48 protein-coding genes (2 of these 48 cut by a window edge) are annotated in these 57,671 nt (G+C 58.0%); 34 read left to right on the top strand and 14 right to left on the bottom strand.

Annotation, left to right across the window (positions count from 1 at the left end; translation table 11 throughout):
- A protein-coding gene (locus B0G52_RS17570; RefSeq protein ID WP_143762583.1) for a hypothetical protein crosses the window boundary here: on the bottom strand, positions 1–498 show its 5' portion. 3 nt of this gene lie to the left of the window's left edge; the window shows 498 of its 501 coding nt (coding positions 1–498); it begins with the start codon at positions 496–498; its stop codon lies beyond the left edge, outside the window.
- A 185-nt stretch (positions 499–683) separates the two neighbouring features.
- Positions 684–1,199: a GNAT family N-acetyltransferase gene (locus B0G52_RS17575; RefSeq protein WP_094046666.1), complete on the bottom strand. Its 516-nt coding sequence runs from the start codon at positions 1,197–1,199 to the stop codon at positions 684–686.
- Positions 1,200–1,364: 165 nt separating this feature from the next.
- On the opposite strand from B0G52_RS17575, the gene B0G52_RS17580 reads away from it, so the two are divergent.
- The 14 genes from B0G52_RS17580 (at position 1,365) to mnmH (ending at position 20,006) form a co-directional block, all read left to right on the top strand.
- On the top strand, positions 1,365–3,104 hold the full coding sequence (locus B0G52_RS17580) for a cache domain-containing sensor histidine kinase (RefSeq protein WP_094046668.1): 1,740 nt from the start codon (positions 1,365–1,367) through the stop codon (positions 3,102–3,104).
- Positions 3,076–4,668, top strand: a complete 1,593-nt coding sequence (locus B0G52_RS17585; RefSeq protein WP_094046670.1) for a response regulator — start codon at positions 3,076–3,078, stop codon at positions 4,666–4,668. Before B0G52_RS17580 ends, B0G52_RS17585 begins: the two co-directional genes overlap by 29 nt.
- Positions 4,669–4,802: 134 nt before the next feature.
- Positions 4,803–6,116 (top strand): ABC transporter substrate-binding protein, encoded by a 1,314-nt coding sequence (locus B0G52_RS17590; protein ID WP_158223755.1) that lies wholly within the window; start codon positions 4,803–4,805, stop codon positions 6,114–6,116.
- Between the two features lie 30 nt (positions 6,117–6,146).
- Entirely contained in the window at positions 6,147–7,436 is a 1,290-nt protein-coding gene (locus tag B0G52_RS17595) for an ABC transporter substrate-binding protein (RefSeq protein ID WP_094046674.1), read from the top strand.
- A 12-nt stretch (positions 7,437–7,448) separates the two neighbouring features.
- Entirely contained in the window at positions 7,449–8,339 is an 891-nt protein-coding gene (locus B0G52_RS17600) for a carbohydrate ABC transporter permease (RefSeq protein ID WP_094046676.1), read from the top strand.
- Positions 8,329–9,168, top strand: a complete 840-nt coding sequence (locus tag B0G52_RS17605) for a carbohydrate ABC transporter permease (RefSeq protein ID WP_094046678.1) — start codon at positions 8,329–8,331, stop codon at positions 9,166–9,168. Before B0G52_RS17600 ends, B0G52_RS17605 begins: the two co-directional genes overlap by 11 nt.
- Positions 9,169–9,198: 30 nt before the next feature.
- Positions 9,199–12,312 (top strand): glycosyl hydrolase family 2 protein, encoded by a 3,114-nt coding sequence (locus B0G52_RS17610; RefSeq protein ID WP_094046680.1) that lies wholly within the window; start codon positions 9,199–9,201, stop codon positions 12,310–12,312.
- Between the two features lie 83 nt (positions 12,313–12,395).
- The gene (locus B0G52_RS17615) at positions 12,396–13,523 is read left to right on the top strand and encodes a glycerate kinase (RefSeq protein ID WP_094046682.1); all 1,128 of its coding nucleotides are present in this window, start codon (positions 12,396–12,398) and stop codon (positions 13,521–13,523) included.
- Positions 13,524–13,641: 118 nt separating this feature from the next.
- Positions 13,642–15,186, top strand: a complete 1,545-nt coding sequence (locus B0G52_RS17620; RefSeq protein ID WP_094046684.1) for a spore germination protein — start codon at positions 13,642–13,644, stop codon at positions 15,184–15,186.
- A complete protein-coding gene (locus B0G52_RS17625) occupies positions 15,183–16,385 on the top strand; it encodes a Ger(x)C family spore germination protein (protein WP_094046686.1) in 1,203 nt (400 codons plus the stop codon). The genes B0G52_RS17620 and B0G52_RS17625 overlap by 4 nt, the downstream gene beginning before the upstream one ends.
- Before the next feature lie 14 nt (positions 16,386–16,399).
- Positions 16,400–16,648, top strand: a complete 249-nt coding sequence (locus B0G52_RS17630) for a hypothetical protein (RefSeq protein ID WP_094046688.1) — start codon at positions 16,400–16,402, stop codon at positions 16,646–16,648.
- Positions 16,645–17,742, top strand: coding sequence for a GerAB/ArcD/ProY family transporter (locus tag B0G52_RS17635; protein ID WP_158223756.1), 1,098 nt, complete (start codon positions 16,645–16,647; stop codon positions 17,740–17,742). The genes B0G52_RS17630 and B0G52_RS17635 overlap by 4 nt, the downstream gene beginning before the upstream one ends.
- 79 nt (positions 17,743–17,821) lie before the next feature.
- The gene (gene selD, locus B0G52_RS17640) at positions 17,822–18,871 is read left to right on the top strand and encodes a selenide, water dikinase SelD (protein WP_094046692.1); all 1,050 of its coding nucleotides are present in this window, start codon (positions 17,822–17,824) and stop codon (positions 18,869–18,871) included.
- Positions 18,872–18,974: 103 nt separating this feature from the next.
- The gene (gene mnmH, locus B0G52_RS17645) at positions 18,975–20,006 is read left to right on the top strand and encodes a tRNA 2-selenouridine(34) synthase MnmH (RefSeq protein ID WP_094046694.1); all 1,032 of its coding nucleotides are present in this window, start codon (positions 18,975–18,977) and stop codon (positions 20,004–20,006) included.
- On the opposite strand, the gene B0G52_RS17650 is transcribed toward mnmH, so the two are convergent.
- Positions 19,945–20,916 carry an SGNH/GDSL hydrolase family protein gene (locus B0G52_RS17650; RefSeq protein ID WP_094046696.1) on the bottom strand — a complete coding sequence of 324 codons (972 nt, stop codon included), beginning with the start codon at positions 20,914–20,916 and terminating at the stop codon, positions 19,945–19,947. The two genes, mnmH and B0G52_RS17650, sit on opposite strands and share 62 nt — an antisense overlap.
- Positions 20,904–21,269 carry a hypothetical protein gene (locus tag B0G52_RS17655; protein ID WP_094046698.1) on the bottom strand — a complete coding sequence of 122 codons (366 nt, stop codon included), beginning with the start codon at positions 21,267–21,269 and terminating at the stop codon, positions 20,904–20,906. The genes B0G52_RS17650 and B0G52_RS17655 overlap by 13 nt, the downstream gene beginning before the upstream one ends.
- Before the next feature lie 231 nt (positions 21,270–21,500).
- Between B0G52_RS17655 and B0G52_RS17660 the strand changes: the two genes are divergently transcribed.
- From B0G52_RS17660 to B0G52_RS17715, 12 genes are all read left to right on the top strand, one after another.
- On the top strand, positions 21,501–22,943 hold the full coding sequence (locus B0G52_RS17660; RefSeq protein ID WP_094046700.1) for an L-fucose/L-arabinose isomerase family protein: 1,443 nt from the start codon (positions 21,501–21,503) through the stop codon (positions 22,941–22,943).
- Positions 22,944–22,957: 14 nt separating this feature from the next.
- Complete coding sequence (locus B0G52_RS17665) at positions 22,958–25,417, top strand: hypothetical protein (RefSeq protein ID WP_094046702.1); 2,460 nt, start codon at positions 22,958–22,960, stop codon at positions 25,415–25,417.
- A gap of 27 nt (positions 25,418–25,444) precedes the next feature.
- Complete coding sequence (locus B0G52_RS17670; protein ID WP_094046704.1) at positions 25,445–27,028, top strand: glycoside hydrolase family 3 protein; 1,584 nt, start codon at positions 25,445–25,447, stop codon at positions 27,026–27,028.
- Positions 27,029–27,098: 70 nt separating this feature from the next.
- Positions 27,099–29,348 carry a glycoside hydrolase family 2 protein gene (locus B0G52_RS17675; protein ID WP_094046706.1) on the top strand — a complete coding sequence of 750 codons (2,250 nt, stop codon included), beginning with the start codon at positions 27,099–27,101 and terminating at the stop codon, positions 29,346–29,348.
- Between the two features lie 153 nt (positions 29,349–29,501).
- The gene (locus tag B0G52_RS17680; protein ID WP_158223757.1) at positions 29,502–31,187 is read left to right on the top strand and encodes an extracellular solute-binding protein; all 1,686 of its coding nucleotides are present in this window, start codon (positions 29,502–29,504) and stop codon (positions 31,185–31,187) included.
- A gap of 67 nt (positions 31,188–31,254) precedes the next feature.
- The gene (locus tag B0G52_RS17685; RefSeq protein ID WP_094046710.1) at positions 31,255–32,151 is read left to right on the top strand and encodes an ABC transporter permease; all 897 of its coding nucleotides are present in this window, start codon (positions 31,255–31,257) and stop codon (positions 32,149–32,151) included.
- 42 nt (positions 32,152–32,193) lie between these two features.
- A complete protein-coding gene (locus tag B0G52_RS17690) occupies positions 32,194–33,048 on the top strand; it encodes a carbohydrate ABC transporter permease (protein WP_094046827.1) in 855 nt (284 codons plus the stop codon).
- A gap of 59 nt (positions 33,049–33,107) precedes the next feature.
- The gene (locus B0G52_RS17695) at positions 33,108–34,937 is read left to right on the top strand and encodes a sensor histidine kinase (protein WP_094046711.1); all 1,830 of its coding nucleotides are present in this window, start codon (positions 33,108–33,110) and stop codon (positions 34,935–34,937) included.
- Complete coding sequence (locus tag B0G52_RS17700) at positions 34,934–36,604, top strand: response regulator transcription factor (protein WP_158223758.1); 1,671 nt, start codon at positions 34,934–34,936, stop codon at positions 36,602–36,604. Before B0G52_RS17695 ends, B0G52_RS17700 begins: the two co-directional genes overlap by 4 nt.
- A gap of 148 nt (positions 36,605–36,752) precedes the next feature.
- On the top strand, positions 36,753–36,992 hold the full coding sequence (locus B0G52_RS17705; RefSeq protein WP_094046713.1) for a hypothetical protein: 240 nt from the start codon (positions 36,753–36,755) through the stop codon (positions 36,990–36,992).
- Positions 36,993–37,212: 220 nt separating this feature from the next.
- Positions 37,213–38,943, top strand: coding sequence for a pyrroloquinoline quinone-dependent dehydrogenase (locus B0G52_RS17710; RefSeq protein ID WP_158223759.1), 1,731 nt, complete (start codon positions 37,213–37,215; stop codon positions 38,941–38,943).
- A 12-nt stretch (positions 38,944–38,955) separates the two neighbouring features.
- Positions 38,956–40,059, top strand: coding sequence for a carboxypeptidase regulatory-like domain-containing protein (locus B0G52_RS17715; RefSeq protein WP_094046715.1), 1,104 nt, complete (start codon positions 38,956–38,958; stop codon positions 40,057–40,059).
- Here B0G52_RS17715 and B0G52_RS17720 read toward each other — a convergent pair.
- The 7 genes from B0G52_RS17720 to B0G52_RS17750 form a co-directional block, all read right to left on the bottom strand.
- Positions 40,026–41,006: a dipeptidase gene (locus B0G52_RS17720; RefSeq protein WP_094046716.1), complete on the bottom strand. Its 981-nt coding sequence runs from the start codon at positions 41,004–41,006 to the stop codon at positions 40,026–40,028. The genes B0G52_RS17715 and B0G52_RS17720 overlap by 34 nt on opposite strands.
- A 7-nt stretch (positions 41,007–41,013) precedes the next feature.
- The gene (gene pqqE / locus B0G52_RS17725) at positions 41,014–42,099 is read right to left on the bottom strand and encodes a pyrroloquinoline quinone biosynthesis protein PqqE (RefSeq protein WP_198960674.1); all 1,086 of its coding nucleotides are present in this window, start codon (positions 42,097–42,099) and stop codon (positions 41,014–41,016) included.
- The gene (gene pqqD / locus B0G52_RS17730; protein ID WP_094046718.1) at positions 42,096–42,365 is read right to left on the bottom strand and encodes a pyrroloquinoline quinone biosynthesis peptide chaperone PqqD; all 270 of its coding nucleotides are present in this window, start codon (positions 42,363–42,365) and stop codon (positions 42,096–42,098) included. Before pqqD ends, pqqE begins: the two co-directional genes overlap by 4 nt.
- Positions 42,362–43,072, bottom strand: a complete 711-nt coding sequence (pqqC, locus tag B0G52_RS17735; RefSeq protein ID WP_233162763.1) for a pyrroloquinoline-quinone synthase PqqC — start codon at positions 43,070–43,072, stop codon at positions 42,362–42,364. Before pqqC ends, pqqD begins: the two co-directional genes overlap by 4 nt.
- Before the next feature lie 2 nt (positions 43,073–43,074).
- Positions 43,075–43,983, bottom strand: coding sequence for a pyrroloquinoline quinone biosynthesis protein PqqB (pqqB, locus tag B0G52_RS17740; protein ID WP_094046719.1), 909 nt, complete (start codon positions 43,981–43,983; stop codon positions 43,075–43,077).
- Between the two features lie 49 nt (positions 43,984–44,032).
- Positions 44,033–44,128, bottom strand: a complete 96-nt coding sequence (pqqA, locus tag B0G52_RS36645; RefSeq protein WP_094046720.1) for a pyrroloquinoline quinone precursor peptide PqqA — start codon at positions 44,126–44,128, stop codon at positions 44,033–44,035.
- A 122-nt stretch (positions 44,129–44,250) separates the two neighbouring features.
- The gene (locus B0G52_RS17750) at positions 44,251–44,667 is read right to left on the bottom strand and encodes a WGxxGxxG family protein (RefSeq protein WP_094046721.1); all 417 of its coding nucleotides are present in this window, start codon (positions 44,665–44,667) and stop codon (positions 44,251–44,253) included.
- Positions 44,668–44,802: 135 nt separating this feature from the next.
- On the opposite strand from B0G52_RS17750, the gene B0G52_RS17755 reads away from it, so the two are divergent.
- The 3 genes from B0G52_RS17755 to B0G52_RS17765 all read left to right on the top strand — a co-directional run bounded on the left by B0G52_RS17755 (position 44,803) and on the right by B0G52_RS17765 (position 47,117).
- Positions 44,803–45,351 carry a manganese efflux pump MntP gene (locus B0G52_RS17755; protein WP_158223760.1) on the top strand — a complete coding sequence of 183 codons (549 nt, stop codon included), beginning with the start codon at positions 44,803–44,805 and terminating at the stop codon, positions 45,349–45,351.
- 393 nt (positions 45,352–45,744) lie between these two features.
- A complete protein-coding gene (locus tag B0G52_RS17760; protein ID WP_094046723.1) occupies positions 45,745–46,095 on the top strand; it encodes a PadR family transcriptional regulator in 351 nt (116 codons plus the stop codon).
- Positions 46,096–46,097: 2 nt separating this feature from the next.
- Positions 46,098–47,117, top strand: a complete 1,020-nt coding sequence (locus B0G52_RS17765; protein WP_094046724.1) for an HAAS signaling domain-containing protein — start codon at positions 46,098–46,100, stop codon at positions 47,115–47,117.
- Positions 47,118–47,133: 16 nt separating this feature from the next.
- On the opposite strand, the gene B0G52_RS17770 is transcribed toward B0G52_RS17765, so the two are convergent.
- Positions 47,134–48,588, bottom strand: coding sequence for a CAP-associated domain-containing protein (locus tag B0G52_RS17770; RefSeq protein ID WP_158223761.1), 1,455 nt, complete (start codon positions 48,586–48,588; stop codon positions 47,134–47,136).
- A 242-nt stretch (positions 48,589–48,830) separates the two neighbouring features.
- Between B0G52_RS17770 and B0G52_RS17775 the strand changes: the two genes are divergently transcribed.
- Positions 48,831–50,159 (top strand): vWA domain-containing protein, encoded by a 1,329-nt coding sequence (locus B0G52_RS17775; RefSeq protein WP_094046726.1) that lies wholly within the window; start codon positions 48,831–48,833, stop codon positions 50,157–50,159.
- A gap of 37 nt (positions 50,160–50,196) precedes the next feature.
- Positions 50,197–50,895, top strand: coding sequence for a TVP38/TMEM64 family protein (locus B0G52_RS17780; protein ID WP_158223762.1), 699 nt, complete (start codon positions 50,197–50,199; stop codon positions 50,893–50,895).
- 102 nt (positions 50,896–50,997) lie between these two features.
- Here the strand turns inward: B0G52_RS17780 and B0G52_RS17785 are convergent, their stop codons facing one another.
- Positions 50,998–51,864 (bottom strand): AraC family transcriptional regulator, encoded by an 867-nt coding sequence (locus B0G52_RS17785; RefSeq protein WP_094046728.1) that lies wholly within the window; start codon positions 51,862–51,864, stop codon positions 50,998–51,000.
- A gap of 157 nt (positions 51,865–52,021) precedes the next feature.
- Between B0G52_RS17785 and B0G52_RS17790 the strand changes: the two genes are divergently transcribed.
- Positions 52,022–54,622: a GH116 family glycosyl-hydrolase gene (locus B0G52_RS17790; RefSeq protein ID WP_233162784.1), complete on the top strand. Its 2,601-nt coding sequence runs from the start codon at positions 52,022–52,024 to the stop codon at positions 54,620–54,622.
- Between the two features lie 267 nt (positions 54,623–54,889).
- On the opposite strand, the gene B0G52_RS17795 is transcribed toward B0G52_RS17790, so the two are convergent.
- Positions 54,890–55,486, bottom strand: a complete 597-nt coding sequence (locus tag B0G52_RS17795; protein WP_094046730.1) for a DUF4358 domain-containing protein — start codon at positions 55,484–55,486, stop codon at positions 54,890–54,892.
- A 209-nt stretch (positions 55,487–55,695) separates the two neighbouring features.
- On the opposite strand from B0G52_RS17795, the gene B0G52_RS17800 reads away from it, so the two are divergent.
- Complete coding sequence (locus B0G52_RS17800) at positions 55,696–56,031, top strand: ArsR/SmtB family transcription factor (protein WP_094046731.1); 336 nt, start codon at positions 55,696–55,698, stop codon at positions 56,029–56,031.
- 36 nt (positions 56,032–56,067) lie between these two features.
- A protein-coding gene (locus tag B0G52_RS17805; RefSeq protein WP_094046732.1) for an ATP-binding cassette domain-containing protein crosses the window boundary here: on the top strand, positions 56,068–57,671 show its 5' portion. Its footprint extends 652 nt past the window's final position; only the first 1,604 of its 2,256 coding nucleotides appear in the window; its start codon is at positions 56,068–56,070; the stop codon falls past the right edge of the window.

The following is a 57,671-nucleotide window of genomic DNA, read 5'->3' on the forward strand; positions in this document are numbered from 1 at the left end:
AGCGGGGCTCGCGGACTTCCGTGCGAAGGATCGGACGTATGCCGCCAGTTCCTCGAAAGGAATTCGCACCAGCGACGTTCCGTTGGCAGCCTGCAGGCTTGCGCCGGGCAGCGAGGCGAGCTTGGAGCAAAGCTTGATCAGCTCGGTCCGATCGCCGGGAACCCAGAACTGGAACCATTCAACGTCCGGATTGGCTTCGCGAGCGACGTCCAGCAGCGCTTGCAGCGCTCGAACGAAGAGAGGAGTCCCTCGATGCTGCGGAAGGAGGAAGGCGAGTTCCGCCTGACACACGTCGCGGTCCTGATGATCGTTCGCTCCGGTGCCGAAGACGAAACCCGCCGCGCCGACCAGCTCGTAAGACTCCTCGTCGATGACGAGCATCGCCTTGCCCATAAGGAGCGGACTGCCGGCGAAGCTGAGCTTGATGTGGAACGGGTACGGCAGGTTCAAGTCCCGGTGATTGTCCAAGACGAACTTGATATAGGCCTCATGGTCCATATCGAACCTGCATACGCGAAAGAGATACGGCATTACTTCGTGGCGATGACCGGAGCCGCGCGGAGCGAATCGTTCGCTTTGACGATTTTGCCGAATCCGGAGCCTTTTTTGATATCTTTTACATTTGGCGTAGCTGGATACATGGGCTTGTCCTCCTTCGGTTAGAGTCTGGAATTGCCTTTTCATTATAGGGGATTCAGTCGATTAAGAATATACCTAATTTGGTGTATTTCTCCGGAAAACACCGATTCCTGTCCGACGCTGCCTTCCCGCGCGCCTTCGAAGGGGGCGATCTTGGCATACAGCTTGCATAGGTAGGGATTGTCCGAGAGCGCGCACAGCCGGACGACTTCGACGTCCGGGTAATGGTCGGTAACGTAGTCGATCATATGCCGCATTCCTCTCAGAAACAAGCGCGTCCCCCTGCGATCCTTGTCTACGATGCCAACGTCGATCAGCACGCTGGCTCGATCGCGAACGCCATCTTCGGGCGGTTGGATGTAGAAGCCCGATGCGCCGACGATTCGTCCGTCTTCATCCACCCCGTAATGCAAATGGCCTTCGCTCATGTATCCGTACAAAATCGTAACCATGTCTATCGTACATAAAGAAGGATGCAAATCCCTTCGGTGCTCTACCATGTACAGAGAGACTCGGGCGAGTTCGTCGTCTTCGACGCAACGGCGGAATCGTATCGTCATTGTCGTTGCTCCTTTCCTTGCTCGGCGAATGGTCGCGTCTGCCTCTATTTTATACCATAGGCCGATTCTTTTTAATAGAGCTCTGCAATCTCCCGAGAAATATGATTAAATAAGTGGAAGTGTCGAAAAAAGTCGTTAACTTCTATCGGGGCGAGGTCGTTATCCGTGAAAATATTGAAAAAATACTGGAACAGCATCCGGTTGCCGCAAAAGCTCGTGCTTGTGTACATGCCGCTCATCATTTTTCCGACGCTGTTCGGTTCCTTGATGCTGATGAACAGCTACACGGCTTCAAGCAAGCAGGCGTCCCGGGAATATGCCGCGGACTTGGTCGGGCTGATGGTCGAGCAGATGGATTCCCGGCTGTCCTCGATCGAAGAGCTCAGCAAGCAGATGATCACGGACAGCGAGCTGTTGGAGCTGGTGGCGCGAACGGACGTCTCCATGTTCGAACAGCTGGACAAGACGATGGCGATCAAAGATTGGATGAACCACTATTGGCTTAACAACAACATGAACGAATACATCGTGGCGATGGTGCTGGATACGGGAAACAACACTTACATCTATAACGAGAACGAAGTCGGTCAGTACCGGATACGCGATCCGGAGTATCAGAGCGCCATTCGAAGCAACAGGGGCGGAGCCGTCTGGTTCGAGCCGGCCGAGTTCTCGAACGGATTTCAACGCTTCGAGGCGTTCCGGATGGGAAGATGGGTGCGGGACGGCAAGCTAAGCGAGATCGGCCTGCTGACGATCGTCGTGGACGTCGAAGCGATCCGATCGATTTTCAAGCAGACGAAGCTGGACGACAACGCGGTGCTGCAGCTGCGAACGTCCTCCGGGAGCGTTCTGGTCGACAACGGCAACAAAGGGGACGAGGGAAGCTATCAGGATCTGCATCTCGACTACTCCAACATTCGGGAAGATTGGGCGCTGTCGGCTTCCCTGAACATGGACGACCTGTATACGGAAATCAACCGGATGATCCGATTAACGATGCTCATTATCGCGGCGTGCGCCGTGTTCGGATTCGTCGTTACCCGTTTCCTGGCCATCGACGTCGTCAATCCGATTCGCAAGCTGATGAACAATATGATGTCCGGCATCCAATCGGCCAGTCCGCGGAAGCTGGCTAAATTCAAAGGCGCAATCGAAATCCGCGAGATGAACGATATTTTCGTGTCCGTCATGTACGAGATCGAGCAGTTGATTCAGCAGACGGTAAGCCAGGAGCGGAAAAAGCGGGCCGCGGAAATCCAGGCGCTGCGCAAGCAGCTGTCGCCGCACTTCCTGTACAACACGCTGAATTCGATCCGCTGGCTGGCCATTCTGCAAAAGCAGACGAACATTAAAGAGATCGTCGATTCGCTCTCCAATCTGCTTAACTATACGCTCAGGGACACGAACGAGTTTGTGACCGTGGAAGAAGATATGGACAAGCTGCGGGATTATATTTCGATTCAGAAGATTCGCTACCGGCAGTTCGCATTCGCCGTCGATATCGCCGAGGAAGCGCTCTCCGCCTCCGTTCCCAAATTTCTGATCCAGCCGCTGGTCGAGAATGCCCTTATCCACGGGCTTGAACCGCTGGATGACCGGATGGGGGAGATTGCCGTGACAGCATCCGTCGAAGGAAGCGTGCTCAAGCTTGTCGTTCAGGACAACGGGGTAGGCATCGCTCCCGACAAGCTGGCCGCCATGCAGCAAGAGTTGAACGGTTCTGCGCGCGGGGCGGCCGGACATATCGGCATGCTGAACGTACATGAACGAATCGCGGCTCACTACGGCTTTCCGTACGGAATGAAAGTCGACAGCGAAGTCGGCCGAGGCACGACAATCGAAATCCATATTTTGCGCGAGGAGCGGCCTGAGGATGAAAAAAATCATGATCGTGGACGATGAATCTTTGGTCAGAGTCGGACTGCAGTCGATCATTCCGTGGGAGGAATACGGCTACTGCGTATCCGGCGTATACCATAACGGCCGGGAGGCGCTGGAGGCGTGCAGGGCGTCGATGCCCGACGCGATTCTGACGGACATTCGCATGCCCGTCATGGACGGTCTGGAGCTGATCAAGAACGTCCGGCAGCTCTCGGAGCGCGTCCCGATCGTCATCTTGAGCAGCTACGACGATTTCGAATATACGCGCACGGCAATCCGGCTTGGCGTGCAGGATTATATCCAGAAGCATCAACTGGAGCCCGAGGAATTGATCCGGGTGCTTAACGCTTTGAAGATCGAAGAGACCGGATACGCCGGAGAAGCCGTCCAGCACGATCTGAAAAAGGAGAAGGAAGATTTGTTGGACAGGACGTCCTGGGTGGACACGGCGGGTAGCGGACGGGAGGAGGGCGAGCGAAGACGGGCTTACCCCGAACTGGAGAAGCTGGCGGAAGAGCGCGGGCCGTACGCGTGCTGGGTCATGATTCAGCCGTTCGTTGCGGCGTGGGGGGAGGAGCGGAGCCCGCTCTCGTACGCTCTCATCGTTCGGGAGGAGCTCGAACGCTACCGCTATACCGAATATCTCGGCGCGAGAGGATCGGTCGTGCACGCTTTGTTCTATCTGGGAGAGGAAATGCCGGGCGCGGAATCGCTGCGGCGGCAAGTGTCGCCGTTCTGCGGCAAGCTGCTGGAGTCGCTGCGCGGGAAGTGCAATATGGATTTCGCGATCGGAATCAGCCGACCTATGCCGTTTCATGAATACGATGCGATGCATGCCGGCGCCGGCAGCGCGCTGCTGTCGATGTTTTACGGCACGGGCGGCATATATTACGATAACGGTTCGGCCGCCAGAAGCGTCTATGCGGACGACGAGTGGATCGAGCTGTACAAGACGTTAAAAAGAGACGTCCGTCAGGAACGCTTCGACGAGCTGCTGCGGCAGCTGGACGAGCCGTCCCCGGCCGGAGCGGGCGAGATCGATCCTCGGGAATGGAAGCGGATCGGCGCCACCGTTGCGACGCAGCTTACCGATTATCTGATCGAGCAGTACGAGCTGGACGTCGAGAAAATCAAGCAGCATTTCGGAGATTTATGGCCGCTGGAGCGGTATATCGACAAGGCGAGCCATAAAGCGGCCTGGCTCTCTTCGGTCAGGCTTGTCTTCGAGCGCGCGGGGGCCCTTATCGCCTCCGTCCGGGCGAACAAGACGTGGCTGACGAAAATCAAACAATACGTAAACGAGAACTACGCCGAACCGATCCGTCTGGAAGACGCGGCTGCCCTCGTCTATTGGAGCGAAAACTATTTCAGCCAAAGGTTCAGCCAAGAGACGGGAATGACGTTCCTGGAATACTTAACGAGCGTTCGGATCGAGCGGGCGAAGGAATTGCTGCGAAGCGCCGACCGTTCGACGGAGGAGATCGCCGGTCTGGTCGGCTACGTCAATGCGAACTATTTCGTCAAGGTGTTCAAGAAGACGACCGGACTTACGCTGTCGGAATTCAAGGCCCGGCACAAAGGATAGAATCGGGCATCAAATCGGAAGAAATGGCATCGGCCGGAGCGACGAGCGGAAGATCTGGCATCAAAGCGAGGGGACTGTGCATGGAACGAGCGACGGCACGAACTTACAATCAGGGTAACCGGGGAACAAAGGAAATGTGGTGGTCTATGTACGGTCTTAAGAACAAACGCCCAGCTGCCTTGACGATGCTGCTCGCCGTCGCCTTGCTGGCCGGCTGCGCGAAGAGCGATTCCATTGTTGGAGAGCAGCAGCCTTCGCCCAAGAGCGGGAACGAGCAAGTCGCTTTGCAGGTGTGGGGAGATCTGGGCAATCAAGTCGCGCTCGAGGCGTCGTTCAGGCTCATCAACGAGAACTTCATGAAGCAGTATCCGAACATCCGCATCAACTACAAGTTCGTGCAAACGCCTGAAAGCCTGGATTTCGGCCTGCTGTCCAACGAGCTTCCCGACATTTTCTACGTTCAAGGAAACAAGACGACGAAAATGAGCGAGCTGGCGCGCAACGGCTACTTATTGCCTCTCGACGAGTACGGGTTCGACTTGCGGCGGTTTCCCGAGGAAGCCGTGCAGTACGGGACGGTCGACGGCAAGCTGTATTCCTCGCTGCCGGCTTTTCTGGACACGAAGGTCGTGTATTACAACAAGGATATTTTCAAGCGATACCATCTCTCTCCTCCCCGAACGTGGGACGACTTTATCGCTTTGCTCGAAGCATTGTCCTCTCGCGGCATCACGCCGATCTCCATGCCGGGAACCGAGTACAAGGAACGATCGTGGATGAGCTACGTCCTGATGGCGCTGTTCGCCCACGACAAATCGGAAGCGCTCATGAACGATGCTCCCGGCGTCAAGCTGACGGATCCGGAATTCGTGGAAGGTCTGCAATACTTCCGGGACTTCGCGGAGAAAGGGTATTTCGGCGCCGACTACGTCTCTCAGGATCGGGTCCGGTGGCAGCTCTCGTTTACGAGCGGGGAAGCCGCGATGATCGTGGACGGCAGCTGGAACAATCTCTTATACGAGAACAGCGGAGTGAACCTGGGGAAATTTTACGTGCCCAACCGGGAAGGCAAGCGCATCATTCCGGTCAGTTACAACAACTGGACGACCTATTCCGTCTCCGCGGCCACGAAATATCCGGAGCAGGCGGTTCAATATTTGAAATACTTGAACTCGCGGGAAGTGCAGCAGCTGATGGGAGACGCGACAGGCATGATCCCGATCCTCGGCGATATCGAGCCGTCGGATTCGATCCAAGATTTGATGAAATACGATGCGACCGTCGACAACTTCACGACGGTGATGGCTCATCTATCCAAGCGGGGCATGGACGCTCCGACTTTATACAGGCAGACCGTATTGGCCGAGCTGCTGACTTCGAAGCTGAATGGCAAGGAAGCGGCCGAGCTGCTGCAAGAAGCGGTCGTCTATTTCGACGCGGACCCGTAGAGCGGGTCGATTAATCAGGAGGCTGGACATATGACCAAGAAAAGATATTTCGGGGCGGCGCTTATGATCGCGCTGTCTTTGATCGTGGGCGCATGCGGCGGAGCGGCGGATAAAGCGCCTGCGGCAAGCGGCGGCAAGACCGGCGGGGACGCCGCAAGCGGAGAGAAGGTCAAAATCAAATTTTTCGGCATGAACATGGCCTATACTTCGATGGAAGGAATGGGGGCCGAGCTTCAGAAGAAGCTTCCGCAATACGATATCGAGCTGTTGACGGTCGATACGGGTACGATCGACACGGCTATTCGCACCGGGATCGCCGGCGGCAGCCCGGCCGACATTTACTTCTACTGGCCGCAGAACATGGCGAACATCGTGAAAGACAAGCTCGCGCTCGACTTGACCCCTTACTTGGAGGCCAACGGCGGCGAATGGAAAAATACGTTCACGCCGGAGCTGCTGGAGCTCGGACAGATCGACGGCAAGTATTACAACGTTCCTTTTGGAAGCGCTTATCCGGTCATCCTCGTCAACAACGAAATTTTTGAGCAGGCGGGCGTAGAGCCGAAGGAAGAGATGACCTGGCAGGAGTTCATGGCGATCTGCGAGCAGATCAAGCAGAAGACGAGCGCTTCGCCCTTTGCGGTCAGCTCCGAGCCGGATCGTCAGAGCTGGCTCATCCGGCAAGGCGTCATGAGCCTCTCGAACGGCGACGGCAAGCTCGAAGCGCTGGCTCATGGCGAACTCGCGGCAGACAGCGGCTACTATGAAACGGCTCTCAACAATATCAAGGAGCTGTTCGAGAAACGGTATTGGTATCCGGGAGAAGGCGCGCTGAACATTACGAGAGACGAGATCAACGCGGCGTTCCTGCAGGGCAAAGTCGGCATGTTGGCCGAAGTGGCCGGAACCGCCCTGTCGATCTCCGAATCCGCCGAATTCGACGTCACTGTTGTGAAGTGGCCGGCCATGGGACCGGAGACGGTATTGCTAGGCGGAGCGAACGGTTACTTCATCCCCGCCAACGCGGCCAATCCCGACGCGGCCGTCGAAGTGCTGAAGACGCTGCTTGGTCAGGACATCCAGTCCATTCACCTGTCGCATGGCTATCCGCCGGCGAACCGGACGATCAAGGTGGAGAATCCCGTGCTGCAGCAAATCATGACGTTCACGGAAGATCTGTATCCGTTCGAGTTCCACACGAAGGAAGCGAAGCTGAAAAGCTATTACGAAGGCGAAATGGTGCCTAACTACTTAATGGGGTTAAATATCAAAGAAGTGCTCGGCCAATTGGATAAGTTGCGTCAAGACGCTTTTAAGTAAGGAGAATGCGGAATGGCTCAACATCCGACGAGACGGAACATTATATTCGGCATCCTGTTGTTGGCGCCGGCGGCTGCAGCCATTATCGCGACCACGCTGCTGCCGGTGCTGTCCAACCTGGTCATCGCTTTCCAGGAATGGAACGGCTTCTCGGCGGCGACCTGGATCGGCTTCGATAACTTCCGGAACGCGTTCTCCGACAAGTATTTCATCGACAGCATGAAAGCTTCGTTTTTTATCGGCATCGTATCGACTTTGGGCGCCGTTCCTCTCGGCGTCCTGCTCGCGGCCTGCATCTTCAAGGTAGGCAAGTATGAAGGCTCGGCGTATCGGGTCGTCCTGTTCGTACCGGTCATGATCCCGCTTGCCATTATCGGCCTGCTGTTCACTTTCTTGCTGAACCCGGAGATGGGGCTGCTCAACAAGCTGCTGGAAATGCTCGGCATGGGCGGCTTGCAGCGAGCCTGGCTGGCCAACCCGGATACGGTGCTGTGGGTGATCGCGATCATCGGCGCATGGAGAATGGCGGGACTTACGATGATGCTCGTCTTCGCGTCCATGATCTCCATTCCGGGGGAGCTGTTCGAATCGAGCCGCTTGGACGGGGCGGGGTATCCGCGGCAGTTTGTCTCCATCGTGTTGCCGCTCGTTCGCCCGTCCCTGCAAGTATCCACGGTGTTTTCCTTTATCGTCCTCGTGTCCACGTACGACCTGGTCTATATCATGACGCGGGGAGGGCCGGGAACGGTATCGCAGACCGTGCCGATCTACATGATGAAAACGGCGTTCACGTACAGCAATTTCGGCTATTCGGCAACGCTTGGCTTGCTGTTCTCGTTGGCGGGAATACTGGCGATCTTCCTGCTCCAGCGCCTCTTTAAGGGGGAGACCTATGAAGTATAGCCACAATTCCGAGCGCATCGAACGGTGGATCACGCGCGTCGTCGTCCTGTTTTTCGTCCTGATTACGATCTATCCGATCGTCTTCGTCACGATCAATTCCTTGAAGAGCACGAGCGATTTCTACGCCAACGTATGGGCGCTCCCGAGTTCGATTCACTGGAGCAACTATTCCGAAGCCTGGTTCGACGCCAAGATCGGTCAATATTTCTCCAACAGCTCGATCGTTGTCGTCAGCGCCGTGCTGATCATCTCGGTGTTCGGGGTCATGGCGGGCTACGCGCTGGGGCGGTTGAACCTTCCGTACGCGGAAGCGATTCTGCTGTTCTTCCTCGCGATGAAGATGGTTCCGCACGAGTCGCTCGTCATGCCCCTGTATCTCATGCTGAGCCGGATGGGCCTGATCGGGGAACATATTTCGCTCGTGCTGCCCTACGCCGGGTGGGGGCTGCCGATCGCCGTCTACATTCTGAAAAACTACTTCCAGACGATTCCCAACTCGCTGCTGGAAGCCGCGCGGATCGACGGGGCGTCGGAGTGGCTGTCGTTCCGCAAAATTATGGTTCCGCTCGCGATGCCGGCCATCGCGACCGTCGTCATCTTTAACTTCGTCTCGCTGTGGGGCGAGCTGCTGTGGGCGACCGTAGCCTTGTCGACGGCGACGATGAAGACGCTGCCGCTTGGAATCATCGTGTTTCAATCCGAATTCGCGACCGACTGGGGACCGCTGTCCGCGGCGATCTGCATGGTCATGCTGCCGCTCGTCCTCGTGTTCCTGTTCATGCAGAAATATTTCGTGCAAGGCATTACGGCCGGAGCCAACAAAGGCTAGTCCGGCGATAAGAGAAGGGAGAGGGGATCGATGACCGATCGCGTCTATGAGCTTTTCGCACAGCCTCCCAACGAATATCGCGGCAAGCCGTTCTGGAGCTGGAACGGCAAGCTGGAGAAGGAAGAGCTGCTTCGGCAAATCCGCGTATTCGCCCGGATGGGACTCGGAGGCTTCTTCATCCATTCCCGTACGGGCCTCGTCACCGAGTATTTGGGCGACGAGTGGTTCGAGTTCGTGGAAGCCTGCACGGAGGAAGCCGAGAAGCTCGGCATGGAAGTGTGGATTTACGACGAAGACCGTTGGCCGAGCGGCACGGCCGGCGGCATGGTGACCGAGGAGCCGCGCTTCCGCTTGAAGTTCATCGAGCTGCGGGTTATACCTGCGGCCGAGTTCGAGTGGACGGATGCGGACGGGCTGCTTGCCGTGTACGCTTGCAGGCTCGATGGCGTCTCCTATTCCGACTGCGTTCCCCTGGCGCGAGGGGAGATGCCGAAGCCGGGGGCGTCGGTGCTCGTCTTCGCTGTCGTCGAGATGAACAAGGACAGCTTCTATAACGGCTACACATACGTGGATACGATGAATCGCGAAGCGACGGACCGCTTTCTGGAAATTACCCATGAGCGTTACAAGAATCGCGTGGGCAGCCATTTCGGACGGACGATCAAAGGCGTGTTCACGGACGAGCCCCATCGCGGGGCGCTTATGGACGGCTTTGGCATTACGAACGAGCACAGGCTGTGGAGCGTGCCGTGGACGTATACGCTGTTCGACGATTTCCAGCGGGCCTTCGGCTACGATCTGCGCGACAAGCTGCCGGAGCTGTTCCTGCGGCGGGAAGGAGAGCCGGTGTCGCAGGTAAAGTGGCATTACGTCGAGCTGACGCAGCGCCTGTTCATCGAGCATTATCTGAAGCCGATGCAGGCATGGACCCGCGACAACGGGCTGCGGCTGACCGGCCATATGCTGCACGAAGATACGCTGACGGTCCAGACGGCTTATCTCGGATCGGCGATGCGTTTCTACGAGTACCAGGACGATCCGGGCGTCGACGTGCTGCGGGAAGGCAACCGCAACTATTGGCTGGTGAAGCAGCTCTCGTCGGCGGCCAGGCAGCTGGGCCAGAAATGGCTGCTCTCCGAGCTGTACGGCTGCACCGGCTGGCAAATGTCTTTCGAGTCTCACAAGGCGGTCGGAGATTGGCAGACGCTGCTCGGCATTAACGTCCGCAATCATCATCTGTCATGGTACACAATGGAAGGCGAAGCGAAGCGGGATTATCCGGCGAGCATCTCCTATCAATCGGCCTGGTGGGACGATTACGAATTCGTGGAGACGTACTTCTCGCGGTTCGGGCTTGCGCTCTCCCAGGGCGAGCGCAAGTGCGAGGTGCTCGTGCTGAATCCGGTCGAAAGCGTCTGGTGCCAGGTGTATCCGGGCTGGTCGATCGACATGAAGACGCAGTCGCCGGACGTGCAGAAGCTGGAAGACCAGTATCGCGATACGTTCCATTGGCTCGCGGAGGCGCAGATCGACTTCGATTACGCCGACGAAGAGATGCTTAGCCGCTTGCACGCGATCGAAACCGGAAGCGAAGCGGGAGCGAGGTTCCGGGTCGGGAAGGCCGCCTACAGCGTCGTACTCGTCGCCGGGATGATCACGATCCGCGAGAGCACGGTCGCCGCGTTGGAGAAGTTCGCCGCAGCGGGAGGCAAGGTCGTCTTCGCGGGCGAGGCGCCCCGTTACGTGGATGCGCTGTCCTCGGATCGCTGCGCGCGACTGGCGGACAAGACGATATCCGTTCCGTTCGACGGCCCCGGCATCGTCGGCGCCGTCCGCGACGTCCGGACCTGTCCGGCGAAGGTCGTCGATGCCGCGACGGGCGCTGCGGCGACCGATATCTTCTGTCGGTTGAACGAGGACGAGAACGGACGTTACTATTTGGGGCTGCTGAACGTCAATCCGGATGCTGCCTGCGACGTTCGGGTCGAGCTCGCCGCCGTCGGCGCAATCGAAGAATGGGATTGCAAGACCGGCGGCAAGCAAGCCGTCGCTGCCGACACGGGCGAGGGAACGCTGAGCTGGAACGTTCGATTTCATCCGTCCGAGGAGCATCTGTACGTCATCGACAGCGCCGCACCCGCGAAGGAGCGGATGGCGGTTCCGGTCGGCGCGGCGTCGGCGCGCCACCGTCTGGACGGAGCCTATCCCTATCGCATGAGCGAGAGCAACGTCTGTGTCCTGGATATGGCGAGTTACCGGATCGGCGACGGGGAATGGAGCGAGCTCGCCGAGATTTTGCAAGCGGACCGCAGCATCCGGAGCGAGCTGGGTTTGCCGCACAGAGGCGGCCGGATGATCCAGCCATGGTATGCTGCGCTTCATCATCGGGAGGTAAACGCCGCGGCCGCTCCGCTCGAGCTGCGTTTCGAATTCTCGGCGGAAGTCTTGCCGGATCGCGACTTGTGGATTGCGCTCGAACGTCCCGACTTGTTCGGAATTTCCGTCAACGGCGTCTCCGTCGACCGGAAGGAGACGGACGGCTGGTGGGTTGATCCTTGCTTCCGCAAGATCAGGCTGCCGCGGTCGCTGCTGCGGCAGGGGGAGAACGAGCTGAGGCTGCGGACCGACTTCCGGAACGAAGTCAATCTGGAAGCCGTCTATCTGCTGGGGGAGTTCGGCGTCCGTCTGGACGGCGTCCGCAGAACTCTCGTCGCGCTGCCGGAAGTCGTCTCGTTCGGGGATTTGACCGTGCAGGGCTTCCCTTTCTACGGGGGCAAGCTCGGGTATCTCATCGGCTCCGACGCCTTCGGGCCGGCGCCTGAAGACGGAAGGGCGGTGCTTGCGCTGTCTTCGTTCGAAGCCGCATGCGTGAAGGCAGGCGCCATGGACGGCGGAGAGATGAAGATGATCGCGTGGCAGCCGTATGAAGCCGACATTACGGAGGAGCTGCGGACACGGCAGCCGATATGCGTGGAAGTCGTGCTCACGCGCAGGAACACGTTCGGACCGCTGCATCTCGTGCCGACGAGAATTCCGGAGTACCGGCCGTTTCATTTCCTGACGCAGGGGGAAGCCTATTCGGAAGCTTATCGATTAATTCCTTCCGGCATTCTCGAAACTCCCGAGGTTTCGCTGCGTCAATAAATAGTTAGAAGCGCAGAAGGGTTGTCCGTCAGCCATGTACATGGCCGGACAGCTCTTCTCTGGCGAGGAGAGGGGAGTTTGGAATGAGAATCTTATTGGCGCCGGACTCTTACAAAGGAAGTCTGAGCGCGGTTCAAGCCGCGGAGGCGATGGTCAGAGCGGTGCGGGACGCGCTGCCGGACGCGGAAGCGATCGCCCTGCCGATGGCCGACGGGGGAGAAGGCACGGTGGACGCGCTCGTGGCGGCGGGCGGCGGGGAGAAGCGGCCGATAGAGGCGACGGGGCCGCTGGGCTTGCCCGTTCGCTCGTACTACGGCACGATCGGCCGGACGGCCGTGCTGGAAGCCGCCAATCTGTTCGGGCTGACGATGGTTGCGGAGGCGCAGCGCAATCCGCTGCGCACGACGTCCGCCGGACTGGGCGAAGCGATTCGCGCGGCGCTGGACGCCGGCTACGCGGATTTCGTCGTCGGGCTGGGCGGGAGCTCCACGAACGACGGCGGAATCGGGATGCTGCGGGCGCTCGGCGCGTCGTTCCTCGATCGCTCCGGAATGCCGCTGCGCGGCTTCGGGGCGGACTTGGCCGAGATCGCGTCCGTCGATTTGTCCGGCCTCGATCCGCGGCTCGCTTCCGCCCGGATCACGGTCGCCTGCGACGTGCGCAATCCGCTGCTCGGCGCGGACGGAGCGACGGCCGTCTACGGTCCGCAAAAAGGGGCCTCGCCGGAATTGTGCCGCCGCCTGGACGAAGCGATGGCCGCTTACGCGGACAAGGTCGAGTCGGGGAGAGGCTTGGCGCTGCGAAACGAGCCCGGAGCCGGAGCGGCTGGCGGCCTCGGCTTCGCCTTCCTGGCCCTCGGGGCTGAGCTTGCGCCCGGAGCCGAGGTGCTGGAAGCTTATGTCGGGCTGAAGGAGCGCATTCGCGATGCGGATTGGGTCATTACCGGGGAAGGAAGAAGCGACGGGCAGACGCTGTACGGCAAGCTGCCTCTCCACGTCGCCAAGCTGGCCAGCGAGACGGGGACGAAGGCGGTGCTTCTGTCGGGCAGCCTCGGCGCCGCAAGCGAACGTCTCGATCCTTACTTCGCGGGCTGCTTCTCCATCGTCGAAGGGCCGGCGACTTTGGCGGAATGCATGGACAACGCCGAAGGCAGCCTCTATCGCGCGACCCGCCGCGTCGTCCGGCTGATCGCCGCCGCGAGCGGGGGCTAACTTAATCAAAATTGCCGTTGCGGCCGCCAATGTCAAGTTGGCGGCCTTATTGGCGTGCGAATAACCATCTGCGGATTGGAAATAATAGGGGGCGGAAACGAGCGAAGGAGCAGCCTTCATGTTGGAGCAGTCATCGAAATCCCCGCTTCCCTTGTCGTTAAAGGAAACAACCGAATGGATGAAGCAATTGCTCGGCAACAGCTGCGATCTGATCGTGCGCGAATTCAAGCTCGGGTACGAAGGCGCGCCGCGTGCAGCCATGCTGTACACGGACGGGCTGGTCGACCTGGAGCTCGTGCAATTGTTTATTATGAAGCCGCTCATGGAACTGGACGGTCCGCCGCGCGCCTCGGACAGCCGGGGGCCGGGAACGAACGGCCCGGACGGCAAGCAAGAGCCGTACATCCGGCAGCTCGTCGAACAGGTACTGCCGACGGGCGGCGTCTCCGAGATCAGGGAACGCGACGGATACGTCAATGCCGTGCTGACCGGGTACGCGGTCATCTCGATCGACGGCTATTCGACTGCGATCGCGGTCGAGCTGCGCGGCTGGGAGGAGCGGGGCGTAGACGAGCCGTCGACGCAAACGGTTATTCGCGGGCCGCGCGAAGGCTTCTCGGAAAATATCAGAATCAATACGGCGCTTATTCGCCGATTCATCAAAGATCCGAAATTGTGGATCGAGTCGCAGACGATCGGCCGTTCCACGCGGACGGCGGTCAGCGTCGCCTATATGAAGGGGACGGCTTCGGAAGGCGTTATCGAAGAGGTGCGCAGACGGCTGTCCGAAATCGATATCGATGCGATTCTTGAGAGCAGTTATATCGAAGAACTGATTCAGGACGATTTCTTTACGCCGTTCCCGACTATCTTTCATACGGAACGGCCGGATGCGGTTGCGGCAGGGCTGCTGGAGGGCAGGGTGGCCATTCTGATCGACCGCACTCCGTTCGTATTAATGGTCCCCGCGCTGTTCGTCCAGTTTTTCCAGTCGCCCGAAGACTATTATCAGCGTTCCGACATCGGCAGCCTGATCCGGATATTGCGCTTTCTGTGCTTCGGCATTGCGATGTTCGTCCCCTCGATCTATATCGCGATCACGACCTTTCATCAGGAAATGCTGCCTACCTCTCTCTTTATCAGCTTGGCCGCGCAGCGCGAGGGCGTGCCGTTCCCGGCATTTATCGAAGCGATGCTGATGGAGGTTACGTTCGAGATTTTGCGCGAAGCGGGCATCCGCATGCCTCGCTCGGTCGGGCAGGCGGTCTCGATCGTCGGCACGCTCGTGATCGGGCAAGCGGCGGTCGAAGCGGGCATCGTGTCGGCGGCGATGGTCATCGTAGTGTCGATTACGGCGATCTCCAGCTTCGTGCTGCCCTCCTTCAATATTTCGATATCGGTGCGCATGCTGCGATTTCTGTTCATGCTCCTCGCGGCATCGTTCGGCATTTACGGCATTATTATCGCGTTTATCGCGCTCGTTCTCCACTTGAGCAGACTCAGCTCGTTTGGCGTGCCGTATTTAACGCCGTTCGCCCCCTTGTATTGGTCGGACCAAAAAGACGCGATCATGCGCTGGCCGATCTGGGCAATGCGGAAGCGGCCGAGAATGATTGCCCAGTCGAACAGGATCAGACAGCGAAAGGGAGGGCCAAGAGGATGAGGGGAGCGTTCGGAAAATTCGTCCTATGTGCCGTGCTGCTGACGGTCTTGCTGGGGGTGACGGGATGCTGGAACAGAAGAGAGCTGAACACGCTTGCCATTGCGGTAGGGATGGGGATCGACAAGCGCGGCAGCGAATACGACGTGTCGATACAAGTCGTCAATCCGCAGGTCATGGACAAAAAATCGGGCACGAACCGTTCGGAGACGATCCAGTTTCGGGAGCATAAGGCGACCATTTTCGAAGCGCTTCGCAAGATGACGACGGTCAGTCCGCGCAAAATCTATCTGTCCCACCTGCGCATTCTCGTCTTGAGCGAGCAAGTGGCCCGGGAAGGCATTAACGAAGTGATCGACTTCATCTCGAGAGATCACGAGGCGAGAACGGATTTCTACATTATGGTGGCCAGAGGCTCCAGCGCGTCGGAAGTGTTGAACGTGCATACGCAGCTCGACAATATCCCGTCGATCAAGGTGTTCGATATGCTGGAGGGGTCCGAGAAGGCGTGGGCGCCGACTTCCACGGTTAGGCTGGACGAATTGATCGACGCGCTCGAGAACGATTCGGGACAAAGCGGAGTGCTGTCGGGAGTTGCCGTCGCCGGGAATAAAAAGAAGGCTATGACGCAGGAAAACATAGAACGCATCCGATTGCCGGGGGTTCTCAAATATTCGGGATTGGCCGTCTTCAAGCAGGGGAAGGCGGTGGGTTGGCTGAACGAGGAGCAGAGCGCCGCCTTCAAGTTCATTATGGGCAAGGTGAAGAACACGGTCTCCGACGTCCCGTGTCCGGCGGGAGGCAAGCTCGTGTTGGAAATATTCGATACGACTTCCGCGATGATTCCGAAGGCGCGCGGAGGCGAGCTGTCTATTGCGCTTAAGCAAAAGTTGTTCGCCAATATCGGCGAGGTGTCTTGCGGCATCGATCTGTTAAACGAGTCGGCGATCGAGGAGATCGAGAAGCGTATGGAGGAGAAGCACAAGAGGCAGCTCGAGGAGACGATCGCATTCGTGCAGCGCAAGTATGGCGCAGATATTTTCGGATTCGGGCAAAGCATCCATCGCTCGTATCCGCGCGAATGGAAAAAAGTAAAAGCGAACTGGAGCGAGGCGTTCCGGGAGCTTCCGGTAACGGTGAGCGCGCAAGTGACGATCAGGCGAACGGGGACGATCAATAACGCGGCCATCCCGTCGTCGTAGAAGGAGCGGGAGCTATGTGGGTAGGGATCGCCGTTGCCGCCTTGGTCGCCGCTGCGGCCGTCATCGAAGCGCCTTCCTTGTTTCGCGAGTCGGCCAAAACGGAAGGCATTCTGTACTTGGCGCTGGCGGCGGCAGGCTCGTTCACCCTTATCGGGTATACGGGCAAGTTTTATTCGTTCGTATTTTTGAGATGGGTGGACATCGCGTTTCTGCCTATCGGAAACTGGGTAGCGCACCTATTCGGCACAGGAGGGGCATCGTGAGAGAAGAAGCGATAAGCGCCAGGCAATTCACTGCGCTGGCCTTATTTGTTACGATCGGCGATTCGCTCGTCATTCTGCCCGGCACGATGGTTTCTCTGGCCAAGCAGGATGCATGGCTGTCGATGCTGGTCGGCCTTGCGGCCGGTTTGCCGGTAATTCTCCTGTTTCTGGCCGTCCATGCGCGAGGAGCGGCGGCATCGCCGGTCGTCAAGCTGAAGCGGATATGCGGTCCGTGGTTCGGCGGCTTGTTTATATTGCCTTACATCGCTTTCTCGCTGTTTCTCAGCGCGGGGAGCATGCGCATACTCGGCGACTTCATGATTACGCAGATTATGCCGGAGACGCCGGGAACGGCGGTCGTAGCGCTGCTGTTGATCGTCGCGGCCGCGGCGATCAGAGGAGGAGTGGAAGCTTTCGCGAGGGCGGGCGAAGTGCTGCTGCTCTGTTTTTTGTTTGTCTTTTTCTTTTTTATATTGACGCTTGTCCCCCAAGTGGACTTTCATAGGCTGCTGCCTGTCTGCGAGAACGGCCCGGGTCCCGTCGCTCACGGCGGATTGCTGTCTTTGGCCTTCTGTTTTATCGAAATCATGCCGCTCATGATGCTTATGCCGCACGTCAAGGCGAATTCGCGCAAGGAAATGAGGCGCGCGTTGCTGATCGGCGCCATTGCCGGAGCTTGCGCCCTGCTTATCGTGACGCTGTTGTGCATTACGGTGCTGGGACCGGGGCATGCGGAGCGGCATATGTATCCGACCTACACGCTCGCGAAGAAAATCAGCGTCGGCAGCTTCCTGGAGAGGGTGGAGGCGATGATCGCTTTCATGTGGATCATCTCGACCTTCATGAAGCTTGGCGTTAATCTGTTCGCCGTTCATCTCGGCCTGGCGCAATGGATCGGCAGCAGAAGCTACCGCACGCTCAGCGTGCCGGTCGCCGCGGTCACCTTGGCTCTCGCCGCCAATTTTACCGACAATATGGCCTACTTCAACCATATCGTTACGCTGGCGTGGCCTATTTACGATTTGACGATGCTGTTCGTTCCGCTGTTTCTGCTTGGGCTGCTCCTTGTCCGCAAGGCGGGCAAACGGGGGTGAGTAGGCGGACTTCTTTGCGAATCGATCCCGCAGGCGTATACTATTTATTATGATACGATAATAGAAAGGAATTGGCGGCATGTCGACAACGGACAAAATCAAATTGACTTCTTACTCCAGCAAAGGGGGCTGCGGCTGCAAAATCGGCCCGGCCGACCTGGCTCAGGTTATTCGCAATCTTCCTCCGGCGGCTCCGAATCCCGACTTGCTCGTCGGCCTGGATACGAGCGACGACGCGGGAGTGTACCGCCTTAACGACGAGCTTGCGCTCGTGCAGACCGTCGATTTCTTCACGCCGATCGTCGACGATCCTTATTCTTTCGGCCAGATCGCCGCGGCGAACGCGATCAGCGACATCTATGCGATGGGAGGCACCCCGCTGACGGCGCTGAACATCGTGGCATTCCCGATCTCTACGCTGGACAAGCAGGTGCTGGCAGACATTCTCCACGGCGCGGCGGACAAGGTGAGCGAGGCGGGCATTACGCTTGTGGGCGGGCACTCCATCGACGACAAGGAGCCGAAGTTCGGTCTTGCCGTCACCGGCCTCGTTCATCCGCAGAAGGTTCGCACCAATGCCGGCGCTAAGCCGGGGGACCAGCTGATCTTGACGAAGCCGATCGGAGTAGGCATCCTGACGACGTCGATCAAGAAGGAGCAGCTGTCGGAGGAGGAGGTCGCGCGCGTTACGGCCGTCATGGCGACGCTGAACAAGACGGCCGCCGAAACGATGAGCCGCTTCGAAGTGCACGGCTGCACCGACGTGACCGGATTCGGGCTGCTGGGACACGCGCTGGAGATGGCCAAAGGCAGCGGAGTGGGCCTGCGCATCGTGAAGGATCAGGTTCCGCTGCTGCCGAGAGTAAGAGAGCTCGCGGATCAAGGCTTCGTCCCGGGCGGGACGAAAAACAACTTCGCCCACATTGAAGATTCGGTCTCGTTCCCGGAGTCCATGGATCAAGTCGATCGGTGGATTTTGTGCGACGCCGTCACTTCGGGCGGGCTGTTGATTGCCGTCTCGCCGTCCGATTCCGACGCTTTGCTGGAGGCGCTGCTCGCAGCCGGCGTCGAGGCAAGCCGGGTCGGCGAAGCGGTAGAGGCTCATCCGGGACGGATCGAGGTTTTGTAATGAAGCCGGCAAAGCCATCCCTTTCGGAATGTAAGGGGCTTCCTCTTCATTGGTTCAACTTATACAGCTACATCAGAGCAGCAAGAGTAGGGAGAGAATCTATTTGCTTCAAGATATTACGCTGGAAGAATTAAGAGCGCTGCAGCAGAAGCAGCAGCTTGCGTTCATAGACGTTCGCTCGCCGTCCGAATACGAGCTGGCCACGATACCGGGCAGTCTGAACATCCCGTTGTTCAACGACGCCGAGAGAGCGGAGATCGGCACGATCTACAAGCAGACGAGCGTCCAGGCCGCCAAAGAACGGGGACTCGAGATCGTCTCGGCCAAGCTCCCCGCCTTCATTAAGGAATTCGCGGGCATCGGACCTAAGAAAGTCGTGTTCTGCTGGCGCGGCGGCATGAGAAGCAAGACGACGGCAACGCTTCTGTCCCTGATGGGCATCCAAGCGTTCCGCTTGATCGGCGGCTATCGCGAGTATCGCAGATGGGTCGTCGAAACGATCAATACGATGGACTTTCCCCCGCGGGCTTACGTGATCCACGGCAACACGGGGACGGGAAAGACGGCCCTGCTCCGCCGACTGCAAGAGGAAGATTACCCCGTATTGGATCTGGAGGCGATGGCGGGGCATCGGGGATCGATCTTCGGGCATATCGGCTTGAAGAGCCATAACCAGAAGACGTTCGACGCCCATCTTCTCGAAGAGATGCTCCGTTATCGGCAGTCGCCTTACGTCCTGTTCGAAGCGGAGAGCAAGCGAATCGGGAAGATTATGCTGCCCGACTCGCTGATCCGCAAAAAAGAAGAGGGCGTTCCGATCTGGATCGACATGCCCGTCCATGCCAGAGTCGAGCAAATCCTTCAGGATTATCGCCCGGCGGAATACAAGGAGCAGTACGTCCAGGCGTTCAGGCAGATCAAATCGCGCATTCATACGCCCGTCGCGGCGGAGATCGAAGCGCTGCTGCTGGCCGACCGTTTCGCCGAAGCGGTGGAGCTGCTGCTCTTGCACTACTACGATCCGAGATATGCGTATACGGCGGAGCAGTACGGGGACGATGCGGGAATCCGCTTCAGCGTCCGGAATGCGGACGAGGCTCTGCAGGCGATTCGAAGCTATATTTCCGACGTATAATCTCCCGATAGAATGCCGAAGAGATCACGCCGTGGCCTTCGGAATTGGGATGTACGGTATTCTCCGGCAGAAGAAGGCGGACGTTTCCGCTCGTCATGCCGTACAGGTCGATACAGGGAACCGACATTCTCCGGCATGCCTGCGCCACTTCGTCTGCCTTGCGTTGATTCTGTTCTTCGGAATAATACGAGTTGTAAGGGATATTGGAGACGATCAGTTCGGCTCCGGGCATCAGCTCCATGATCCGCTCGATGCCCTGGACCATGGCCGCATACGGTCTCTCGTCGTTCATGCCGGCGAGCCACAGGACAAGATCCGGATTACGGGGCGCGACGACGGCATCCAGTACGCCTGTAACCGTGCGAATCGAGGCGCCGGACAAGCCGTGCACGCTGACCGGAACGGCAAGCATGCTTTGCAGCCTGCGCCCGTATAGCCCGAGCGGTCTGTCTTCGACGTTGGCGCCGAAGGTGATCGAATCGCCGATGCAGACGATTTGACGGTATCTGACATTCGAAGGCTTTACGAAGTCCACTTCAAGATAATCGAGATTCAAGCGGCACGAGGAGGAGCATTTGTTCTTCCGGCCGCTTTTTCGTATTTCCAGCGTATGAAATTCCGCTTCCAAATTGTCGATGGTGCAGACGAGAACGCCGTGACGTTCCGATGAACTGTACAGATCGATCACCTGAAGCCGCTTTCCATCCAACCAAATCTCCGCAAGGCCGTAGTCTCCGGTTGAAGCGAATACCTTAGCTGAGCGGAAAGCTCCGCTCCATCTCGCCGCAGCGTCGTGATCGGCCGCATCGTTTGTTTCGTGTCTGCTGCCGATACTGGCGTCGGCGGAAGGAATCGAGTTCCATTCCCCCTCGTAGTCCAATGCGATGTTTTCAACTCTCATCTCCGGCATAAGCCGCCCTCCCCGCTAAGATGCATAGGAACCGCCCAAATCGTCCATCCTCCCGTCAGCCGCGGAACCTCGATAACCAGGTAACGCGAAATATCGCGAAGAACGAAGGAGGTATCGGCCGTTACGCCTCTTAGCGATGCGTGCTCCCCAAGCTCCTGCAAATAAGGGCCGCTTTCGTTCGGGGCTCCCTTGATCTCCAGGTCGATCGAGGCGTTATCGGTCGAGCCGATCAAATAAATTCTGCAATGCGAATAGCCGCACATATCCATAGGATTGCTGCGCCTTGTGGCGGGAGTCGGCAAGTAAATATGGGCCGGCGGAGGCTCAGCGGGATGACGACAGACGTGCTGCATACGTTCAGCACCTCCTTTCTAGCCCATTGTAGTAGGGAATCACCGACGCGCCTATGAGACTTTTTTTACGGAGTTGCCCATTTTCTACTACTTCAGGGGAATCTATTGTCCCCCCAATTCAGATTGGTTACTGTATCTACACCGGGAGGAGGAGGGTCATCAAAGGGGTTCGAAAACAGATCAACATTCCCGAAATCGACTTTTAATTCAAAATCAAAGGTGGTATACAGCATGACTTTGGGGAATATCCGGAAAAAAGCCCGCGTCGGGGTAATTACAGTCGGCCACGAGCCGTATTGGGGACAATTCGAAGGCTTGAAGGAAGAGCTTGAAGGGTATGGACGGGAATTCGAAGCGCTGCTGGCGGGCAGCGACGTGGACGTCGTCAGCGGAGGCTTCGTCGACAATGTGGACAAGTCTTTCGCGGCAGCCGCCTATTTGAAGTCCCGCGACGTGGACTTTCTGTTCTGCAACCTGAGCACTTACGTCACTTCGTCTTCGGCGGCGACGGCCATTCTGAATCTGGACGTACCGACCGTGCTGGTGGCGCTCCAGCCCTTGAAGCGTCTGGATTACCGGAACACCACGACTTACATGCAACTGGCGAACGACAATATTTGCTCTCTGCCGGAAATCGGAGGCGTGCTCGTTAGAGCCGGCAAGCCGGCGGCGGGGATGGTCGTCGGGACGCTGCATGACGACCCGAGAGCCGCAGCGGAATTAAGGAGCTGGTGCCAGGTCGCGAACGCCCGCAGGGCGTTCAAGCACGCGAAGATCGGATATCTGGGCCACACGTACGAAGGGATGTACGATATGAATTCGGATCCGACGGCATTCACGGCGGCATTCGGCTCCCATGTTCAGATGCTGGAGATGTGCGATCTCGCGAAGCGGGTCAACGGGGCGACAAGCGGAGAAATCAAGGACAAGATCGACGAGATCCAAAGCATCTTCAAGATCGCGGATCCGTTCATCGATCCCGTGACGAGACCGATTAAGCAGGAGGACCTGGAGTGGTCTGCCAAAGTGGCGGTTGGACTGGATAAGCTGGTGTCGGAATTCGGCCTGACCGGTCTGGCTTATTATTACAAGGGCCTCGACAACAATGAATACGAGCGGATCGGCTCGAATATGGTGTTGGGCAATTCCTTGCTGACGGGGAAGGGCATTCCTCTGGCGGGAGAAGCGGACCTCAAGACGTGCGCGGCGATGCTCATCATGGATCGGTTGGATGCCGGAGGCTCGTTCGCCGAGCTGCACCCGTGCGATTTCGTCGACAACGTCGTGTTGGTCGGGCATGACGGTCCTCATAACATCAAAATCGCGAACGGACGGCCGATCATCCGCGGACTGGATCTGTTCCATGGCAAAGCCGGATCGGGCATCGGCGTCGAGTTCAGCATCCAAACGGGGCCCGTGACGCTGCTCGGCATCTCGCAGACGGCAGACGGGCGCTTCAAGATGATCGCGACCGAAGGGCAATCCATTCCGGGGGAAATTCCGCAGACCGGCAATACAAACACGCGCTGCAGCTTCGATCGCCCGGTGGCGGAGTTCATCGAGCAATGGTGCTCGGCGGGGCCGACCCACCACTTCGCGCTCGGCGTCGGCCATGTCAACGCCAAGCTGAAGAACGTCGCCAAGGTGCTGGGCATCGAGCTGGAAATCGTATAGGAGGGGTGGACGTCATGACCGGCAAGCGAGAGAAACAGTTGAAGAGAGCGACGTTGGAGATGAGTCTGAAGCCGTTCAAAAGCCTGGAGCAAACGGCAGTCGACGAGGTATGCGCGGAGGCGCTGCGGCAGTGGAAGCCGCTGCTCGACATAGCGGAATCGGCTTCCATGCTGCTGTGGATATCGGACGGCAGCGAAATCCTGACTTGGAACGGACGCGAGACGGATTCCTTCGAATGGGCGAAATATATCGGGTTCGCGAACGAAGAGTATTTCAGCCACATTCAGGACCGGGACAATCCTCGGATTGCCCGTCTGTACACGGCAAATCCGCCGGACATGACCTACGGGGATCTGAAGCGCATCGTCGCTTCGTTCAAACGGATCGCCGATGAGCGCTTCGGGATACGGCTGGAGGTCGGGGCTACGTTCGATGCGGGACCGGAATTCGCGTACTCGGATTTTAAGTACAAGGCGCATCCGGAAATCAACCGCGCGGAGCTGGGAGGCCGTTACGTTGCACTGAAGGCCGATTATACCGTCGTCTGCACGTGGTCGAAGCTGAAGCAGGATTGTTCGTCCTATGCGGCCTATCCCGACGGAATTCCGGAGGGAACGCCTTTCGGCGAATTTTTCGGCAAGCAATGCGCAAGCTTCCTGCCTGCGCTCGGATTCGATTATATCTGGTTCTCTAACGGGTTTGCGTTGTCGTACTTTCCGTGGACGTACCTTGGAGCCAATTACGACGGAACGAATATCCCGTTGGCGGATCATGCCGAGTTATCCGCCAACGTTCTGTCGTTCTGGGATTTGTTCAAGAGGGAATGCCCGGACTATCGGGTAGAGATCCGGGGAACCAATTTCGGAACCGGCATGGATCTGGCGAAGGATTGTATCCCGATGCTGCAGCTCTACGAGAAGAACTACCTGGAATATCCGGCGCCGAACTCGCCTTGGGGGGCGCTCAACTTTGACTTCGGTCTGGAGATGACCGGCTACATGTCGCGGATCGCGGAGCTGCCGGGCGAGACTTTTCCTTATCGCTTTTACCCGAACGACCCCTGGTTCTGGCAAAATCCCTGGTTCGACCTGTACGACAGGGAAGCGCACGATATCTATTGCCCGCTGTCCGTCGCCCGGGTGAACGAATCCGGAGAGACGGAGAGCCCCGGCGTCATCGAAATTTTAACGATCGATACGGAAAAAGGAGAGCTGGTCGAGGAAGGGCCCGCCGAGATCGTGCCGCATATCCGAAGGGCGCTGAAGGATCGTCCCGACGAGCCCGGCTTGTTGACTTGGCTTTATCCTTTCCGGGAGCTGCATCATGCGGCAGCCTCCCCCAACGACCGGTCGGGCATGATCTTCTTCCATGACTGGTTCGTACGCAACGCGATTAACGAAGGGCTGCCGCTGAACACCGTCGTCGGCACGGACGTCTTCTTCTCGATGAAGGAGGAGGCCGTCGGCAAGCTGCGCGATACGATCCTGTTCGTGGCGACGGGCTGGCTGGAAGGCGAACAAGCGGAAGCCGTCGCGAATTATGTACGGCGAGGCGGACAAGTGCTGCTGTACGGCGCCGTGCGCGACGCGAATCTGCTTGAGCTGCTTCGGCTGCAAAGCGCTCCGCCGCTTGAAGGCGAGTTCGAGTACCGGCTGTCGGGCAGGGCAGACGGTCTGGAACAGGAGGACACCCGGGCTAGCAAGCTGCGCCACTACGGCTTGATCGGAGACGGCGGACTATCGGAGAGGTTAGCGGGCGGGGCCGATGCGCATACGGCGCTCGTCTGCGAGGTGAGGCAAGGCGAGGAGGATCGCGCATTCGCGCTAAGCCGCTCCCTGCCGGAATGGAACGGCGGACGAGCAGGATGGGTGCGGGGTTCGCTGCCGTTCGAGCCGTCGGGAATCACCCATCTGCCGGTGCGCCAGGCTGCCGAATGGTCGGATGCTTCGATCGCCGTCCGCTCCGTGCTCGAGCATTTCGGTTACACGATCATGCAGAGTAAATACGATCAGAGCTCCGCATCCGCTCTTCTGTTCGTAAAGCGGCACGACAATGCCTTTTTTTTCGTCGGCTGCAAGAAGGATACGTCCGTGTCGTTCCGCCTGCGTTTTCCGGACGGAGAACCGGTCATTACCGGTCAGACGGCCGTGATCGGCCATGGCTGCGCGGCTTACGCGCTGGACCGGACGTTCCATGAGGAATGTCGAGTTTTCGCCGAGCAGATCGGCCCCTCACAGGTGAGCTGCAGAGAGATGAGCGCCATGCCGACGCGCAGAAAACAATCGGTGCGCCAGCTTGCAGTCAGCGGTCTGGCGGATGCCGTGCTGACGGTGTACCCGCCGCTTGCCGCGCTGGAGGCCGACTTGGTAGAGCTTCGCGCGGAACATACGGACGGGGAGCCGATCCCGTTCGAACGCAAGGGTAACAAAATCGTCGCGCGTTCGGTTAGCGGCAGCGTGAGCATCACTTGGTGACGGCAGGAGAGAAGGGAAGGATTAACGATGAAATACCGGATTCGGATAAAGGACAGCGCCGAGCGCGAGGCGGCGGCGCTGTCCTTCAGGGAGCTTCTGAATCAGGTCTGCTGTCCGACCTACGGCCGGATCGGAGAAGAGAAGCTGGAATCCTTCGGGGCGATGTTCTTCCATCCGATGGAGCGAGACGAGCTAAGACGAATCATCGGGAAGTTCAAGGCGGGGTGCAAGCTTCCTCCTTTTATCGTCAGCGACTTGGAATGCGGGCCCGGCAATATGATCTTGGGCGCGACCAAGTTCCCCTACATGATGGGACTTAGCCAGACGAACTCCGAGGAGCTTGCCTACGAGACCGGCAAGATTGCCGCCCACGAGGCGGGCGAGCTGGGATACAACTGGACGTTCTCGCCCGTAGCCGATCTGGCGGCCGACCCGGACAGTCCCGTCGTCAGCATGCGAAGCGCGGGCGTCCGTCCCGAGCACGCTGTCAAGATGACAGGCGCCTACATGACGGGTTTGCAAGAGAACGGGATGATGGCGACGATCAAGCATTTTCCGGGAGACGGGTATACCTCCTGGGACCATCACTTAACGACGCCGTTACTTCCGCTGGACAAGACTGCCTGGTTCGCCGGTCCCGGGCGCGTCTTTCAAGATTTGATCGATCGCGGCGCGATGGCTGTGATGCCGGGCCATATCGCGCTCCCAGCCTTCGACGAGCCGGATGAGCGCGGGTTGTATCCTCCGGCGACGGTATCGAAGCGGCTGTTGGTCGATCTGCTGCGCGGAGAGCTGGGCTTTGAAGGGCTGATCGTGACGGATGCCATGGAGATGGGCGGCATCGTCGGCTATATGAATTACTATGACGCCTGCGCTGCGGCTTTGGAGAACGGCTGCGACATGCTCCTCTTTCCCCGGATGGACGAGCGTTTCTATGCGGAGATGGAACGCAGAGCGGAGGACGGAACGCTCAGTCTCGATACGATGCGCAACCGAGCGGCCAGAATTATCGCGCTGAAGGAGCAGTTCGGTCTGTTCCGAGCCGCGGAAGCCGCGCCGAAGCCGTTGCCGGACCTTGCGGAGCACGAAGCGGTTGCGAGGCAAGTCACAGAGCGAGGCATCACGGTCGTGCGCGACCGGGAGGGGATCGTTCCGTTCCTGATCGGCAAGGAAACGAAGGTGCTGCATGCCGTCATTATGAACAATGCCGACCGGAACGGGGGGCTGCTCGCCAGCATGAAGCAGTCGCTCGGCAGCTTAACCGATTATGTCGAGCAGTGGATCGACCCGGGTCCGGACGCGTTATTCCAAGCCGCAGCCGAGAAGCGCTTCGACTTGATCGTCTGTTCGATCGGGAGCAGGCTGAGCTATGGCCTGAACGTCGTCCGTCTTCATGACGAGGTCGCCAGAAATATGATGGGCGGCTGGACGAAGCTGGGTACACCGATTATTTTCGTCTCGCATTTTCACCCGTTCGTCCATAAGGAGTACGAAGCATCCATCGATACCCTCATCAACACGTACGGAGATATTGCGTGTACCGTTCCGTTCCTTGTTCAAGGCATTGCGGGCGAGAGAGCCCTGAACCGGAATTTATACGCGCATGATTGATCCGGCATCGAGACAACGTCCGGGTGTCGGGCAGGTTATACGCAAGTCATTATGGGCCGGAGGCTGAAGCATGGAAAGCAAACTCGAAATGCAGTGGGAAGTCGGCTGGAGCGACAGTATGTCGGAAGCGCCGAAGCGATGGGTGCCTGCCGCTGTACCGGGCGCCGTCCAACTGGACTGGGCGAACGCGGAAAATTGGGGACATCATACGTACGGAGACAATTGGCGCCAATACGAGTGGATGGAACGGAAATACTGGACGTACCGCACCAAGCTGGAAACCGAACAGATGGCAGCGGGGCGGCGTCTGATCTTCGTGTCGAAGGGCATCGATTATCATTTCCATGTCCGCGTCAACGGCAGGGAGGTTCTGTCGCAAGAAGGGATGTTCACTCCCGTCGAGCTGGATCTCACGGAACGAATCGACGGCGGCCGCATCGAGCTGGAAATCGTCATCGAACCGGCGCCCAGGCTGGAAGGAGCGGAAGGGAGGTCCCAGGCGGCCCATAGCTGCAAGCCCGCCGTCAGCTACGGCTGGGATTGGCATCCCCGGCTGATCCCGCTGGGCATATGGGACGAAACGTATGCGGAAATCCGTCCGCAGGTGCACATCGCGGCGGCCGAGGTCCGGTACGAGCTGAATTCCGACAGGAACAGCACGGAGTTGACGTTAAGCGCAAGATTGAACGGCGCCGGCACGGACGAATGCGTATGCGTATGGAAGGTTGCGGATCCGGAAGGCAATCCGGTATTCGAGCGGACGATTCCGGTCAGCGGGGATTCCGTTCAAGTGGTCGGAACGATCGATCATCCTCGCCTGTGGTGGCCTCACGATCAAGGCGATCAACCGCTCTACCGATCCGAGGTTTATGTGTCGGAGGCAGGCAGAGACGCCGGGGAAGCGGAAGTCCATCGACAAGCGATCGGTTTCAGAAAGGTCAGGCTTGTCGTTCACGAAGGCGGCTGGAAGGAGCCTTCGCAATTCCCGAAGAGCCGCAGTCTTCCTCCGATCACGATGGAAATCAACGGCCGGACGATCTTCTGCAAGGGGACGAACTGGGTCAACCCTTCGATCTTCCCGGGCACGATCTCTTCGGGCGACTACCGCAGCCTTCTGGAACTGGCCAAGTCGGCGAATATGAACCTGCTCCGCATCTGGGGCGGGGGAATCGTCAACAAGGCAGCTTTCTTCGAGCAATGCGACGAGATGGGCCTGATGGTATGGCAGGAGTTCCCCCTGGCTTGCAACCTGTATCCGGACACCCCCGAATACTTGCGCGTGCTGGATCAGGAATCCCGCTCGATCGTCGCCCGGCTTCGGAAGCATGCTTCGGTCGTCCTGTGGTGCGGGGGGAACGAGCTGTTTAACGCATGGTCGAAGATGACCGACCAATCGCTGCCGCTTCGGCTGCTCAACGCCAACTGCTTCGAGCTGGATCCGGCAACGCCTTTCCTTATGACTTCGCCGCTGGAGGGCATGGGGCACGGCCATTACATGTTCCGCTACCGAACGGGGGAAGACGTGCTGGAGGCGATGCCGAAGGCGAGCAACACCGCGTATACCGAATTCGGCGTCCCTTCGCCGGCTTCCATCGAGCAATTGCAGAGCTTTATTCCCGCGGATGAGCTCTTCCCGCCAAGACCGGGTACGGCATGGGAAAGCCATCATGCGTTCCATGCCTTGTCTCCGGAAATGTGGCTGATGCAGGATCAGCTGGATTACTATTTCGGGCCTTACGAGACGCTGGAGCAGCTCGTGGAATACGGTCAACTGCTGCAATCGGAGGGCTATAAGTGCATCTATGAAGAAGCCAGACGGCAGAAGCCGAAATGCTCCATGGCGCTGAACTGGTGCTTCAACGAAGCTTGGCCCGCAGCGGCGAACAACAGCATCGTCATGTGGCCCGACAAGCCGAAGCCGGCCTATTACGCCGTACAAGCTTCGTGCAGGCCCGTTCTGGCGAGCGCTCGCATTCCGAAGTTCGTCTGGCGCGAGGGAGACTGGTTCGAGCCGGAGCTATGGCTGCTGAACGATAGCCCGGAAGAGGTTCCCGGCGGACGGCTGGAAGCTTACTTGTCCCTGGGCTCCGGCGAGCGGCTGCTGCTGTTGGAGTGGGAGTATGCCGGTTTACAAGCAAACCATAATCGAAGAGGGCCGACCGTGAGGTTTTTGCTTCCAGCTGCAGACGCCGAAAGAATGAAGCTCGAGCTGGTCGTTGCGGGTCGTCCGGAGCTGACATCCTCGTATACGCTGCTCTACAGGGCAAGCGGTCGTCCGACTCCGCCCAAGCGAGACGCCTTAAACTTCCAATCATCGTGAGCCCATCGCCGGCATCGAACGGTTTGTGTCCGTCTATCCCTCAATTCGCGTAAAAACAGGCAAGGACCGCAAAAACGTCTCGTTTCGAAGCGCTTACAGCCGCGCCTATAATGAAAAAGCAAAGGACAAAACCTGATGAAGCGAGGGGTACACATGGAAAAGAGAAAAACGGCAAAAATCGCGTCGGGCTTGCTGCTGGCGTCCGCGCTCACGCTTGGCGCCTGTTCGAACTCGACGAACGGAGGGAATGCCTCCTCCGCGCCTGCGAGCCAGTCGGCGGGAGAGAATAACGGCGCGGTCTCGTCGGTAACCGGACCGCTGGGGAAATACGATCCCCCGATCGAGGTGACGACCGTGCGGGCCGTCAATCAAGCGTTCAAGTACGACGAGGGCAAGTCGATCGACAATAACATTTGGACGGATATTTTCAAGGACCAATACGGCATCAACGTCAAAAATCTGTGGGTCGTAGACGAATCGCAATATCGCCAGAAGCTGAACATCTCCATTGCGTCGGGCGACATTCCGGACTTCATGATGGTGAACAAAGAGGAACTGCTCAGACTGTCGGAGGAAGATCAGCTCGAGGATTTGACGACGCTGTTGGACCAGTACGGCAGCGACTACCTGAAAGAGCTGTTGAATCAAGACAACGGCACGGCGCTCAAGGCGGCTACGTACGAAGGCAAGCTGCTCGGCATTCCGCAGATGCAGGTGAACGGCGGGGTCAGCACGGCCGAGATGATCTACTTGCGCTACGATTGGCTGAAGAATCTGAATCTGCCGGAACCGAAGACGATCGACGACGTGATCCAGATCGCCACGGCCTTCGTCAAGGACGACCCCGATCGGAACGGCAAGAACGATACGTACGGTCTGGGGCTGAACAAGGACTTGTTCCAGGCGCACGGCACGGTGAAAGGCTTCTTCAACGGATTTAACGCGTATCCCGATGTTTGGCTGAAAGACGACAGCGGAAACCTCGTTTACGGTTCGATTCAGCCGGAGATGAAGTTGGCGTTGGAAAAACTGAGCGAGCTGTACAAGGCAGGCATCATCGATCGCGAATTCACGGTCAAAGACTGGAACAAAATCGCCGAGGATATCGCTGCGGGTCGTCTGGGACTGGCCTATGGCACCGTATCCGACGGGGGACACATCCACAAAGTGAACAAGGATAACAATCCGGACGCCGAATGGAAAGTCTATCCGATCGTCTCGCCGGACGGAAGCCCCGTTCAACCTCAGCTGAACGATACGGCCAACAACTTCTTCGTCGTGAAGAAGGGCGTCAAGCATCCGGAAGCGATGATTCAACTGGCGAACATTTACTTGGAGCACTATTATCTGACGAACTACGCGCCGGATCCGAATCCGTTCATCTCCAGGGACAACGGCATATTCCCGGGCAAGTACCATCCCGTTCTCATCGATCCTCTGAATGTCAATCTGGACGCGTTCCGACTCGTTCAAGACGCGCTTGCGAAGAACGACGGCAGCCAGTTGGGCTTTCCCGCCAGCGTGCATTACGATCGACTCACCAAGTACGCGGCCGGCGACAAGGAGATGTGGTTCTCGACGATTGTTTTCGGAGCGGAGGGCTCGTACAGCGTCATCGACCAATATGACCGGAACGGCGTAGGCATCTACAATGCGTTCCAAGGCGCGGCAACGCCGACCATGTCGGAGAAGATGGCTTCCTTGAAGAAATACCAGGACGAGACCTTCACGAAGATCATTATGGGCGAATCGCCGATCACCGAATTCGACAAGTTCGCGAGCGAGTGGAAGAAGCTCGGAGGCGACCAGATCACGGAAGAAGTAAACGAAAGAAAGTAAACAGCGCGATGTCGGCGAGAAGGCGAATATTCGCCTTCTCCCTTACTTCTTGCCGGAGGAGACTGCAATGTTAAAAAAATGGCGGATACAAGCACCGTTGCACCTGATGCTGATTCCGGGCCTGGTCGCGATTCTGATTTTCAGCTACATTCCGATGGCCGGAATCGTGATCGCGTTCCAGAAGTTCGTGCCGGTCAAAGGAATATTCGGATCGGAGTGGGTCGGACTCCAGCACTTTCGTTATATGATTCAGCTGCCCAACTTCACACAGATTTTGTGGAATACGACGTTTATCGCATCCATGAAAATCGTTGCGGGTATCGTCGTACCCGTGTCCATCGCGCTGCTATTGAACGAAATCCGCAAAGAAGCGTATAAGCGAACGATTCAGACGTTGATTTATTTGCCTTATTTCCTTTCGTGGGTCATTCTGAGCGGCATCCTGATCGATATTCTGTCGCCTAGCAGAGGCGTCGTGAACCAATTCATCGTTTGGCTCGGCTTTGACAGCATCTTTTTCTTGGGAAGCAACGACTGGTTTCCCTACACGCTGGTCATTTCCAACGAATGGAAGGAATTCGGCTTCAGCACGATCGTGTATTTGGCCGCGCTGGCCGGCATTAATCCCGCGTTGTACGAAGCTGCGTTGGTTGACGGGGCTAGCCGATGGAAGCAGACGCTTCATATTTCCTTGCCGGGCATGATGCCGATCATCGTCCTCATGGCGACGCTCAGCATCGGAAACATCATGAACGCGGGCTTCGAGCAGGTCTTCAATTTGTATGGACCAGCCGTATACGAGAGCGGCGATATTATAGATACTTTCGTGTACCGGATCGGATTGGAGGAAGCGCAGTACGGCTTGGCCACCGCGGTCGGTCTGCTCAAATCGGTCGTCTCGCTGCTGCTGATCTCGGTCTCTTATTTTCTGGCTTACCGCTTTGCCAATTATCGTATTTTCTAAGGAGGTGCCCCTGTGAGCGGACATAAGTCGCCGACCTACCGAATGTTTCAAATGCTGAATTATGGCTTTCTTACCGCATTGGCGCTCCTGTGCGTGATGCCTCTGATCCATCTCTTCGCCGTATCGTTCAGTTCCAACTCTGCGGCGACGGCGGGCGAGGTATTCCTGTGGCCCGTTGAATTCACCACCAAGTCCTATGAGTTCGTGCTGACCGAATCGGCCTTCATGAACGCGATGGGGGTTACCCTCCTGAGGGTGCTGCTCGGCGTGACGATCAATATGACGATCACGATTCTGGTCGCGTACCCGCTGTCCAAGGATGCGAAAGCATTGGCGGGCCGGACGATCTACGTCTGGATCTTCGTCTTCACGATGCTGTTCAGCGGCGGAATCATTCCGATGTATATGACGATGCGTTTCCTCGGCCTTCTGGATACGATCTGGGTGCTTGTTCTGCATACGGCGGTGCCTGTATTCAATATCGTCATCCTGCTCAATTTCTTCCGGAACCTGCCGAAGGAGCTGGAGGAAGCGGCCCTGATCGACGGCGCCGGACATTGGCGGATCATGTGGGGAATCTTCGTTCCCTTGTCGGCGGCCTCCATCGCGACGGTAACGCTGTTCTCGATCGTCATGCATTGGAATGCCTGGTTCGACGGCATCCTGTTCATGAACTCCCCGGATCACTATCCGCTGCAGAGCTATCTGTATACTGTCGTGGTGGGCATTCAATCGATCATTAACAGTTCGACGGACATGGAGGTTCTCGCCATGGTTTCCGACCGTACGGCGCGAGCGGCCCAACTCTTCGTCGGTTCGATCCCGGTGCTTCTTGTCTATCCGTTCCTTCAGCGCCATTTTACGAAAGGAATTGTCCTCGGAAGCGTGAAGGAGTAGCATAGGTTGTTAAAAGGAATGCGAGCGATCCGCTTCCTTCTTCAGAGAGGGGCGCAGGCATGCATCATCTATCTTCGAGAAAACGCATTTCGATTTTCGGCAAGCTCGTGCTTGCCTTTCTCCTCGTTATGACGCCTTTGCTCGTATTGGGAGGGGTGATCAGCGACAAGGGAGCCGGAATCGTCGACAAGGAAATTTCGAAGTCGCTGCAGCAGCAGATCCGGTTTTATTTGCTGACGCTGGAAACGGAAATCGAACGCTTGGCGGCCCTGCAGCGGGAGTTCATGAACGACGAGGATTTGGACGCTCTTTCGTTGATGGTTCAGCGGATGTCGACGTATGAGCGGCTGTCCGCGGTAAAGCGGCTTCAGGCAAGGCTAAGAATGATCAAGGAATCCAGCGTGTATATCGCCAATGCAAGAGCCTACATTCCATCCATTGAGCGGTTGGTGTCGTCGGACGGCGACGTCGCAATGCTGGATCAGGAAATGCTGGACAAGGTGAAGCAAGGCTCGCTCAGTCCGGCGCATCCTTTCGCCCGCCAGAACGAACGGTTTTACATCCGCGAATATTACCCCAGCGCTTACAATCTGGAGCACCGCAATCCGAATTTTATTCTGGAACTGGAACTGTCCGTCCCGGCTCTGTATCGATTTCTCGAGCAGTTGCCGGGTTATGACAGCGGCGGGGCTGCGCTCGTAAGCGAAAGCGCCGTTATCGTGAGCGGGAAGCATCGGGCTTCTTTCGGGAAAATACAGGAGAAGTGGAACGGAGAGACTTACCGCTGGTTGAAGGATGGAGCCGGGGACGCAAGCGAAGCGGCCGCGCGGACGTCCACGCTCGCGTTGGAGGACGGCGATTATTTGATCACCTCTCTCTACTCGCAGGCTCTTGATCTCCATCTCCTGGTTTATGTGCCGGAACGGGAGGTGATGGGGCCGCTCCTGAAATACCGAATGTATCTATGGATCGTCCTGGCGGCCGCCATTATCGTTATCCCGGTGTTCGCGTATTGGATCTACCGCATTATCCATCGGCCTCTGCGCAAGCTGGTAGGCGCATTCCGCAAAGTAGAGTCGGGGATCAAGCAGGTCGAAATCCGTCACGAGAGCAACGACGAATTCCGCTACCTGTACGAGAAGTTTAATGATATGGTCGCCCATTTGAACAAGCTGGTCTATGAAGTGTACGAGCAGAAGATCAGATTGCAGCAGTCGGAGCTGAAACAACTGCAATCGCAGATCAATCCCCATTTTCTCTATAACAGCTTCTACTTGATCTACCGGATGACCAAAGCCTACGACATCGACAACGCGACCCGGTTCACCCGTTTTCTCGGGGATTACTACCAATATATCACAAGGAACGGAAAGGACGAGGTCCGTCTGGAGGACGAGATGCGGCACGTCCGCTCCTACATTGAAATCCAATCGATCCGTTTCGGCGATCGAATCCGTGTGGAAATGGAAGAGACGCCGGAGCAGCTGCGCGAGCTTCAAGTTCCTCGGCTTATTCTCCAGCCAATAGCGGAAAACGCATATCAGTACGGATTCGGCGGCGATATGGACGAGTGCCTGCTTCGCATCGGCTTTCGGCAGGAGCGGACTTCTGCCGGGGAACCCGCTGCGGTCGTCTTTATCGCGGATAACGGCGCAGGCATGACGGCGGAGCAGCTGGAGCAATGGCGAAGAAAGCTTGCGCAAGGAACGCACGAAACCGAAATAACGGGGCTGCTGAACGTGCATCGAAGGCTCAGGCTGAAGTTCGGGGATTCGGCCGGTATCAGACTGGATATAGAAGGAGAAGGGTTGACGGTCTCGGTGGTGCTTCCGCTGTTCGATTCGGAGAAGCCGGAACCGTCCATCGACATCGAGGAGGGCCAATCATGATGAACGTGCTGATCGTGGACGACGAGCCGCTCGCCGTGAACTATCTGGTTGAGGCGCTTGCCGATATGCCGAAACTGCAGCTTAATGTGACCAAGGCGTATTCCGGCAAAGAGGCGCTGGCCAAGCTAGGCTCCGGCAAGGTCGATATTCTGCTGACGGATATTCGCATGCCCGGCATGAGCGGCATGGAGCTGGCGGACGCGATTCTGGCGATAAGTCCGAGGTGCCGGGTTATCTTCCTCACGGGTTATAACGACTTCGATTACGTGCAGACCGCGATGCGCAAAGGCGGGGTCGATTACGTGCTGAAGACCGAAGGGGACGGGGCGATCGTTAGCGCCCTTGAGAAGGCGATCGCCGATATCGAATCGGAATTAAACGACAAGCAGATCATGCAGAAGGCCCGGCAGCAGGTTCACCTGGCCTTGCCGTCGCTGCGCCGGGATTACTTAATCGACTTCCTTCAGGGGGATGTCGATAGTCTGGCCGCCCGAAAGAAACGTTTCGCCGAGTTGGACATCGACCTCGATCCGGAGCGTCCGGTGTGCGCAATGCTCGGGCGAATCGACGCGTGGGGCTCGTTCTCGGCTCCCGCGGATCGGGCGCTGCTGTTCTACTCCATCTACAATATCGCGGAGGAGTACTTCCAATCGGACTTGCGTTTCGTCTTCTTCCAGTACGACCGTACGCGCACGGTATGGTTGCTTCAACCGAAAAGGGGGGAATCGATGGAAAGCGCTCAGAATGCGATCGGCGACGGGGCCGAGCGGATTCAGACCGCCTGCAAAAGCATGCTGCGCATCCCGCTTTCCATCGCACTGTCGTTACGGCCCGTAAGCTGGGAGGAGGCCGGGAGCCTCCTTGAGGATCTGAAGCTGCAACTAACCTTCTGCATGGCCGCCGGCGAAGAGGTTTTGATGACGGAGTCTGCGGATAGAGAGGCGGACGAAAGGCGAGGGTCCAGCTCGCTGCTGTTGGAAATCGGCCGCCTCCGGTCCAATATTCATAAGCTGGATTTGCTGGAATCTTCGATGGATAACGGGCAAACCGAAGAACTTAAAGAGCTGTACGAAAGCTTGTTTCGGGTAAAGGGGGAACTGTTCACCAGCGAAGAGGGCAAGTGGCTCGGGCTTGAGCTGTTCTCCCATCTCTCTGCGTTTTTCTTGACCTATCTGAATAAACGGAAGCTGATCGACGCGGTGGAGGCCGACGTTCCAATCGATAAAATCTACAATCCGAACCAGCATGCGGGGCTGGAGGCGATGCTGGCGTTTTTCGGAGAGCTCGGCCTCCGCATTGCGGAGCATAACGGCAAGCTCCAGAAGGAACGCAGCCACGGCATCGTAGATCGCATCCACAGCTACGTTCACCAATTTCTGCATGAAGAGCTCTCGCTGACGAAGCTGGCCGAGATCGTTTATTTGAGCCCGCCGTACCTTTCCCGGATGTATAAGCAAATGACCGGTCAGGGGCTGCTGGAGTACATTAACGAAACCCGAATTCAGAGAGGGAAGCTGCTTCTTAAGCAATCGGATAAAAAAATTCACGATATCGCTTCGGAAGTCGGATTCGAATCCGCTCCTTACTTCACGAGGCTGTTCCGCAAGAAAATGGGCATGACGCCGCAGGAGTACCGGGAGTCCGTCAAGGGAATGGATTCTTTATGATTTTCTGTACGATCCCCGAATAAGTCCAACGCTTCAATCATATACGGTAAAGAAGGACATTCGGGAGAAGAACGGGCTTGCGTCCGTGAAGCTTCGATTCTTCAATGGAACGGTTGGGAATATCGGAGGGATAGAGGAGGGTGTGCCAATGGGCAGAGCTTACTTCAATTCGGCCGTCAAGGGCGCGATTATGGGGGCCTCGATGACCGGCGGTTGGCTCTTGGCCGACCTGCTGCTTCCGGAGCCTTGGGGAGACGTCGTCTTGTTCGCGGCAATGGCGGTAGTGAACGTCGGCATCGGGTGGAAGCTCGGAAAGCTGTACGACCAACAGGAGGCCAAGGAGGCGGCGGCTGCCGAAGCCCTTGATGCCAAGAGCGCGCCCAATTGACGATCGCACCCTCGGAAACGAAAACAGCGCGGCGCAGCATCACTCATACGGATATCATCGATAGAACCGCGAGGGGAATTAAATCCCTGGCGGTTTTTTCGTGCGGGCGGGGTTGACTTAATTGACATCGGATTGGAAATACCATAATCAGCGGATATTGCGTGAAGCTGGATAATCCATAAGCCGCGAAACCGTACATTAGATGTTGGGGGTTACGACCGTGAAAAAAACGCATGCCCTAATCGGAACGGCGCTGGCCTTATTATTGGCGATCAGCGCCTGCACAAGGAACGACAACGAAGCTTCGCCTTCACCTTCGCCGACGCCGGAACAGACCGCCACGACTCCGCCGACCGCAACCGGAGCGACCGGCACATCCTTCGATAATTGGGGCTCCTACGGGTATACGTTGGCCAATACCCGGCATGTCCCTTTCACCGAGATTACCGCCGAGAACGTTCAGGATCTGGGCGTTATCTGGTCTGCGGACTTGAAGGCGCTGGACAAGGACGTCAAAAACGGGAACCAGTCTTATCCGGTCGTCGTCGACGGCGTCGTCTTCGTCACGACGGCGGGCAATCAGGTGTTCGCGCTCGATGCGGTAACCGGCAATCAAATATGGCACTGGAAACCGACGGCCGAGCAAGCGGCGACGTTCGCCAAGGCGGGCATTATCGCGAACCGCGGCGTTGCGGTCGGGGAAGGCAAAGTGTTCACGCTTGCGATCGACAATTCGCTGATTGCCCTGGATCAGAAAACCGGCGAGCTGGTCAAGATGATCAAGCTGTCCGACTATATCGACGGGGTCACGCTGGAGAACGGGTACTACGAGACGACCGCTCCCCAGTATTACAAAGGGAACGTCTATATCGGAAGCAGCGGCGGCGACAACGGCGTTCGCGGCTTCGTCGCCGCGTTCAGGGCGAGCGACTTGACGCCGGCCTGGGATTCCCCGTTCTGGACCGTGCCGCCCAAAGGCCAGGATTGGCTGGCGAACAGCAGATTCCAAGGGGGCGGGGCCGTCTGGAATCCGGTTGCGATCGACGAAGAAACCGATCTCGTGTACTTCGCGACGGGCAATCCGGCTCCGGACTTCTATGGGGCCAATCGCCCGGGAGACAATCCTCACACCGACTCGGTCGTGGCCGTGAACGCGATGACCGGCAAGCTTGTCTGGTCCCGGCAGGAAGTCAGCCACGACTTGTGGGACTACGACGCGGCGGCATCTCCGATGATCATCAACGCAACGGTCAAAGGGGAGAAGAAGAAGCTCGTCGTCCAAGGGGGCAAGTCCGGACTATGGTTCGCCTGGGACGCCGCTACGGGGGATGTCGTATGGGACGGCATCCCGTTCGCCAAGATCGATCATCCGAAGCCGACGGCCGAAGGGGTGATCGGGTATCCGGGAGTGCTGGGCGGGGAAAATTACGCGCCCGAATCCTACGATCCCGCGACGAATTACGTCTTGATTCCGGGCATCGAGCAGCCGTCGATCTTCAAAGCGGCGAAGAACGAAGACGAGGCGGCTACTCCGGACTTCCCGGGGGCTGCGGCTTTCGGCACGGTGGTCGAGGAGGTGCCGGACGTCAAAGGATACGGCACGATTACCGCGATCGACGTGGATACGGGCAAGCAAGCCTACCAGATCAAGACGGCGGATCAGCAGCGCGGCGGCTTGACGAGCACGGGCTCGGGACTGGCGTTCTTCGGCGAGCTGGACGGCAAGCTCAATGCGCTGGACGTTAAGGCGGGCAAGGTGGTCTGGACGTTCCAGACGAGCGGAGATAACGTGCAGTCCGCGCCTTCGATCTTCAAGGTCGACGGCAAAGAATACGTCGTCGTCACGACGGGAGGAGCCAAACCGAAAGTGCACGTATTCGGCCTGGGCGGCGACAAGACGCAAGGCTCGGCCGGAGAAGCGGACACGGGCGGAGCGCACTCGGCGCAATAAGGAGATCGCAAGATGACCAAAGCGAGGTTGTTCGTGCTGCTGATCGCGGCGGCAGCTCTCTGGACCGGCACCTGCGCCGGGGCGAATGCGCCGGCGCAAGCTCCTCAAGCGCGAATCGAGCTTGAGAAGACTTCCTTCACCGTTAAAACCTGGCGAACGGACGGCTCCCACATCGCTGCCGTCAAGGGCAAGCTCATTTGCGGCGGGCAGCCGGTCGCGGGCGCCGAAGTGCAGGCCGGACTGAATAAGAGAAGGCTTCGGACCGGAGAGGACGGCTCCTTCGACCTGCGAGTCGACCGCAGTCTGCTGGCCTATGCGCCCATCCGGGTCGTATCGGCCAATGAGGCGAAGATTGCGGGCAAGCCGATCGGGCAACGGGAGGCGGACGGGCTGGCGTCCGCCTTCGCTGCGATCACGGTCTATCACCCGATTCAGGTGATTGGCGAGAAGTCTGACGAAGCGGATGCGAGCAGGGTTAACGTGCAGGCGCGGATCAGAAGCGAGGCAGGAGACGCGATATCCTTCTTCCAGGTCGACAAGTACCGGATTGCCGGCCGGGTGGAGGATGCGGACGGCAATCCGGTGAAGGGCGCAATCGTCTGGATCGACCGGGACCGGGGGGAGGGCTTCGCCAAATCGACTCCGACGGACGGAGACGGGAAATACGAGATGTTTTACTGGCCGGAAGAGGAGGAGACGAACCTTACCGTGATCGTCGGGCCGCGCCGGTACGCGCTGCCCGAAGGCAAGGCGTTCGTTCTTCCCCGGCACACCAGCGTCGATATCCGGATTCGACTGCCGAGGGAAGGCGTGATCATCGACGATAAGCCTCCGACGCTGATGTGCGAGACGGCGAAGGGAGCGACGTACTCGGGGCTGTTGGCGGGACTCGACGTTCCGCCCGACGTGCCCTACACCGTGACGATCCCCGATCGGGACGGACGGTTCGTACTGACCGTCGCGAAGGAAGTGTGGGAGCGGCGCCCGGCATTGTTCGAGACGCGGCTGACGAAGTTCATCGGGCAAGAGAAGGTGTTAAAAGCCGGGGACGCGCTGCCCGTCGGTTTCGTGGCTGCCAACGATCAAGATCCGAGGGTGATTCCGTCGGCTTCCTGAGCCGACGGGATCTCGTCGGGCAAATGCGCCATGTAAAATCGAAACCAGTTGCCGTAGACGAAAAGCTCGACATCGTCCTCCGGGTAATGCTTCAACAGCAGATTCACCAATCGATCGTATTTGCCCGCGTGCTCCAGGCCGACGAGCCATTGCCGGATTCCGTCGAAGTCGGAGCCGAATCCGATATGGCGCTTGCCGCCGAGGGCGCAAATATGGTCGATGTGGGGAAGGATTTTATCCATCGAGACCGGTTGCTCCTCGCTTACGAACGGCGGAACGAACGTGATACCGATGACGCCTTCCGCTGCAATGAGGGCGCGAATCTGGGCATCCGTCAAGTTTCTCATTCGGGGACTGATCGCGCTTGCGTTGGAATGGGATGCGATAACGGGCTGACGGGACGTCTCCAGAAGCTCCCAGAACCCGTTCTCGGAGAGATGGGAGACGTCCATGATCAAGCCCAGCCGGTTGCATTCCTTGACCAGCTCCAGACCCGCCGCCGTAAATCCGCCCTTCCTCGGCTCCAGGACGCCGTCCGCAGCCCAGTTGGCGCGGTTCCAGGTGATGCCGACCGTCGTTACCCCGAGCCGCTGCAGAATGCGAAGCAGGCCCAAGCTTCCATGCAGAGAATCGACCCCTTCCAGAGACAGCAGCGCGCCGATCCGGTTGTCGTTCGTGACTAGCCGCAGATCGGCTTTCGTGCGGATAAACCGCATTTGCGGCTCCCGGAGAATGCGTTCGTGGAACAGGTCGATGCTTTCCAGGACGTGCCGGAAATCGCCGGAATATCGTTCGGGCAAATAAATGGCAAAATTTTGCACGGCGACGCCCGATGCCAGCATTCTCTCCAGCGTAACGTCCAGACCGACTTGGCCATGGGCGAAGTCAAGCTCCGGGTTTTCCAGCAGCTTGCTGAGCACATCGCAATGGGCGTCGAATATGTTCATCCGCCGATCACCTGCCTCGGTAAGAATAGGCGGACAAGCCGGCATCCCCATGCGCGGCGGCGTGAACTCGATCCGCGACGATGCCGCGGTGAGGAGAACGTACGCACACAGGGTCGGCCGCCCGCGCGTCGCCGGTCAACAGAAAGGCTTGGCAGCGGCATCCGCCGTAATCGAGCTCTCGCCGCTCGCAGCTTCTGCAGGGCTCCGGCATCCAGTCATAGCCCCGATAAGCGTTAAAGGAAGGAGAATCGCGCCAGATCCAGGCCAGCTCGCGCTCCTTCACGTTTTCGAAAGACAGCGTCCGTATGTCCGACGCCGCCGTGCAGGCGAGAACCCGTCCGTCCGGCGCGACCGTCAGCGACAGTTGGCCCCAGCCGCCCATGCAGGGCTTCGGAAACTCTTCGTAATAATCCGGTAAGATCCATAAAAGTTCGATGCGATGGCCGAAGCGCTCCTGAGCTCTCGCGTAGGCGGCTTCGGCTTCTTGAAGCTGCTCTCTTCTCGGGAGCAGTTGCCGGATGTTGCGCAAAGCCCATCCGTAATATTGGGCGTTGGCCAGCTCCAGCCGCTCCGCGCCCCATGACGCGCAAAGCTCGACGATGTCTTCGAGCAGATGAAGGTTGGCCCGATGGAGCACGACGTTCATGTGCAGGGGGAGACCAGCGGCGCGAATTCGCCGGGCGGCTTGCCGTTTCAGTTCGTGAGCCGGGAAACCGGCAATCGAGTCGGCGAGCTCCGCAGAGGCGGCCTGCACGCTAAGCTGAATGCTGTCGACGCCCGCCTCCGCAAGCTGACTGGCGCGCTGGTCCGTCAATCCGACGCCGCTCGTGATGAGATTGACATAGAGGTCCAGTTCGCGGGCGCGGCGAACGAGCAGTTCCAGATCGGGGCGCAGCAGAGGCTCTCCGCCCGTGAAATGGATTTGCGCGACTCCCAGCTCGCTTGCCTGTTCCAATACGTTCAGCCACATGTCGGTCGGCAGCTCGTTCTCTCTTTTCTGCAGCTCGACCGGATTCGAGCAGTAGGGACAGCGGAGCGGGCAGCGATGCGTAAGCTCCGCGGTCAACGCGTACGGCAGGCTTACGGGCCTCACTCGATCCACCCTCTTTCCGCAGACGCAGCGAGAAATTCGACGATATCGTTTTCGAGTCCGCTCTGGCCGTATTTCGTCTCGAGTTCCCCGATCATCTGCGCAATCGTGCGCTGCCCGTCGCAGAGCCGGAGAATCGCTCCCGCCGCCTCGTTAAGCTCCACGACCCGCTCCGGCAGCAGCAGCAGCTCGGTCTGGCGGGCTTTGTCGTATTTCATGCGGCCCGGACTTCGCAGTCTCGGCCTTTCCGACAGCGCCCGGGAGCTCATCGCCCGTTCTCCCCGTCAGGGAAGGCCAAGCTCAATGCGTCCAGGAGCGCCCACAGGACGTCGCATTTGAACCGCAAAGCCGAGATCGCCTGCTCCTGTTCGGCGCGATTGCCGCATTCGCGCAAGACGAGGCTTAAGCCGTGATCCGCGTCGCGGGGCGCTTGGTGAAGGCGGGCCTGGAAATAGGCCAAGCCTTCGGGACGAATCCAGGGATACAGCTGCTCGAATACGCCGATCCGCTTGGAGACGAGAGTCGGCGCGAACAATTCCGTCAGGGAGGAGGCGACGGCGATCGGCCACGGCTGCAGCCTGCAGAAATTTACGTAGGCGTCGACGGCGAAGCGGACGGCCGGAAGGACGCGGCGTTCGTCCAGCATTTCCTCTCTCGGAATGCCGGCGGCTTCGCCCAGGCGAATCCACGCCTCGATTCCGCCGTCCTCGCCTTCCCGGCCGTCATGGTCGATAATCCTCTGAATCCACTCGCGGCGTTCCTCCCGGGACGGCAGCTTGGCGAGGATTAACGCGTCCTTGACCGGAATGTTCTTCTGATAGTAGAAGCGGTTGGCGATCCATGCCCGAAGCTGGGCGGGGGAGAGCTTGCCTTCGTGCATGGCGATATGGTAGGGATGCTTGTCGTGATAGCGTTCCTCCCCGACCTGCCGCAGACGCGCGATGAATTGTTCGTTAGACAGCAAATACGATTCCAACGTCAAACCTCCATTTCCATTCCGTCAACTCCGACCTCGATGCCCAGCTCCGTTACCGTTCGGCGTTCCGGCGAGCGTTCGTCCAGCATCGGATTCGTGTTGTTGACGTGAATATAGATTTTGCGACGGGCCGGAATCCGTGCCAGCCGCTCGGCGCTTCCGTTCGCGCCGGCAACGGGGAGATGCCCCATGTCCGACGCCCGTAACTCGGACACGCCAAGCAGGCGAAGCTCGTCGTCGCGCCAGAAGGTTCCGTCCAGCAAAATGCAATCGGCGCCTTCGAGATGACGCTGGAGCGTCTGCGACCACGCCTCGATCCCTGGCGCGTAGACGGCGACGCCGCCCGTCGTATTGTCCGTTATGCGATAGCCGACGACCCACGCCTCCCGGTCTTGATTGCGGTTGGACCAGGCGTATCGGGGAGGCTTGTCGCCCAAGTAGAACGGACATACCGCTAATTGTCCCCCAAAAAGTGGAAAAGATTCCTCCGGTCTCGCCTCGCGCCAGCGGAAGTCCGCGTACGGTTCGACGATTTTGCTGACCGGAAAACCGTTCGCAAGCGCCAGAAGGACGGGAGGGGGCGCGTATACGTCCAGGGACGAGCTCTGTCTCAGCTGAAGAAGTCCCGTCGTATGATCCAGTTCGGCATCGGTCAGCAGGACGGCTTGGACGGGGGAGCCGCGCAAGGAAGGTCCCGGATGAAGCGCGCCGTACGCTTCCGTCTGGAGACAAATATCCGGGCTGGCATTCAGCAGCGCCCAACGCTCGCCGTCCGGGCTGACGGCGAGCGAATCGTTCCTTCTCGCCCGTAAGGACGGAACGCCCGCTCTGACGCGCTCGCAGTTCGGACAAGCGCAGTTCCATTGCGGATAGCCGCCTCCCGCGGCGGCTCCCAACACTTTAATGATCACGGCCTTCCCCCTTCATATAAGAGATGCCGGATTTCTCCGGCATGGATGCTTACTTCCGATAGGCGTAGGCGGTCACTTCGGCGCAAAGCTCGATAATCTTGAATTCGGGCTTCACCCACATAGCCATACCCCCTTTCCATACCATCGCGATAGGCAGCACGCTTCATTGTATGTCGGAGCCGGGATGTCCAAGAAGCGCAAAAAAACGATGCAAGTCTCGTCCGTCGTCCGGAGCGGGAGCTGCATCGTTATTGACGAAGGGGAGGATCAGCGATTGCGCTGCGGATTCCGGTTGCGAATGCCGGCCAGCCCGAACAGCCCGAGCAAACCGAGCCATCCCCAGCCGATGCCCCTGCCCGAATTCGTCGCCGCAGCCCGATAGGCGCCGTCCGCGGAAGTGCGGTTGCCGTAGCCATAGCCGTTGTTAATGTTCGTCGTGCCTGGAGCTCCCGGGTTTACGCTGCGGAATTGGCTGCCCGTTCCCGTGCCGTAGACGCTGATCTCATGGCCGTTCGTCCGGTCGACGTTCTGCGCGCGAACGTTCGATCCGTTGGACGGAGTTCCCATCCCGTTGCCTAACCCGCCGTTCCCGCCGTTTGCCGTTTCCGCGTGCGCGTAAGCCGGCGCTGCCAGCATCAGGGACAGGGCGGCGATTCCTAACGCGGTCTTGATTCGGCTTCTCATAGGATACCTGCTTTCGAAGGAGATTTAATGTTTTGGCTAGCTTCTCTTCGCGGCCGCTATCTTATGCAAGGGCTTGTACTGCCGGGGCGGCTTCGGGAATATATCTGTAGCAAAGATCCTGAAGGGGCGGGGGGCATGGAGATATTATTCGCCTGGATTCTGACGATGTGTCTCGGACTCGATACGCTGATCGTGTCGGCTTCGTTGGGATTAAAGAAGGAAGCCGGGGACAAGGTGAGGATCGCTCTCGTCTTCGCCGCCGCCGAAGCGGTTATGCCCATCGCCGGCGTCGTCATCGGAGGGGCGCTCGGCCGCTTTGTCGCGCCCGCGGCGCCGGCGATAGGCGCTCTGCTGTTGATCGCGGTGTCGGTTTACTTTCTCTTCTTCGACGATGAAGAGGGGGAGAAGAAGGCGTTGAATCAAGCGCTTGCCGGTTGGCCGTTGATCGCGGCGGCCGTCAGCATCAGCATAGACGAGCTTGCGGTAGGGGTTTCCGCCGGATTTATGCAAGTTCCGATGCTGCTCACGATCGCGCTGATCGCTTCGCGTTCGTTCGTATTCACCTTTATCGGCGTGACGTTCGCTGAGAAGCTTAGGCCGATGATGGGAGAATGGGCGGAAAAGTGCTCCGGCGTCCTGCTTGGCTTAATGGGAATCTGGATGCTGCTGGAGAGCTTCCTGTAACCGGGAGGGCCTGTCGATTCAAGGGAAGAGGATGTCCCATAAGTAAACAGAGCCGTACCGAACGATTATCGATGGATGCAGGGTAATGGGCATCTATCTCCTTCCGATGCAAGATACCCCACAAAGTGACGTTAAGCTTCGAAGCTTATTCCGATTACTTTGCGGGGGCCCCAAAAGCGTGATCCTGAAATGGGAACGGTAAACCCGTTAAGAGGTGATTTCAGGACCGTATGAGGCAGTCTCCAGGAGATAGATGCCCTTCTTTTTTCAACGATAATCTTGTACGCCCCTACTTATGGGACAACCTCTTTTCGACATGTTGGAAAATAATAATTAATGTGCTATTTACAATAGTGTGTGACGTACAGTATAATCAATTCAGGAGCTGATCATATGCCAGACGTAAACGAAACGATAAACGGTTTGTTGGGCGAGCTCAGGCGCGGCACGATCGTCATCGGCGTGCTCAGTCAATTAACCGAGCCGCAGTACGGCTACTCTCTCGTTCCGGTGCTGGAAGAGAAGGGGGTTGCCGTCGATCCGGGAACGTTGTATCCGCTGCTGCGCAGGCTGGAGAAGCAGGAGCTGCTCGAAAGCAAATGGGATACGAACGAAGCGCGTCCCCGCAAGTACTACGTGCTCAGCCCGTTCGGCAAAGAAGTGTACGAAGGATTGTGCCGGGAGTGGCGGAAGCTGATCGTCAGCATGGAAGCACTCACGGCGGAAGCAAAGGGAGGAGATTAGGAATGGAGATTATCGACCGTTACATCTATGCGGTAACACAGCGTCTGCCCGAGTCGCAGAGGGCTGACATTAAGCGGGAACTGCGCGGCTTGATCGAGGATATGCTGGAGGAGCGGGCGCCTGCGGGGCAGGCTTCGCGGCAGGATGCGGAGAGCGTGCTGACGGAACTGGGCCACCCGAACGAGCTGGCGGCGAAATATCGGGGGCACAACGACCGCTACCTGATCGGCCCTGCAGTGTTCGACTCGTATTTGACGACGCTTAAGATCGTGCTGGTCTCAATCGCGATTGGCTTGTCCGTCCTGTTCGCGATCCAAGTCATCGTGACGCCGGACGGCGTGCTGGAGCGGTTCACCGACTATCTCGTATCGTTGTTCAGCGCAGGGGCGCAAGGTTTCGTCTGGGTTACGGTTATATTCGCCTTGATCGAATTCCGGAAGCGGAAGAATGCGGCAGGCACGGCCGATTCCCCTGTGGACTGGAAGCCGGCGGATTTGCCGGAAATTCCCGACGAGCAGTCGAGGATCAAGCTGAGCGATCCGATCGCGAGCATTATTTTTACCGTGTTGTTTACGGTCGTATGCGTCTATTCGATTGAGCTGCTGGGCATATGGAGGCTTCATGAAGGCGAGCGCACGGTTATTTCCTTCTTGAACGCCGACGCGTTCCGGGCCTATCTGCCGGTCATCTGGGCGCTGGCCGCGCTCGGTATTCTGAAGGAGAGCATCCGGATCATCGTGCGCAATCGGACGGGGAAGCTGCTTGCGTTCCACATAGCCGTGTCGATCGCGTCCTCGGTCGCCGCTTGCGTCGTCCTGGCCGATTCGGCCATCTGGAATCCGGATTTCGTTCGGGATATGGAAGCTGCGGGACTGTTGAATCCCGGCTGGGACAACTACGACTCGCTCGTGTCGATCTGGACGAGAGCAAGCGGATGGTTGGTCGGCATGGTCGTCCTGTTCGGCGCGATCGATATCGTGTCGGAGGCGTATAAGTGGTATCGGGTTAGAAGATCGGCTTAACATCGGCCCCGCGCGGTTATCCGCGCGGGGTGTAGAAGTTTTGGGTGTAATAGATCCGGTATTCGTAATCGTCCGAATAAGCGATCCCTACTCCGAGCCGCTCGTACTTGTCGCCTAAAATGTTGCTGCGGTGGCCTTCGGAATTCATCCATTCCGCATGGGCGAAAATGGCGTTGATCTGGCCGGCCGCGATGTTTTCCGCCGCAGCCGAGTAGGCGATGCCGTCGGCTTTCATCCGGTCGAACGGACTGCGACCTTGCGGATTGACGTGATCGAAGAAGCCGTTCTGCCCCATATCCTTGCTGTGATCCCGGGCCGTTCCGGCGATCTTGGCGTCCCAGGCGAGCGCCTTCTTGCCGGCAAGAACGCGAGAGACATTCGCGAGATCCAGCAGCTCCCGCTCGTACGCGGTCAGGAGCGAAGGGGTGACGACGCCGTAGCTGCCTTTGCGCGCGGCCGCCGTTTTCCTCTCGATCATATACATTCCCATCGTCTTCCCGCCGTTATGGTGATCCACAATAAAGGTCAAATAAGAGCCGTCTACCTCGTAGCTCGGGTAAGTTTCCTTCGCTGCGCGAATAAATACGTTCGTATCGAGCTCCGTCAAGCTGCGGGGCTTGCCGAGCTTCGCTTCGATCGCCGCTGTCGCCGATCCGATTCCGAGTCCGTCGCCGCTGCGCCATACGTTGGCGTTGGAGAACAGAGCAACGACTTTGCCCCCGCCGATGCCGATCTGCGCGTACTGCTTGTAGTCGTCGTTATAGACGTGCCATTGAAATCCGTATTCGCTCGGATCGACGCGGCTGGGCTTGCCCAGCTTGGCGGCTACCGTCGCTTCGGAGTCTCCGATGGCAATGCCTCTCAGACTGTAGCCCGCACTTGCCTCCGGCTGCGGTTCGGCGTTCGCCGCTCCGCCCAGCGCGTTGACGATAAATTGGACGGCTTCCGCGCGGCTCAGCGCTTTCTGCATCTGATAGCCTTCCACCGTCGCCGAGGTGATGCCGCTGGACAGACCGTTGTCGAGTAAATAACGGACCGCCTCGGTTCGTCCGAGGATAAGGCCTTTCAAGGCGGCGATAAGCTGCGCGGCGCCGCCTCTGTCGAAGCTCGCGCCCGCCCCGGATAAAGGAAAGTTCCGCTCTTCGGCGTACTTGTAATACGGGGCGCTCCAGACTTCGCCCGCCTGGCGGGCCGGAAGCTCGTCGGGGATAGCGGCCGACAGGAGAAGCTTCAGGAATTCGGCTTCGGTCACCCGCTGCGTCAGACGGAATGTCCCGTCGCTGTAGCCGTCGACCCAACCCTCGTCAGCAGCCCGATGAACCGCCTCGTAAGCCCAATGCGTCGGAGGGACGTCCTTGAAGCCCGCTTCGGCCGCCGATGAAGGATGCGGCGCAGCCGCCAGGAAAAATGCGGCGACTATAAGAATTAACGTCATTAATCTCCTATTCATTCTGCTCGCGGTTTCGTTCATTCGAAAGTCCTCCCTTAGCCGTAATCGATAACCGAGTCCCCCGATCGACTTCATCGGAAGGATACTATTTATTTCGGTCGTTCGGTTTCGTTTCGAAATAGGCACAATTTCTCATCACCGTCTCGGGGAGCGACTGGAGTCCCGCTTTTTGCGACTAACCTGCCATTCCGAGCATATTCCAGGGAAGATGTGCTATCATTGTAGACTAATATATCTATCATTTTTGTGGAGGAGGCAGCCGCATGTCGAATTCGACGAAGTTGATTACAGGTTCCAACGCGCCGTTGCCGAACGATCGGACGCTGGAAATCGCGGTAGAGTGGACAAGCTCTCCGGCTGAGCTGGACATAAGCTGCTTTATGGTGAACGAGCAGGGCAAGGTGCCGTCCGATCGCTATTTTATTTTCTATAACCAAGCGGAAGATCCGGAGCGCAACGTCCGTTTCGAACCGCAAAACCCGCATTCCGTCAAATTTTCGATCGATCTGAACGGTCTTCTTGCTTCGCCGATTCAAAAGTGCGTGTTCGCGGCTACGCTCGACGGACCGGGTACGTTCTCCGAGGTGCAGGGATGCAAAGTGACGGCCCAATGCTCCGGTTCGGAAATCGTATACGAGTGCAGCGAGGGCAAGGCGGAGAAGACGCTGGTGCTGGTCGAATTGTATAGGCACGGTGGCTGGTTTAAGCTCCGGGCGATCGGCCGCGGCTTTAACGGAGGGCTGAAGCCGCTGGCGGAATCCCACGGCGTCGTCGTCGAAGAGCCGGAAGCCGAGGAAGCGGCGGCGCCGCAAGTCGCAGCGGCTTCGTCCGCCGCTTCGGTCCCAACGCCCGCATCCGCTCCGACGCCAGCGGCGGCCCCAGTCTCGACCCCGCCGGAGACGAAAGTCAACTTGACGAAAATCGATCTCTTGAAGAAAAAGGTCAAAGTATCGCTCGAGAAGAAGAGGATGGACGCGATCAAGGCGCGGGTCGCCGTCGTGTTCGACGCTTCCGGTTCGATGATGTCGCTGTATCAGAAGGGCACCGTCCAGCGCGCGTTCGAGAAAGTGCTGGCGATCGCGGCGTGCATGGACGACGACGGCGTAATGGACGTCTGGTTTTTCGGCAGCAAGTCGAAGCGGGCGCCAAGCGTCACCGAGAACGACTACGAGGACTACGTCAAGAAAACCTACCCGGCTCCAAGACTGTTCGGCGGGCTGGGCTCCGGCAACAACGAACCTCTCGTGATGGCGGACATCATTCGGAAATATACGAAGGAGGAGCCGAGCGACGTTCTCCCGACGTACGTCATTTTCTTCAGCGACGGCGGCATCTACGAAACGAAGAAAATATCGAAGCTGCTCATCGACAGCTCGAAGTCGAGCATCTTCTGGCAATTCGTCGGCTTGGGCAACGCGAATTTCGGCGTATTGCAGGAGCTCGACAACTTGCAAGGCCGATTCATCGACAATGCCAACTTCTTTGCGCTGAGCGATCTGGATCAAGTCGGCGACGAAGAGCTGTACGACCGGATTTTCAACGAGTTTCCGGACTGGCACCGCCAGGCGAAGGAGAAGGGAATTTTGCGATAGTCGGATACAGATTACGGCGGGTAAGCGGGGGATAGCGTTGCTCAAGAGGTTGGTTTTCGGAGGCGTCTACGGAGGGGCGGCGCTGTGGCTGTTCGTCTATCGCGACGCTCTCGTCGCCTGGATCGACTCGGATACGGCGTGGCATCAGGACATTCTCATCGGACTTGCCGGACTGATCGTCGCGATCGTTCCGGCCGTCCCGTACGGCGTGATCGCTGCCGTGTTCGGAGCGAAATACGGGGCGGCGGCAGGAAGTCTGATCAATCTGACGATCTCCAGCCTGGCTGCGATTATTCTTTTCGCCTGGATTCGGTATACCTTTACGGAGGAGAGTCGCCTGAAGGCGGCTCGATTGAAAGGAATCCGCAGACTGACGGATTATGCGGAACGCAACGCTTTTTTCGCCGTCCTGTTTGCCCGTCTGCTTCCTATCGTTCCCGCACAGCTCGTGAATGCTTATGCCGCGATCATCCGAATGAAAGGACGCACTTTCATCGCGGCGACGATCGTGGGCAAAACCCCGTATCTGATCGCCGTAACCCTATTGGGCGAGAGCCTGTTCGAGAGAAGCGGATGGCGGGAGATTTTGCTGATTCTCGCTCTGTATTTGGTCTTCATCTCGGTCGTATTCCTGCTGGGCAAACGCTTTGCGATTCCGTCGACCGACGCCGGCGGCCGGCACGCTGATGCGGCGGGCGATAGCGTAAATTCGAAAAAAAACGAATCCCGACTATGATACGAGAATCGTTTTGGCGACTCAGCACCCGGTACCGGACCAGACGGGCCTTGAAAATCGATGCTCGGCGAAGCGGGCTTCACGGCGTAATCATTAATTACATTAAATGTTGTCGAGATTTCTTTTGTAATATCCCGGATTGATCCCCGTTATCGCCTTGAACGTCTTGGAGAAATGATGAACGTCGGCAAAGCCGCAATACTCGCTCGCTTTCTGAAGGGTGAGCCCTTCCCGCAGCAGCTCCTGCGCGTATTCGATCCGCAGCTTCAGCAAGTATTGGTAAGGCGTCATGTTGAAGTGCTGTTTGAAGAGCACGGTAAACCGGGAAGGGGAAAGCCCGGCTTTTTTCGCCATGTCGCCGACATTGATCGGCTCCGAGAGATGGAACGCGAAGTAAGACGCGATCCAATTCAGGAAAGGCTGCTGTGCGAGCGCGCTTGGCTGGGGACGCATGTATTGCTTGAACAGCGCGGCGATCCATTCGTAGGCCAGTTGATGGGCTTCCATTATCCCCACGTAGGTTTGCTGCTGCCAGCAATCGATCATGCGGAGGACAAGCTCCCGCATTTTGCCCGGATGGGCGGTCTCCAGAACGAGCGGCAATCGAAATGCGTCGCAATCATTCAGCCTCGGCTGCATGAAAGAGGAATAGGGCGTCATGTCCAACTGGCCGGGATAGGTGACGAAGCTGCTCTCCCTGTGCGGATTATAGAAAAAATCGAGATGAACGTACGGGTTGGTCGTCGGGGTAAGCCCCCTGATCGTATGGACGTCGCCAGGCTGAAGCAGGCATAGATCGCCCTCCTTCAGCTTATGGAGCCGACCGTTCACCTGAATTTCGAAATGACCTTCCTGGGCGAAAAAGAGGATGTAATCGAGCAAGCTGCGTTCGCCGAGGAAAAACGGGGGGCGAACCGCATAACCCGCGATCCGAATGTAGGGAGCTATGACATGATCGTCGAGATTCATCGGCTGATCGCCTCTTCCCGGAACGGATTTTCAAGCGGAATTGACATAAAAAAGGCGTTGAATCTACAAAGGAATCCGAATCCGTTTTCATTATGATAGAGATAATCTCTTAAGCCAGTATATCATGATCGGAAACGGGGTTAAACGTTTGGGAAACGTGTATAAAGGTGCAAAGACAAAGGAAATCCGCTTCCCGCTCGGAGGAATCGGAAGCGGGAGCATTGGTCTGGCCGGCAACGGCAGACTGGTCGACTGGGAGATTTTCAATCGGCCCAACAAGCGGAGCTTTAACGGTTTTAGCCACTTCGCGATCAAGGCGGAACGGCAGGGCAGGCTGCTCGATGCGCGCGTAGTGCAGGGGGATCTGTTGACCTCCTATATGGGCGAGCCTCTTCGGGGCGCACCTCTCCACAGCGGATACGGGTTCGGTCCGGAAAGCCAGACGATGGCGGGAATGCCCCATTTCAGAGAGGTCGAATTCAGCGGCGAGTTCCCTCTGGCCAATCTGTCGTTCGCCGACCCTACTTTCCCCGGGACAATCGGGCTGACGGCGTTTAACCCGTTCATTCCGCTGCAGGAGGACGATTCCAGTCTCCCCGCGGCTTTCTTCGAATGGGAGATCGAGAATACGGAGAAGGAGACGACAGCCTATACGCTCTGTCTCTCCGCGGGCAACCCGCTCCCGACGGAACAGGTCTGTCACAGATACGGCATGGCCGAAGGCCGGCATGGGCCTAACGTCCATACGATCCTGTTGGGTTCGGGCCAGTATGCCGACGATCATCCTCACTGCGGCAATATCGCCCTGGCGACGGATACGGAAGAGGTCAGCTATCAGGAGTTCTGGTATCGCGGCGGCTGGTGCGACAATCTGGAGATGTTCTGGCATGATTTCGCGCAGCCCGGCAGGATGAAGAACAGGCGCTATCCGGAAGAGGAACCGCCTCATGCGAGGAAGGACACGGCGTCGCTTGCCGCGCATGTCGAACTGAAGCCGGGAGAGAAGAAGCGCGTTCGCTTCGCGATCAGTTGGCATTTTCCTAACGTCGAGAACTATTGGAACCCGAATCCGTCCGGCGCCAACGGCTGGAGAAATTACTACGCAACGCTGTTCGAAGACTCCCGCGCAAGCGCGAAGTATGCGCTCGAGCACTGGGATCGTCTGTACGGGGACACGCTCCAATTCAAAGAAGCGCTGTTCTCTTCCACGGCGCCGGACGTCGTGAAAGAAGCTGCATCGGCAAACTTGGCGGTGCTCAAATCCGCCGCGGTTTTGCGGCTGACGGACGGTTCCTTGTACGGGTTCGAAGGCTGCATCGAGGACACGGGCTGCTGCGAAGGCTCCTGTACGCATGTCTGGAATTATGCTTACGCCGTTCCGTTCCTGTTCCCTGGACTGGAGCGCAGCATGCGCGAGCTGGATTACCGATACAACAAGCGCGACGACGGCAGAATGGCTTTCCGCTTAATGCTTCCGCCCGGACGCGAGAGGGCGGATTTCCGCGCTTGCGCGGACGGCCAATTCGGCGGCGTGATCAATGCTTATCGCGATTGGAAAATTTCCGGAGATACGGATTGGCTGAGAACGATCTGGCCGGATCTCAAGCAATCGATCGCATACGCATGGGCGGAGAGCAACGAGGACCTATGGGACCCGGACAAGACGGGCGTACTCACGGGCCGGCAGCATCATACGCTGGACATGGAGCTGTTCGGGCCGAATTCCTGGTTAAGCGGATTTTATTTGGCGGCGCTGAAGGCGGGAGCCGAGATGGCGGCGTTCCTGGGCGAACAGGCGGCGGCGGACGAGTTCGACAGTCTGTTCCGCAAAGGGAAGAAACGGGTCGACGAGCATCTATTCAACGGCGAATACTATGTCCAGCGCATCGATTTGTCGGATAAGACGCTGCTGGACCCTTTCGAGGACGATTGCGCCAAGTCGTATTGGAATCCGGAGCTGAACGAATTGAAATATCAGATCGCGGGCGGCTGCGCCATCGATCAGGTTGTCGCCCAGTGGCATGCGAACTTGTGCGGGCTTGGCGAGGTCTTCGATAAGGAGCAGACGCGTACGGCTCTGCAATCGTTGTACCGGTACAACTTCAAGAGCAGCAGGAGAGAGGAGGCGAACACTTGGCGCTTGTACTCGCTTAACGACGAGGGCGGACTTGTCATTTGCACTTGGCCGGAGGGCGTCGATAAGCCGGGCATTCCTCTGACCTACAATTCGGAGACGATGACAGGGTTCGAATACCAAGCTGCTTCGCACATGATCCAGGAGGGCTTCGTCGCGGAAGGGCTCTCTATCGTGCAAGCGATTCGCGATCGGTACGACGGAGAGAAGCGGAATCCGTGGAACGAAATCGAATGCGGGAGCAATTACGCGAGGTCGATGGCCAGCTATTCCTTGCTTCAAGCGTTCAGCGGATTCGAATACGACAGCGTTGTCGGCATGATCGGTTTTAAGCCGGTACGCATGGAGGACGGCAAGTTCCGTACGATCTGGTCGCTCGACAGCGGGTGGGGAACGTTCGAATGCAATGAGGCGCAGGCGACGCTTCAAGTATTGGGCGGACGCATGGATGTGAAGACGTTGAAGCTGCCGGAAGAGCAGCTCGCCGAGGTGGAAGACGTTCGAGCGCACGGACGGCGCCTGGAGCATGAGATTGTCGGCAATGAGCTGCGCTTGGCCGAATCGGTGCGTCTGGATGCGAACAACCCGTTGATTATCGCGTTCAACGGTCGGGTTCCGGCTTAGACGCGCCGCACCGCTGCAGCATCAAGGGGGCTGTCCCATAAGTAGAGACGTACAAGATTATCGATGTAAAAAGGAAGGGCATCTATCTCCCGGAGACTGCCTCATACGGTCCTGAAATCACCCATTCACGGGTTTACCATTCCCATTTCAGGATCGTATAGCATCGGAGGGAGATAGATGCCCGTTACCCTGCATCCATCGATAATCGTTCGGTACGTCTCTGTTTACTTGTGGGACAGCCCCCTTGGCGTATCCGAGCCGCGCGCGTTAGGCCGCGATTTCCTTGAAGGCTTTCACCAGATCGTCGGCGCTCTCGGAAATGAGGAACAGCACATATTCTCCTTTGGCTTCGATTTTATAATTTTGGGCGTGCTTGTACGGCTCCGGCAAGTACTGCTCGAACATCTTCTGAACGTCTTCGGCGCGCTTCTCCATTCCTTTCTTAACCGCCTCGATATGTTTAACGTCCTTAACTTTAATGACGGCGATCTCATTGGACATGAGATTAAATGCCGGGGTTTTGATCGTGAATTCCTCGACAAGCTCGGGATCGATGCCGTAGTAGTTTTTCAATTCTTCAGGGGCAAGGTCTATCAGACTGGGCTGTTCTATTTTCTCCAGCATCGAGCTCACGATTTTATCCGTGGACGACGCGGACGGATTCTCGTCCGGCTTCGCGGAATTGTCTGGTTGTTCCGGTTCGGCAGAAGGGCTGGAGCCGGCTCCCGGAGTTTCGCTGGCGACCGGCGGATTCGCGGCGGTCGGAGTTCCGGCATTGTTCCCGTTATTGTTGCCGGAGCAAGCGGTGAGCAGACTGCCGAGCAGTGCGGTGACTAAGAGGAAGGACAGAGCTGATTTTTTCATGATGCATTTCTCCTTGTTCTGAAATCATAGTATCGAGTGCTTACGATCATGACATAGTGACGTCTGCTGTCGCCGGAATGTTGCAGGCTCGGCTTGTTGACACGGTGGCAAATGATGGCCTATAATCAAAAAAAGACACCAAATGGTGTCCGTTTAACAGGGCAAAAATTTGAGAAACCCCTTGGTCTTAATACGTAGGAGAGAGTGCCGTGAGCGAGAATACCCAGCTGCGGGATGTGTTTGACGCGATTGCCGATCCGACCAGACGGCAGCTTATTCACTTGTTGGCGGAGACGGATGAGCTGCCGCTTCATGAAATGACGGGGCAGTTTCAAATGGGCCGGACCGCGGTATCCAAGCATTTGACGATTCTTAAAGAGGCGGGGCTCGTGCGTGACCGGAAAGTCGGAAGAGAAACGCGCTTCAAGCTCAACGCTGCGCCGCTCAGGGAAGTTCAGAATTGGGTGGCGTTCTACAGCAAGTTCTGGAGCGCCAATCTGCTGCGCTTGAGCGAGCTGCTGGAAGAGGAAGAAGACGGGAAATAGCAAGTCCAAAATCACGCGATCGGAAGGAAGTCGTGCATGAGCGAAGCGAATCAAGAGTACATCGTCATTACGGGAGCACGGGAAAACAATCTGAAGAACGTATCGCTGCGCATCCCCAAGCGACAGATCACGATTTTCACCGGGGTGTCCGGTTCCGGGAAGTCGTCGATCGTGTTCGATACGATCGCCGCGGAATCGACGCGGTTGCTGAACGAGAACTTCAGCATGTTCGTGCGCAATTTCCTGCCTAAGGTTCCGCAGCCGGATACGGACGGGATCGAAAACTTGAGCATGGCCGTCATCGTAGACCAGAAGCGTCTGGGCGGCGGTTCGCATTCCACGATGGGCACGATTACCGATATTTCTCCGATCCTCCGTCTGCTGTTCTCCCGGGTGGGCAGTCCGTATGTCGGCGGGGTCAATATGTTCTCGTTTAACGATCCGCAAGGGATGTGTCCCGAGTGCAACGGGATCGGCCGCAGGCTGGGCGTGGACATGAACAAGGCGTTGGACCTGTCCAAGTCGTTGAACGAAGGAGCGATTCTGCTTCCGGACTACTCGGTGAACAGCTGGGAATGGAATATGATCGTGCAGTCGGGCGACTTCGATCTCGACAAGAAGCTGGGCGATTATTCGGAGGAGGAACTGGATCGGCTGTTGTACGCCAAAGCCAGGAAGGTTCAGATGGATTTCGCCGGGAAGCCCATGAACATTACGGTGGAAGGCGTCCTTGAGAAGTTCACCAACAAATATATTAAGCAGGATTTGAAAGCCAAGTCCGAGCGCACGCAGAAAGCGGTCGCGCCGTACATATCCGAAGGTCCCTGCGCCAGCTGCCGCGGCGCGAGGCTCAGTCAGGCTACGCTTAGCTGCCGGATCAACGGACTCAACATCGCGGATCTCTCCTCGATGGAGGTCGGCCGGCTCATTCGCGTCGTTCGTGAGATCGACGACGAGAGAGCCGCGCCGATCGTCAAGTCTTTGGCGGAGCGGCTGCAGCATCTGGTCGATATCGGACTCGATTACTTGACGCTGGATCGCGAGACGGACACATTGTCGGGCGGCGAGTCGCAGCGCGTCAAGATGGTGAAGCACCTGAGCGGCAGTCTGGTGGACGTTACCTATATTTTCGATGAACCGAGCGTCGGTCTGCATCCCCGCGATGTGCACCGCTTAAACGAGTTGCTTCAGAAGCTGCGCGACAAAGGCAATACCGTCATCGTCGTCGAGCATGATCCCGACGTGATCAAGGTGGCGGATCATATCGTCGATGTCGGGCCTCACGCCGGAAGCCGCGGCGGCAACATCGTGTACGAGGGAAGCTACCAAGGGCTGCTGGAGTCCGGCACGCTGACTGGCGCGCATATGAAACGGCCGCTGGAGCTGAAGCGAGCTTGCAGGCAGCCGTCCGGCAAGCTGTCCATTCAGGGGGCTTCGCTGCATAACTTGCAGAACGTGAGCGCGGATATTCCGACGGGAGTGCTGACCGTCGTCACGGGGGTTGCCGGCTCGGGCAAGAGTACGCTGATTAACGAAGTATTCCTCGGCGAGCATCCGGATGCGATTGTCATCGACCAATCGGCGGTTGGCGTATCGACGCGCTCGAATCCCGCGACCTACACCGGCATCATGGACGATGT

Source organism: Cohnella sp. SGD-V74, from assembly GCF_003001675.1.
In the GTDB taxonomy this organism is placed as follows: domain Bacteria; phylum Bacillota; class Bacilli; order Paenibacillales; family Paenibacillaceae; genus Cohnella.

Bases quoted from the DNA above. Each gene is read 5' to 3' on its own strand.
- B0G52_RS17685 (WP_094046710.1), top strand. From the start codon at position 31,255: ATGTTAAAAAAATGGCGGATACAAGCACCGTTGCACCTGATGCTGATT.
- B0G52_RS17600 (WP_094046676.1), top strand. From the start codon at position 7,449: ATGGCTCAACATCCGACGAGACGGAACATTATATTCGGCATCCTGTTG.
- B0G52_RS17595 (WP_094046674.1), top strand. From the start codon at position 6,147: ATGACCAAGAAAAGATATTTCGGGGCGGCGCTTATGATCGCGCTGTCT.
- B0G52_RS17755 (WP_158223760.1), top strand. From the start codon at position 44,803: ATGGAGATATTATTCGCCTGGATTCTGACGATGTGTCTCGGACTCGAT.
- B0G52_RS17690 (WP_094046827.1), top strand. From the start codon at position 32,194: ATGTTTCAAATGCTGAATTATGGCTTTCTTACCGCATTGGCGCTCCTG.
- B0G52_RS17610 (WP_094046680.1), top strand. From the start codon at position 9,199: ATGACCGATCGCGTCTATGAGCTTTTCGCACAGCCTCCCAACGAATAT.
- B0G52_RS17795 (WP_094046730.1), bottom strand. From the start codon at position 55,486: ATGAAAAAATCAGCTCTGTCCTTCCTCTTAGTCACCGCACTGCTCGGC.
- B0G52_RS17630 (WP_094046688.1), top strand. From the start codon at position 16,400: ATGTGGGTAGGGATCGCCGTTGCCGCCTTGGTCGCCGCTGCGGCCGTC.
- pqqD (WP_094046718.1), bottom strand. From the start codon at position 42,365: ATGAGCTCCCGGGCGCTGTCGGAAAGGCCGAGACTGCGAAGTCCGGGC.
- B0G52_RS17650 (WP_094046696.1), bottom strand. From the start codon at position 20,916: ATGCCGGAGATGAGAGTTGAAAACATCGCATTGGACTACGAGGGGGAA.
- B0G52_RS17765 (WP_094046724.1), top strand. From the start codon at position 46,098: ATGGAGATTATCGACCGTTACATCTATGCGGTAACACAGCGTCTGCCC.
- B0G52_RS17770 (WP_158223761.1), bottom strand. From the start codon at position 48,588: ATGAACGAAACCGCGAGCAGAATGAATAGGAGATTAATGACGTTAATT.
- B0G52_RS17590 (WP_158223755.1), top strand. From the start codon at position 4,803: ATGTGGTGGTCTATGTACGGTCTTAAGAACAAACGCCCAGCTGCCTTG.
- B0G52_RS17660 (WP_094046700.1), top strand. From the start codon at position 21,501: ATGACTTTGGGGAATATCCGGAAAAAAGCCCGCGTCGGGGTAATTACA.
- B0G52_RS17715 (WP_094046715.1), top strand. From the start codon at position 38,956: ATGACCAAAGCGAGGTTGTTCGTGCTGCTGATCGCGGCGGCAGCTCTC.
- selD (WP_094046692.1), top strand. From the start codon at position 17,822: ATGTCGACAACGGACAAAATCAAATTGACTTCTTACTCCAGCAAAGGG.
- B0G52_RS17670 (WP_094046704.1), top strand. From the start codon at position 25,445: ATGAAATACCGGATTCGGATAAAGGACAGCGCCGAGCGCGAGGCGGCG.
- B0G52_RS17675 (WP_094046706.1), top strand. From the start codon at position 27,099: ATGGAAAGCAAACTCGAAATGCAGTGGGAAGTCGGCTGGAGCGACAGT.
- B0G52_RS17705 (WP_094046713.1), top strand. From the start codon at position 36,753: ATGGGCAGAGCTTACTTCAATTCGGCCGTCAAGGGCGCGATTATGGGG.
- B0G52_RS17695 (WP_094046711.1), top strand. From the start codon at position 33,108: ATGCATCATCTATCTTCGAGAAAACGCATTTCGATTTTCGGCAAGCTC.
- B0G52_RS17620 (WP_094046684.1), top strand. From the start codon at position 13,642: ATGTTGGAGCAGTCATCGAAATCCCCGCTTCCCTTGTCGTTAAAGGAA.
- B0G52_RS17575 (WP_094046666.1), bottom strand. From the start codon at position 1,199: ATGACGATACGATTCCGCCGTTGCGTCGAAGACGACGAACTCGCCCGA.
- pqqA (WP_094046720.1), bottom strand. From the start codon at position 44,128: ATGGTATGGAAAGGGGGTATGGCTATGTGGGTGAAGCCCGAATTCAAG.
- B0G52_RS17585 (WP_094046670.1), top strand. From the start codon at position 3,076: ATGAAAAAAATCATGATCGTGGACGATGAATCTTTGGTCAGAGTCGGA.
- B0G52_RS17700 (WP_158223758.1), top strand. From the start codon at position 34,934: ATGATGAACGTGCTGATCGTGGACGACGAGCCGCTCGCCGTGAACTAT.
- B0G52_RS17625 (WP_094046686.1), top strand. From the start codon at position 15,183: ATGAGGGGAGCGTTCGGAAAATTCGTCCTATGTGCCGTGCTGCTGACG.
- B0G52_RS17750 (WP_094046721.1), bottom strand. From the start codon at position 44,667: ATGAGAAGCCGAATCAAGACCGCGTTAGGAATCGCCGCCCTGTCCCTG.
- B0G52_RS17615 (WP_094046682.1), top strand. From the start codon at position 12,396: ATGAGAATCTTATTGGCGCCGGACTCTTACAAAGGAAGTCTGAGCGCG.
- B0G52_RS17760 (WP_094046723.1), top strand. From the start codon at position 45,745: ATGCCAGACGTAAACGAAACGATAAACGGTTTGTTGGGCGAGCTCAGG.
- B0G52_RS17775 (WP_094046726.1), top strand. From the start codon at position 48,831: ATGTCGAATTCGACGAAGTTGATTACAGGTTCCAACGCGCCGTTGCCG.
- B0G52_RS17655 (WP_094046698.1), bottom strand. From the start codon at position 21,269: ATGCAGCACGTCTGTCGTCATCCCGCTGAGCCTCCGCCGGCCCATATT.
- B0G52_RS17680 (WP_158223757.1), top strand. From the start codon at position 29,502: ATGGAAAAGAGAAAAACGGCAAAAATCGCGTCGGGCTTGCTGCTGGCG.
- B0G52_RS17720 (WP_094046716.1), bottom strand. From the start codon at position 41,006: ATGAACATATTCGACGCCCATTGCGATGTGCTCAGCAAGCTGCTGGAA.
- B0G52_RS17665 (WP_094046702.1), top strand. From the start codon at position 22,958: ATGACCGGCAAGCGAGAGAAACAGTTGAAGAGAGCGACGTTGGAGATG.
- B0G52_RS17605 (WP_094046678.1), top strand. From the start codon at position 8,329: ATGAAGTATAGCCACAATTCCGAGCGCATCGAACGGTGGATCACGCGC.
- B0G52_RS17785 (WP_094046728.1), bottom strand. From the start codon at position 51,864: ATGAATCTCGACGATCATGTCATAGCTCCCTACATTCGGATCGCGGGT.